This is a genomic window from Aureimonas sp. CAS (genome assembly GCF_059838215.1).
On record NZ_CM187563.1, the window covers coordinates 1,456,225 to 1,511,865 of the forward strand.

The window sequence follows — 55,641 nt, forward strand, 5'->3', positions numbered from 1 at the left end:
GGCGAACGGGCTGCAGGCGCTGGTCGGTCATCGCGTCGCCCACGGCGCATGGGCCGCCGGGCGGCGCGAGGAGGCGATGGCGCTGAAGGTTCTCTTCACGCAGGCCTTCTGCTGCGAAATCCACCCGGCCGTGCGCCTCGGCGTCGGCATCTGGCTCGATCACGGCATCGGCTTCGTCGCCGGCTCGACGGCGGTGATCGAGGACGACGTCTCGATCTGGCATGGCGTGACGCTCGGCAGCAACCTGAAGGACCGGGGCGAGACGCGCCATCCGAGGCTCCGGCGCGGCTGCACGATCTGCGCCGGCGCGCTGCTGATCGGAGACATCGACATCGGGGAGGGTGCCGTCGTCGCGGCGGGCGCGGTCGTGCTGAAGAGCGTGGCCCCCGGCGTCAGCGTCGCGGGTGTGCCCGCGCGCGAGGTGGCGCGGCGCGAGACGTCGTTCAAGGGGTTCGAGGCGGACGCATGAGACATCTCGGCATCGACCATCCGCTGGTCGCCGTGCGCGACATCGAGGCCGCGCGCGGTGCCTACGAGGCGCTGGGTTTCAGGATGACGGCGGTCGGCCGCCACCCCTGGGGCACCAGCACGTCGCTCGCGGTCTTCCAGGACAGTCTGATCGAGCTGATCTCGATCGGAGACGAGACGCTACTCGACACCTACGCGGCCGGCGAGTTCCGCTTCGGCCGCGTGGTCGAGGCTCATCTGAAGGAGCGCGAGGGCATCAGCCTGATCGCGCTCAACAGCCGCGATGCGGAGGCCGACGCCGAGCGCCTGAGAGCTCGGGGCGTGCCCTTCCAGGGCTTCGTCCGCTTCGGCCGCGACGTGACGCTGCCGAACGGGGAGCGCGACCGTACCAGCGCGACGCTCGCGATCTTCGAGAGCCGCGAGCTGCCGCGCCTGTCAGCTTTCGCCTGCCAGCAGCACCGGCGCGACCTTCTTGAGGTGGCGGACTGGATGCGGCATCCGAACGGCTGCACCGGCTATGCCGGCGTCACCATCCTGGCGCAACGTCGGCGCTTCGACGAGGTGCGCGGGCGGCTGGCGGGCCTGTTCGGCGACGACGCGCTCTTCGAGACGCCGGACGGCTTCGGCTGTCACACGGCACGGGGGGACTTCTGGGTAAAGGACCGCGATGGAGCGCAGCGCGACCTCGGGACCCTTCCGGCCGACGTGACGGCGGCGGACGAGCCGGCCTGCGTCGCCCTGCATTTCCACGTGCCGTCGCTCGCGCGCGTCACGCCCTTCCTGAACGCGGCGGGTGTCGATCATCGCCGGAAGGCGGAGGGCATCGTCCTCGCCGAGCCGGAGCGGTTCGGCAACGTCGTCCTCGTCTTCCAGGAGACACAGGGCTGACAGAAGGAACCGGCCCGTTCGGCCGCTTCCCGGGTCCGGAATCGGGCGGGCGCTTGCCCTCGACATCGGGGTGACCGGACGCCACCTCTTGCCCCTGCGGTCGCGCGACGGCCGGGAAAGGCAGGGCCGCTCGTGCAATTCTCCTTCGACAACAGCTATGCCCGGCTCGGCGCGCCGTTCGCTCGGCCGACGAAGCCGACCGCCGTCTCCACACCGCTGCTCCTGAAGCTGAACCGTCCGCTGGCGGACGAGCTCGGTCTGGACGCCGATGCGCTCGCGGGGCCGGACGGCGCGGCGATCCTGTCCGGCAACCGCATCGCGGACGGCTCCGAACCCGTCGCCAGCGCCTATGCCGGGCACCAGTTCGGGCACTTCGTCCCGCAACTGGGGGACGGGCGCGCCATCCTTCTGGGCGAAATCGTCGACCGGAAGGGCCGGCGACGCGACATCCAGCTGAAGGGCGCCGGCCTGACGGAGTTCTCGCGCGGCGGCGACGGCCGGGCCGCCCTTGGCCCCGTGCTTCGGGAATATCTGGTCAGCGAGGCCATGGCGGCTCTCGCAATACCGACGACCCGCGCGCTCGCGGCCGTCTCCACGGGCGAATGGGTCTATCGCGAGACGCCGCTTCGCGGGGCCGTGCTGACGCGCGTCGCCAGCAGCCATATCCGCGTCGGCACCTTCCAGTTCTTCGCCGCGCGCCGCGACGATGCGTCCGTCCGTCGCCTCGCCGACCACGTGATCGAACGGCACTACCCGGAAGCGCGCGCGGCGGCCAACGCCTACCTGGCGCTTCTGGACGGCGTGATCGCGCGTCAGGCCGCTCTCGTCGCCCGCTGGATGCAGGTCGGCTTCGTCCATGGCGTGATGAACACCGACAACATGTCGATCGCGGGCGAGACGATCGACTACGGCCCCTGCGCCTTCCTCGACGTTTTCGACCCCGCCACCGTCTTCTCCTCGATCGACCGGGGCGGGCGCTACGCCTACGCCAACCAGCCGGGCATCGCGCAGTGGAATCTGACGCGGCTGGCCGAATGCCTCCTGCCGCTCCTCGACGCCGAAGAGGGCAAGGCCATCGAGACGGCGCAGACCCGTCTGGCCGGGTTCGCGGGCGACTTCGAGGAAGCCTATCTCGGCGGCTTCCGGGCCAAGCTCGGCCTCTCGACGACGCGGCCGGACGACCGGACGTTGATCGGCGAGCTGCTGGGCCGCATGGCGGCGCAGCGGGCGGACTTTACCCTGACCTTCCGGGGCCTCGGCCGAGCGGCGGACGATCCACGCGCCGATGCCTCCGTGCGGGCGCTCTTCGCGGACCCTTCCGCCTATGACGAATGGGCGCCGCGCTGGCGCGAGCGCCTGTCGGCCGAGCCGATGCCGGACGGTGCGCGCGGTGCGGCGATGGACGCGGTGAACCCTGCGGTCATCCCCCGGAACCATCGCGTGGAGGAGGCGCTGTCCGCCGCCTATGACGGCAACCTCCAGCCCTTCGAGCGGCTGAACGAGGCTCTGGCGCGACCTTTCGAGGACCGCCCGGACTTCGCCGACTATGCCGGCCTGCCGCCGGAGCGCGAGGAGGCCTACCGCACCTTCTGCGGGACCTGACGGGCGGTCCGGCCTCGATCCGCCGGGCGGCATCAGCCGGAGCGGTTTCGCGGGGTCTTCAGGAAGGCGATCCGATATGCGAGGCTCCGCGAGACGGGCGCAGCGGGTCGGCGGCATGGCGATGCTCCTCGCCGATCTGCGCGACGCTTCGACGGCTTTTCCGCCTGCCGGGAAGGGGCCCCGATCTCTCTTCGGGCGGCTCCTTCGCATGTTCGTTCAGACAGGACCTTCCATGGACACCTCGTTCTTCAAGGGCTGCATCCCGGCGCTGATGACGCCCTGCCGGCCGGATCGCACACCGGACTACGATGCGCTGGTCGCCACCGGCCGCTCGCTGATCGAGGCCGGAATGAGCGCCGTCGTCTACTGCGGATCGATGGGCGACTGGCCGCTTCTGACCGACGAGGAGCGCATGGAAGGCGTCGCGCGGCTGACGAAGGCCGGCATCCCGGTGATCGTCGGCACCGGCGCGGTCAACACGCGCTCGGCGGCCGCGCATGCCGCGCATGCGGCGAAAGCCGGCGCGGCGGGTCTGATGGTCATTCCGCGCGTCCTGTCGCGGGGCTCGTCCCCCGCCGCGCAGCGGGCCCATTTCGAGGCGGTCCTCTCGGCCGCGCCGGGCCTGCCCTCGGTCATCTACAACAGCCCGTACTACGGCTTCGCGACCCGGGCGGATCTCTTCTTCGCCTTGCGCGAGCGCCACGCGAACCTCATCGGCTTCAAGGAGTTCGGCGGCTCGTCCGATCTGCGCTACGCCGCGGAGACGATCACGTCGGGCAGCGACGACGTGATGCTGATGGTCGGCGTCGACACCAACGTCTTCCACGGCTTCGTCAATTGCGGCGCGGTGGGTGCGATCACGGGCATCGGCAACGCGCTGCCGAAGGAGGTTCTGCACCTCGTCGACCTGTCGCGAAAGGCCGCCGCGGGCGATGCGGCCGCCCGGCGCAGGGCGCTCGAACTCGACGCGGCGCTCGGGGTCCTGTCCTCCTTCGACGAGGGGCCGGACCTCGTCCTCTATTACAAGCATCTGATGGTTCTGAACGGGGAGGAGGCGTATCGCCTGCACTTCAACGAGACGGACGCGCTCAGCGAGAGCCAGCGTCGCTATGCCGAGACGCAGTATGCGTTGTTCCAGCGCTGGTACGCGGACTGGAACGCCTGACGGCCGCGTCCGTCGCGGGGGCGCCTCTCGCCGGCCGCGATGCGTCCTGGGGGGCGGCGCATGGCACGCGTTCGATGAGGAAAACTCATCGAACCCCTATCGCTTCTCATTTTACCTGGGACCTCATCGGGTCTATCCGATGAGGCTGAGTGATCGAGCGCGGCCCGCAAGGGCCGCCGGACGCTATGCGATGGGAGCCGTGACATGCCACTGAAGCCGAAAGACGCACCCGATCTCGGCCGCTTCGTCTGGGAGGATCCGTTCCGCCTCGACGAACAGCTTTCGGAAGAAGAGCGGATGCTGCGCGACGGCGCGCACGCCTTCGCGCAGGGCTCTCTCCAGCCGCGCGTCGTCGAGGCCTACGCGCAGGAGAAGACCGATCCGGCCATCTTCCGCGAGATGGGCGAGGCCGGCCTTCTCGGCGTCACGATTCCCGAGGAATACGGCGGCCTCGGCGCGTCCTACGTCGCCTATGGCCTCGTCGCGCGCGAGGTGGAGCGGGTCGATTCGGGCTACCGCTCGATGATGAGCGTGCAGTCCTCGCTCGTCATGTATCCGATCTACGCCTACGGCTCGGAGGAGCAGCGCAGGAAGTATCTGCCGAAGCTCGCGAGCGGCGAGTTCATCGGCTGCTTCGGCCTGACCGAGCCCGATGCGGGCTCGGACCCCGCCGGCATGAAGACCGTCGCGAAGAAGACCGCCAACGGCTACGTCCTCAACGGTTCCAAGACCTGGATATCGAACTCGCCGATCGCCGACGTGTTCGTGGTCTGGGCGAAATCCGAGGCCCATGGCGGCAAGATCCGCGGCTTCGTCCTTGAGAAGGGCATGACGGGCCTTTCGGCTCCGAAGATCGACGGCAAGCTGAGCCTTCGTGCCTCCATCACCGGCGAGATCGTGATGGACGGCGTCGAGGTGTCGGAGGAGGCGCTGCTTCCCAATGTTGAGGGGTTGAAGGGGCCTTTCGGCTGCCTCAACCGGGCGCGCTACGGCATCTCCTGGGGCGTGATGGGCTCGGCCGAGTTCTGCTTCCACGCCGCGCGCCAGTATGGGCTCGACCGCCAGCAGTTCGGTCGCCCGCTGGCCCAGACGCAGCTCTTCCAGCTCCGCCTCGCCGACATGATGACCGACATCTCGCTGGGCCTGCAGGCGAGCCTTCGCGTCGGCCGCCTTCTCGACGACGCCAACGCCGCGCCGGAGATGATCTCGATCGTCAAGCGCAACAATTGCGGCAAGGCGCTCGACATCGCCCGTCGCGCCCGCGACATGCACGGCGGCAACGGCATCTCGCAGGAGTATCAGGTCATCCGGCACATGGTGAACCTGGAGACGGTCAACACCTACGAGGGGACGCACGACGTTCACGCGCTGATCCTCGGGCGGGCGATCACGGGCCTGCAGGCCTTCGTCTGAGACCAGCGATGAGCATAGAAGGGCCTGCCGCCGGAGCGCCGCTCGCCGGCCTCAAGGTGGTCGAACTGGCGCGCATCCTCGCAGGCCCCTGGATCGGCCAGACCCTGGCCGATCTCGGCGCGCAGGTGGTGAAGGTCGAGGCGCCGGAGGGCGACGACACGCGCAGCTGGGGCCCACCCTTCGTGGAGCGCGTCCTTGCCGACGGGAGCGTGGATCGGACCGCGGCCTATTTCCACGCCGCCAATCGCGGCAAGCGCTCGGTTACCTGCGACTTCCGCGACGAGGACGATCTCGCCGAGCTCCGGTCGCTCATCGCCGGCGCGGACGTCGTGATCGAGAACTTCAAAGTCGGGGGCCTGAAGAAGTACGGGCTCGATTACGAAAGCGTCTCGGCGGAGAATCCACGCCTCGTCTATGCCTCGATCACCGGCTTCGGCCAGGACGGGCCGATGGCCCATCTGCCGGGATACGACTTCCTGATCCAGGGCCTGTGCGGCATCATGGACCTGACGGGCGAGCCCTCCGGCGAGCCTCAGAAGATCGGCGTCGCCTGGATCGACATTCTGACGGGCCTCTACGGCACCATCGGCATCCAGGCCGCGCTCGCCGAGCGCGAGCGGACGGGGAGGGGGCAGCATGTCGATCTGTCGCTGCTCGATTGCGGCGTCGCGGCGCTCGCCAATCAGGCGATGAACTTCATGTCCTCGGGTGTCGCGCCGAGCCGTCTGGGCAACGCGCATCCCAACATCGTTCCCTATCAGGTCTTCGCCTGCGCCGACGGCCACGTGATCGTCGCCTGCGGCAACGACCGGCAGTTCGCGGCCTTCGCTGATCTGCTCGGCCTCGCCGAACTCGCCTCCGATCTGCGCTACGCCACCAATCCGGCACGGGTGGAGAACCGCGGTGATCTCGTGCCGCGGCTGGCGGCGCGCACGTCGACGCGAACTCGTGAGGATCTCATCGCGGCGATGCAGGCCGGCGGCGTTCCCGGCGGGCCGATCAACACGGTGGCCGACGCCATCCGTCATCCGCAGGTCGAGCATCGGGCGCTGCGGATCGAGCCGGAGGGCGTGCCGGGCCTGCGCACGCCGATCCGCTTCTCGCGCAGTGCGCTCGACCTCGACCGCGCGGCGCCTCCGCTGGCCCGCCGCTGATCGCCTTCGATCGGCTCGTTCACGCTTTCGTGGGCGTTCGTCGAACGCAAGAGGCTTGCAACGTCCATTGCAGCTCACAATGTGAAGCCGACTTTGAGCGCCGTCCGAACCTTGGCGAACGGCGCAACAGACCTCTTCGAAAGCCCCATGATCAGACTGACCTACGCTTCGACGCTTCAGGACTCCGTCGGGTCCGATGATCTGGACGCGATCGTCGCTCACGCTGCGCGGCGCAACGCCGAGGCCGGCATTTCCGGGATCCTCGCGGTCGAGGATCGGCGTGTCTGTCAGGTTCTGGAAGGGGAGGAGAAGGCGGTCGAAACGCTCTATCAGCGGATCCTGGCCGATCCGCGCCACGACGGCGTCGTGGAACTGGCGCGCCACCCGATCGATAGCCGCACCTTCGCGGACTGGAGCATGAGCCGGCGGCCGATGTTCGACGTGGTCATGGCCGCCTTCGCGCAAGGGCGGAAGGCGCATTCGCCCGAAGGGACGGTCGTCGAACTGTCCTGAAAGAGACGGGGCTCCCGTTCCGATTGGAGCGCCGTGCGTGCGATTGGACGCACAAAGGTCGCTCTAACTCTCTGGATTGGCGCATCAGGCTTTCCTAACATCGATTCCGATTTTCGGGCGGATGCCGCAGGCCTCATGCGACGGGATCGACGACGTCCCCGTCCGGAAGGCCCCAAGGCTTCAGCGAGGAGCGGATGGCGTCGGCCAGCCTCTCGAACCGCGCGGCGCGGGGCGAAGCGTTGCGCCAGACCATGGAGATGTCGCGCACCGGAGCGCGTGAGGCGAGCGGCCTTGCCACGACGAGCTTCTCGCGCAGAACGTCCGACCGCACGTAGAGGGCGGGCAAAAGCGTGATGCCCATGCCGGTCGAGACCATCAGGCGCAGCGTATCGAGCGTGGTCCCGGCGTAGTCGCTGGCGTGGTTCGCCCCGACCTCCTGGCAGAGCGTCGCGATCTGGTCGTGCAGGCGGTGTCCGCGCTCCATGGTCAGCACGGTTTCGCCGGCCAGCGACGCCGGGTCGATCGTCTCGCAGGCGGCGAGGCGGTGATCGGCCGGGAGCACGAGATGGAGCGGCTCGCGCATCAGACAGACCGACGTGAAATCGTGCTGCTCCAGCGGCTGCGGCATGAGCAGGACGTCATGCGTTCCGTCCGAGAGCTTGGCCGGCAGATTCTCGATCCGGTCCTCGCGAACGAGAACGCGGAGCCCGGGATAGGAGCGCCGCAGGGTCGGCATCGCCAGCGACAGGACGTACGCCCCGACCGTCTGGACGACGCCCATGCGAAGCGAGCCGTCGAGGGCCGGTCCGTCGCCGCCGCGCGCGATCTCGCGGATGTCCTCGACGCCCGCGAGAATGTCGCGCGCCCGCCGCACCACCTCCGAGCCGACGGGCGTCATGAGAACGCGCGTTCGCGTGCGCTCCACCAGCGTCGCGCCGAGATTGTTCTCCAGCTCCTTCAACTGCATGCTGAGCGTCGGCTGAGTCACCGCGCAAGCCTCGGCCGCCCGACTGAAGCTCAGCGTGTCGGCAATGGCGACGAGATATCGGAGTTGCTGGAGGCGAGGCATCGTGGCCTTCTTATAGAGAATCTCTATCGACTGTCAGGGTCTTTCCGATTTCCCTTGTGCGGCTACCTTTGTTATCCGGCTGTTGAATCCACCCGGCGAGTTGCGTTTGACCCTTTCCCTTCTGGTTTTGACGACCTTTGTGGCGAGCGCCTTGGCTCGCCCTTTTCTCGTTCGCGTGCCCCGCGTGGGGGCCTGGATCGTCGCCGCGATACCGGCGGCGCTCTTCGTCTGCTTTATGCTGCTCGGGTCGGGCGCGCCCGTCGTCGAGACCCTGTCCTGGGTGCCCTCGCTCGGCGTTGAGCTGACCTTCCGTCTGGACGGCTTCTCGCTTCTCTTCTGCCTTCTCATCACCGGCATCGGAACGCTGGTGACGCTCTATGCCGGAGCCTATTTCGCCGAGAAGCCGCCGGAGAAGGGGGCGAGCTTCATCGCCCTGATCCTTCTCTTCATGGGCGCGATGCTCGGCACGGTCCTGTCCGACAATCTCATCGTGCTGTTCGTCTTCTGGGAGCTGACGAGCCTCGTCTCCTTCCTTCTGATCGGCTTCGATTCCCATCAGGTCGCTGCCCGCAAGGCCGCGCTGCAGTCGCTCGTGGTGACGGCCGGCGGCGGCCTCTGCCTCTTCGCGGCCATCCTGCTTCTGGGATCGGCCGTCGGCACGTTCAGCCTGTCGGAGATCGCGACGCGCGGCGACGAACTCGTCTCGTCCCCGCTGGCGCCGGCCATTCTGATTCTCCTGTGTCTCGGCGCCTTCACCAAGTCGGCGCAGGTGCCGTTCCACTTCTGGCTCCCGAACGCGATGCAGGCGCCGACGCCCGCCTCGGCCTATCTGCACTCCGCCACGATGGTGAAGCTCGGCGTCTACATCCTGGCGCGCTTCGACCAGGCCTTCGTCGGCATGCCCGCCTTCGGCACGACGCTGGTCGTCTTCGGCACGGCGACGCTGATCGTCGGCGGCATGCGGGCGATGATGCAGTCCGGCTTCAAGGCGCTGCTGGCCCAGTCGACGGTCGGCTCGCTCGGCCTTCTCGTCCTTCTCATCGGCCTTGGCGGAGAGGTCGCGGCCGTCGCGACCGTCTCCTTCATCCTCGCTCATGCGCTCTACAAGGCCGCGCTCTTCTTCTGCGCGGGTACCGCGATCCACGCGACGGGCACCTCTCAGGTCACCCAGATGCATGGGCTCGCGGGCTCGCTTCCCATGACCGCCGGGGCCGCCGCCCTGGCGGCGATCTCCATGGCCGGTCTGCCGCCCATGGTCGCCTTCATCGCCAAGGAGCTGGTCTTCGAGGCGCAGCTCGCGGACGCCGCCGGCGCCTTCGTCATCGCCCTGACCGTCATCGGAAACGCCGCCTTCGTCACGATCGCGCTCCTGTCGGCGATCGACCCCTTCTGGAAGGGGCGTTCGCAGCCGAGCAAGATCAAGCACCGCGAGACGGCCGGAATGGTGGTCGGCCCGGTCGTTCTGGCGGGTCTCGGCCTTCTGTTCGGCCTCTTCCCCGGTCTGGTCGCCTCCACGCTGATCGAGCCGGCGGCGGGCGCGCTCGTCGGCGCGCCGGTCGAGGCGTCCTTCTACCTCTGGCACGGCTTCACGCCCATGCTGGCGCTGAGCGTCGCCGTCGTCGTCCTCGGCATCGTTCTCTATTTCGTCTGGGCGCGGGTCCATTTCCGTCTCGGGCAGGTGCCGTTCCTCGTCGCGCTTCTGGGAGACCGCGGCTACTACGCCGTCTTCGATGGCATCCTCGGTCTGGCGGAGCGGTCCACGCGCTGGCTGCAGAACGGTGACGGCCGGCACTACGCCGCGCTCGTGCTGGCCGCGACGCTGGCGATCCTGGCGGGAGGGCTGTGGGCCGCGTCTCCGGGCTTCGCCTTCGCCCCCGACGTCTCGGACGTGCGCGTCGCGCCCGCCATCGTTCTCGCCTTCATGGCCGTGGGCGCGGTCGCCGCCGTGCGGTTGCGCTCGCTTCTGGCGGCGCTCGTGGCGGTCGGCATCGTCGGCTTCGGCTCCGCCCTCGTCTTCCTCCTGAACGGCGCGCCCGACCTCGCGCTCACCCAGTTCTCGGTCGAGGTGCTTCTGGTCGTGATCCTGACGGCGCTTCTGCTGCGCCTGCCTCTTCGGCCGGTCGCGACGCGGTCGCGAGGGGAGCTGCGGCTCGACGCCGCTCTGTCGGCCTCCTTCGGCATCATCGTCTTCGTCGCGCTGGCGGCGATGGTCGCCACGCCCTTCGATCCGCGTCTTTCGGAGTTCTTCGCGCGGGCGAGCTACCCGGACGCGTGGGGCCGGAACGTGGTGAACGTCATCCTCGTCGACTTCCGCGCGATCGATACGCTCGGTGAGATCGCCGTCGTCTGTTTCGCCGCGATCGGCGTCTGGAGCCTTCTGCGACGCCAGCCCGCCGGGAGGAGCGCACGATGAACTCGGTCGTCTTCACCGCCTTCTCCAGGCTCTTCTTCGGGCTGATGATCGCGGTCTCGCTCTACATCCTCTATCGCGGCCACAACGAGCCCGGCGGCGGCTTCGTCGGCGGGCTCGTCGCCGCCTCCGGTTTCGCGATCCTCGCGCTCGCCGACGGGGTCGGCGCCGCGCGGCGCGCGCTCCGCGTCCATCCGGTCACGGCCATGGGCGTCGGCCTCGTCCTGGCGCTGATCTCCGGCATTCCGGGGATCTTCACGCACGGCTCCTTCCTGACCCATTGGTGGCTTCACATCGGCAGCTTCCACACCGGCACCGCCCTGATCTTCGACATCGGGGTCTATTTCGTCGTCGTCGGAGGAATTCTCTCCTTGGTCCTTCGCTTCTACGAGGAGGACTGACGCCATGTCCCTCCTCTATGCCGCCGCCATATCGATCATCGCCGCCTGCGGCGTGTTCCTCATCCTGTCCCGGCACGTGGTGCGCATCCTGTTCGGCGTCGCGCTCCTGTCGGCGGCCGTGAACCTCGCGATCCTCTATGCGGGCCGCCTCGTCTCGACGCTTCCTCCGGTCATTCCGGGCGGTGAGACAGCGCTCGCCGTGGAGGCCGCCAATCCCTTGCCCCAGGCCCTCGTCCTGACCGCCATCGTGATCGGTTTCGCGCTCGTCGCCTTCGTCGCCGCGCTCGCGCTGCGCATCCAGCGCTCGTTCGGAACGCTGGACGAACGCGAGCTGAACGCCGCCGAACGCCTCGGCAGTCCCTTCGACAAGGACGGCGCGCGCCCATGATCGAGATGTTCCTTCAGAACGCCGTGCTCTGGCCGGTGGCGGTTCCGCTCGCCACCGCCTCGATCTGCGCCGCCCTGTGGGGCCGCGCCGGCGCGCAGCGCGTGGCCTCGGGAATCGGCACCGTCGCGATCTTCCTGGTGGGCCTCGTCCTGGTGGCCCAGGTCGTCGCCGACGGCACCCAGTCGATCCAGTTCGGCAACTGGGCCGCGCCCTTCGGCATCAGCTTCGTCGCCGACCGGCTGGGCTCGGCCATGGCGGCCATCACCGGCCTGATGGCGCTGGCGACCATGATCTTCGGCATCGCCGACATCCGGCGGCGCGAGGAGCGGGCGGGCTTCCACGTCCTCTTCCACGGCATGCTGGCCGGCGTGAACGGCGCCTTCCTGACCGGCGACGTCTTCAATCTCTATGTCTGGTTCGAGATCATGCTCATCACCGCGATGGGCCTGCTCGGCCTTCGCGGTACGCGCGCGCAGCTCGACGGCGTCCTGAAATACGCCGTGCTGAACCTCTTCTCGACGCTGCTCTTCCTTCTGGCCGTCGCGCTCCTCTACGGCGCCACGGGCACGCTGAACATGGCCGATCTGGCGCGCATCATGCCGACGCTCGAGCCTTCGGCGACGCTCACCGTCTCGGCGCTGCTGTTCCTGGCCGGGTTCGGCATCAAGGCGGGCTACTTCCCGCTCTTCTTCTGGCTGCCGGCCTCCTACCACACGGCCTCGATCACGGTGGCGGCCATCTTCGCGGGCCTCCTGACCAAGGTCGGCGTCTACGCCTGCTTCCGCATCTTCACGCTGGTCTTCGCGGTTCAGGAGAACGGGCTGCAGACGATCCTCGGCATCATCGCCGCGGGCACCATGCTGTTCGGCGTCTTCGGCGCGGCGGTGCAGTGGGACGTGCGGCGAATCCTGGCGTTCCACATCGTCAGCCAGATCGGCTACATGCTCCTCGGCCTCGCACTGGCGACGCCAGCGGCGCTGGCGGGCGGCGTCTTCTACATCGTCCACCACATCGTGGTGAAGGCGAACCTCTTCCTCGTCGCCGGTGCGATCCACCGCGCCTCCGGGACCTACGATCTGCGCCGGTCGGGCGGGCTTTTGAAGCGCACGCCGCTTCTCGCCTTCCTGTTCCTCGTGCCGGCGCTGTCGCTCGGCGGCATCCCGCCCCTGTCGGGCTTCTGGGCGAAGTTCATGGTGATCGACGCGTCGCTGCAGGCGCAGGCCTGGTGGCTGGCGGGCGTGGCGCTCTTCACCGGCGTCTTGACGCTCTATTCGATGACGAAGATCTGGAGCGAGGCCTTCTGGAAGTCGCCGGTGCTTCCGCGCCGCCAGGCGCGCGCCATCCCCGCGCCCATGCTGATCGCCATCGCGCTTCTGTCGGCCATCACGGTCGCGATCGGTCTCTTCGCCGAGCCGCTCGTCCTCTTCGCCAACGAGACGGGCGAGGGGCTCACCGATCCCACCTCCTACATCGAGGCCGTCTTCGGCCCGGCCCCGAGCACGCCGGAGCTGACGCAATGAGCGCATCCATGACCAGCCGCATCGCGGAGAGCGTCGTTCTGGCGGGCGTCTTCATGCGCGAGCTCCTGAAGTCCTCCGTCGCCGTGGCCCGGGCCGCCTTCGCCCGCGAGCCGCGCACGGATTCGGCCATCATCGCCATGCCGATCGAACTGCGGACCGATTTCGGGATCGCCGTCCTCGCCAATCTGATCACGCTGACGCCGGGCACCTGCTCGCTGCACGTCAGCGAGGACAAGCGGACGCTCTACATCCACACGCTCGACACGCAGGACCCCGACGGTATCATCGCCGATATCCGCCGGACGTTCGAAAGCCGCCTGAAGAGGATCGAGGGATGATCGGCACCGTATCGGCTCTTCTCGACTGGACCAGCGCCGCGCTCGTCGCCGTCCTGATGATCCCGCTGGCCATGACCTTCTGGCGCATGCTCCGCGGACCGGGCTATGCGGACCGCTTCATCGCGGTCGACATGCTGACCGGCATCGCGGTCGCGATGGCGGCGCTCACCGCGGGCACCACCGGGCGCCGCGAGTTCCTCGACGTGGCCTTCGGGATCGCGCTCATCGCCTTCGTCGCGACCTGCGCCTTCGCCGCGTTTCTGGAGCGGAAAGGACGCAATCAATGATCGTCTTCGATGTTCTGAGCCTTGTCTCCAAGCTCGTCGGCGTCGTCTTCCTCTTCGCGGCGGCGCTCGGCCTCATCCGCTTCCGCGATCCGTTCCAGCGGATGCACGCCGCGACAAAGGCCGGAACCCTGGGTGCGGGCTTCGTCGTGCTCGGCGCCATCCTGCAGCTGCAGCGGCTCGACGTGACGCTGATGGGCGGCGCGGCGGTCCTCTTTCTTCTCCTGACCATTCCGGTCGCGGGCCATCTTCTCGGCCGCGCCTCCTACATTTCGGGCGCCAATCTGGAAGGGCTGAAGGGCGGCGACGCCCTCGTCGACGTCCTCGACCGCCAGCCGGAATCGCTGGAGGCCCGCTCGGCGCGTCTGGACGGCAGATCGGGAAGATGACCGGACGGGACGCGCGTTCGCGGCCCATCGAGCGAACGAGCGCCTGATGCAGACCACCGCGTCCCGACCATGAGCGCCCTCGAACGGACGGGCCGGTTCGAGAGCCTGAGGCATCGCCTCCGCCATCTCTATCACGGCCGCACCAAGGGTGCCCTGCGCTACCAGCGCGGGGTGCTGATCGTCGATTTCGTCATCATCGCCTTCTTCATCGCGACGCCCGTGCTGCGCGATCAGGCGATCTTCCTGTGGGTCGACTACGCGGTCGCCTTCGTCGTCGCCGCCGAACTGTCCGCGCGCGGGCTCGCTTCGCGCGACCCCGGTCGATGGCTCCGCGAACCGGCGGTGATCGTGGACATGGTGGTCCTCGTCACGCTGCTCTTTCCCTACACCTTCTCCAATTGGGGTTTCCTGCGCATCCTCCGGCTCTGGACGCTCTCGCGCAACGAGGTGTTCTGGCGCGCCTTCGTCGGCGGGTCCCTGCGGCGCTGGGAGGAGACGGTCCGCGCCGCGCTGAACCTCGTGACCTTCCTCTTCGTCTCGACCGGCTTCGTCTACACCTTCTATTTCCGCAACGGGTCGGGGCTGGAGGGCTATGTCGACGCCCTCTACTTCACGGTCGCCACCGTGACGACGACCGGTTTCGGGGACATCACGCTGCCGGGTACGGCGGGCAAGCTGACCTCGATCGTGATGATGATCTGCGGCATCTCCCTGTTCGTTCGCCTCGGCCAGTCGATCTTCCGTCCGGCGCGGGCGACCTATCCGTGCCCGCAGTGCAATCTGCAGAAGCACGACATCGACGCGGTCCATTGCAAGGCGTGCGGCCACCTCCTGAAGATTCCCGATCCGGGCGAGTGAACCTGCGGGAGAAGCGGTCGAAGCAGGTCCGGGCGGGGAAAGACGACGCCGGGAACGCAAAGGGCATGAGAAGGTCATCGCCTTTCCACACGATCCGGGTATGTCTTCTTCCGCGAATGAAGGCCTACAGCATCGGCCCGAAAATCGGGATCGATTTTCGGAAAGCCTGATGCGCAGGTTCAAGGAGATGGAGCGACCTTTGTGCGTCCAATCGGACGCACGGCGCTCTAGGAAAGGACCGGGCGAGTTGGGTCGAGCGAATGGAGTTCCCGTGAAGAAGCGCTGGCCCGCACGGATCGTGGACGCCGTCTGGCCGCGAATGGGCCCGAGGCGCTACGGCCGTTACCTGCTTCGCCGGATCGAGCGGATGGCCGCCGCTCCGCATGCGGTGGCGGCCGGGGTCGCGGCCGGAGCCTCGGTCAGCGTCTTTCCGCTGATCGGTGTGCACTTCATCCTCGGCTTCGTGCTGGCGTTCCTGACGCGCGGGAGCATGGTCGCCGCCGCGATCGGAACCGTGTTCGGCAACCCGCTGACCTTCCCGATCCTGTTTTCCGCCTCCTACCAGATCGGCCGCTGGATCACGCCGGGCAGCGACCGGGCGGCCGAAGCGATCATGCGCGGCAACGAGATCGAGGACCTGATGGGAACGATGGTCTCCGAGGGGATCGGCATGATCTGGCCGGTCTGGAAGACCATGATGGTCGGCGCCATCCCGATCGCGATCGTGACCTACATCGTCATCTACGTCCTGGTTCGCACGCTGCTGAGCCGGTCCCATGCGATCCGCCGCATCCGCCGCCGGCGCATGGCCGGCGAGGAGGGCGCGCGCTGACGGGCGGGGCGCGCGCCGAAGCCCTCCGACGCGACCGGGTTCATCCGTAGAGCCAGCCGGCCATCGCGCTGTAGAGCGGCAACCCCACCACGATGTTGAAGGGGAAGGTGATGGCGAGCGAGCAGGTCAGATAGTAGCCGGGATTGGCTTCGGGCAGCGCCAGGCGCACGGCCGCCGGGGCCGCGATGTAGGACGCGCTGGCCGCCAGCGTGCCGAGGATGATCGCGCCGCCCTGCGAAAGGCCGCTGGCGTGGGCGAGGCCGATGCCGAGCGCGGCGTGCACGACCGGCATGGCGATGGCGAAGAGCCCGAGCTTCATTCCGACCTGGCGGAAGTCCGCGATCCGGCTCGCGGCCAGCCGTCCGAGTTCCAGGAGGAACAGGCAGAGGAGACCCGGAAAGAGATCGACGAACAGCGGCTTCACGCTCGTCATGCCCTGCGGCCCGATCAGGGCGCCGATGGCGAGTCCGCCGCCCAGCAGAAGGACGCTCTTCGACGTGAAGGCGTCCGCGATGACGTTGGACAGGTCGGGTCCCGGCCCGCCGAGGACCACGGCCGCGCCGCTCCGGTTCACCTCGGCTCTCGAGGCGAGCGCCGCGAAGCCCGCCAGCGCGATGGCGACGACGATCGCAGGGATTTCCATGATGGCGAGAAGGGCCGGCGCGTAGCCCTCGAACGGGATCGCGCTCTGGTCCAGCAGCGTTGTCGCCGCCGCGAAGGTGACGGCCGAGACGGAGCCATAATGCGCAGCCATCGCCGCTGCATCGGCGACGCCGAGCCCGGCATAGCGCCGAAGAAGGGCGAAGCACCAAAGGGGGATCGCGCAGCCGAGGAAGAGGGCCGCAGCGATCGGAGCCGCGAGCTCGTCCAGCGACCGCCCGACCAGCTCGACGCCGCCCTTCAGGCCGAGCGCCAGCATCAGGTAGATCGACAGCGCCGCGACGATCGGTTCGGGAAGGCGCAGATCGGATCGCACGAAGACCGCGACGGCCCCGAGCACGAAGCACAGGATGGCGGGAGTGAGCAGGCTGGAGGCGGCGAGTTCGAGCATGGCGGACCCTTTCGATGGCGTCGGGCCTCTTTGCCGATCTCGTGATCCTTTGGAAAATGAATAGTCCTGGCGTTTGTCATTGCGTTCGGCAATGATAGGTCCATGCCTCAGCGTCTTGACCATGCGCTTCTGCGAACCTTCGTTACGGCCGCCGACGCCGGCAGCCTCACCCGCGCGGCCGAACGGCTGCATCTGAGCCAGCCGACGATCAGCCTGCAGCTCAAGCGGCTGGAGGAGTCGCTCGGCTGCCGTCTGATCGAGCGCAGCCCGCGCAGCTTCCATCTGACGGGCGAGGGCGAGACCCTGCTCGGCTACGGGCGCCGGATCCTGGCGCTGGCGGACGAAGCGATCGGCCGTCTGACCGATGCGAGAATGACGGGCCGGGTTCGGCTCGGAACGCCGGAGGATTTCGCCACGACCCATCTGCCGGGCGTTCTGGCGGCTTTCTCGCGGGCTCATCCCGGCGTCGCGCTCGAAGTGACGACCGACCTGACCCTCAATCTGGTCGATCGCTTCCAGGGCGGCGAGTTCGACATCGTTCTCATCAAGCGCGATCCGATCGGCCCGAGCGAGGGCGTGCGCGTCTGGCGCGAACCCTTGGTCTGGACCTGCGCGGCGGGGCAGGGGGCAGGCTTCGAGGACGCCGCGCGCGACCTGCCGCTCGTCGTCTCGCCCCATCCTTGCGTCTATCGAAGGCGCGCCCTGCGCGCGCTCGACGCCGCGGGGCGCCGCTGGCACGTGGTCTACACCTCGACCTCGCTGGCCGGGGCGCAGGCCGCCGTGCGCGCGGGGCTCGGCGTGACGGTCCTTCCCGCCGGCATGGTGCCGCCGGACTTCCGCAAGCTGGACGGCAGGGCAGGCCTGCCGCCGCTGCCGGAGGCGGAGATCGCCTTGATGCTCGCGAGCTCCGTCGATCCGGCGGCCGAGCGTCTGGCGGAGCACGTCGTCAGTTCCCTGGAACAGGCCGTCTGACCCAGCGCGCGGCGAACTGAAACCCCGGCTCCGTCACCTTCGAGCTTCATCAGCGTCCTCGCGTTATCGCGCTTGAATATTAGGGTCGTCTAATTTAGAAAGCGCTACAAAAGAGGGCGCGGCATGGACGGGATGCAGGAATTCGAAGCCAAGGCGAGCGAGGTCGCGACCATTCTCAAGGCGGTCGCCAACGAGAAGCGCCTGATGCTGTTGTGCAAGCTGCTCGACATGGGCGAGGCCAGCGTGGGCACGCTGGCCGACAGCGTGGGGCTCTCGCATTCGGCGCTCTCGCAGCATCTGGCGGTGCTCCGCGAACTTCGGATCGTCGCCTTCCGCCGGGAAAGCCAGACGCTCTGGTACCGCATCTCCGATCCCCGGATCGAGGCGCTGTTCGCCAGCCTGCAGGGTCTGTTCTGCCCGCCTGCCGAGACGGGGGAGGCCCTCCCGTCCGACCATTCCGCGACATCCCGAGGATGACGAGCATGGAGCAGTTCACGCCTCTTTCCGCCCTTTCCGGGGGAATGCTGATCGGCCTTTCGGCCGCGATCCTCGTCCTGGCCAACGGGCGCATCGCCGGGATCAGCGGCATTCTGGGCGGCGCGCTCCGCCCGGCCGGGTCGGACGCCGCGTGGCGCATCGCCTTCCTGGCCGGACTTCTCGCAGCCGCTCCGGCGCTGGCCCTGGCCGGCTATGCGCTGCCGCCGGTCGAGATCGACGCGGCGCTCCCGGTCGTCGTCCTCGCCGGGCTTCTGGTCGGTTTCGGCAGCCGCCTCGGCTCCGGCTGCACCAGCGGGCACGGCGTCTGCGGAATCGCGCGGGGCTCGCGACGCTCCATCGTCGCGACGCTGACCTTCATGGCGAGCGCGGGTGTCACCGTCGCGCTCGTGCGCCACGTGTGGGGAGCCTGAGCGATGGCGCGCCTTCTCCTCGCTCTCCTCTCGGGTCTCCTGTTCGGCGCCGGGCTCGTCGTCTCGCAGATGGTGAACCCCGCCAAGGTTCTCGGCTTCCTCGACCTGCTCGGCGACTGGGACCCGAGCCTCGCCTTCGTGATGCTCGGCGCGATCCTCGTCGCCGCGCCGGCCTTCGCCCTGGCGGGGCGGATGGACCGGCCGCTCGCGGCACCCCGTTTCGAGGTCCCCGTGCGGCGGGACATCGACCGTCCTCTTCTCGTCGGCGCGGTCCTGTTCGGCCTCGGCTGGGGCCTCGTCGGCCTCTGCCCGGGTCCCGCGCTGGCGGCGCTCTCCATCGACCCGGCGGGCGTTCTGGTCTTCGTTGCGGCGATGCTCGCGGGTGTGGTCCTGTTTCCGGCGATATCGGCTCGCAGCGCTCGCACCTCCCCGTCGCCTTCGGAGGCCGAAGCGTGACCCCGGCGCCTTCGGCCCTGATGGCCGCCACCGGATCGGGCAGCCTCGTCGGTCTCGTGCTCGGCCTCTTCGGCGGGGGCGGGTCCATCCTGGCCGTGCCGCTTCTGGTCTATGCGGTCGGCATGTCGTCGCCGCATGTGGCGATCGGCACCGCGGCGGTGGCGGTGGCGGCCAGCGCGCTGGGCAATCTCGTTCCCCATGCGCGCGCGGGAACCGTGAAATGGCGCTGCGCCGCGGTGTTCGCGCTGGCCGGCGTCGCGGGGTCGCTCGCCGGCGCGGCCGCCGCCAAGGTCATGGACGGCGAGCGCCTGCTGGCTCTGTTCGGTCTCGTGATGGTCGGCGTCGGTCTCGCCATGATGCAACGCCGGTCGAACGCGGGCGACCCGAAGGTGCGTCTGACGTGGCGAAGCGCCGCCCGTCTTCTGCCCCTGCTCATCGGTATCGGGCTCGTCGTCGGGCTGTTCTCCGGCTTCTTCGGCATCGGGGGCGGATTCCTGATCGTACCGGGCCTCGTCCTGGCGACGGGCATGCCGCTGGCCTTCGCGATCGGAACCTCGCTGGTCGGCGTGGCGGCCTTCGGCGCGGCCACGGCCGCGAGCTATGCGGCCTCCGGTCTCGTCGACTGGCCGGTGGCCGGCCTCTTCGTCCTCGGCGGCCTTGCGGGCGGGTGGATCGGCGCGCGTCTGAGCCGGCATCTGGCAGGGCGCAAGCAGGCGCTCGGCATCGCCTTCGCCGGGCTCGTCGTGACCGTCGGCCTGTTCATCACCGTCCGGGGACTGCCGGCTCTCCTCGGCTGAGGACCCATCCATTTCCGGGAGACAACAGCATGGCATCGCCCGTTCCTCCGAAGAGCCGCCCGGTGGTGACCGGCTTTTTCGACAAGCGCACCTTCAGCATCCAGTACGTGGTGGCGGACCCGGAGACGCGGGCCTGTGCCATCATCGATCCGGTGCTCGACTTCGATCCCAAGTCCGGCGCGACCGCGACGCGCTCCGCCGACGCGCTTCTCGCGTTCATCGAGCGCGAGGGACTGAGGCTCGAATGGATCCTCGACACTCATCCGCATGCCGACCACTTCTCCGCCGCCGGCTACCTCCACGACCGCACGGGTGTCCCGACCGGCATCGGCGAGAAGGTGCGCGGGGTTCAGGCGCTCTGGAAGGACCTCTACGACCTGCCGGAAGACTTTCCGGTCGACGGTTCGCAATGGAGCCGGCTGTTCGCGGACGGCGAGCGCTTTCGCATCGGCGGTCTGGAGGCGGACGTGATCTTCACGCCGGGGCACACGCTCGCCTCCGTCGCCTACAGGATCGGTGACGCGGTCTTCGTGCACGACACCCTGTTCATGCCGGACGGCGGAACGGCGAGGGCGGATTTTCCCGGTGGCGACGCGGGAGCCTTGTGGGACAGCATCCAGCGCATCCTCGCGCTGCCGGATGGAACGCGCGTCTTCACCGGGCACGACTATCAGCCGGACGGGCGCGAGCCGCGCTGGGAATCGACGGTCGAGGCGCAGCGCCGAGACAACATCCACCTCGTCCGGGCGCCGACGCGCGAGGCCTTCGTCGCCCTGCGCGAGGCGCGCGACCGCGAACTCGCCATGCCGAATCTGATCCTGCACGCCTTGCAGGTGAACATCCGCGGCGGGCGGCTGCCGGAGCTCCAGGGGAACGGCCGCCGCTATCTCAAGATCCCGCTCGACGCACTGGACGTCGAGGCGTGGTGACGGATGGCCGTCTAGGGTGTGTCCCCATAAACAGGAACGAAATGGCGCGAGGTCCGGCGATGAGATGCGAGGAGAAGCGCGACGAGCGGGCCGATGCCCGGTCGAGCGGTTCGACGACGCAGCTCGAAGCCGGGACCGCGTCCCTTCGGGATCGGGCGCTCCGGGGCGGCAACTTCGTCGCGAAAGCTCGAAAATGCCCGCATTTCCTTCGCTCTCGCTCCTCGTATCCGGCCCGGATCGTCCCGACCATTTCCGTCCCTGCTTATGGGGACACACCCTAGACCGCTTCGCGAACGGGCCGGTGGCCGAGACTTTCGGCGAACCGGGCGAGAAGGTCGGGGTCGAACTGGCCGTGCCATCTCGACATGCGATCGAGAGCGAGCGAGGTCGGCCAGGCCTCCTTGTAAGGCCGGATCGAGGTGACGGCGTCGAACACGTCGCAGATCGAGACGAGCCGCAGTTCCAGGCCGATCTCCTCGCCCGAGAGCCCTGCGGGGTAACCCTTGCCGTCCGGCCGCTCGTGGTGGTGAAGGCAGATCCGGCGAACGAGGTCGGGCAGATCCTGCTGCGCGGCGAGGATCTCGATCCCGCGCTCGGGATGGGTGCGCATCAGCGCCATTTCCTCGTCGGTCAGTTTGCCGGGCTTGCCAAGGAGCGCGCGGGGGATCGAAAGCTTGCCGACGTCATGTAGAAGGGCGGCAAGCCCCAGAAGCTGGACGGTTTCGGCGTCGAGCTTCAGATAACGGCCGAAGTGAACGACCAGGGCGCAGACGGCGACGCTATGGCGGTAGCTGTATTCGTCACGACTCTTCAGCCGCGTGATCTTCAGGAGCGCGTCGGGCCGATCCTGCATCCGAGCCTGCACCTCGCGCACCACCGCGCCGGCGAGGTCAAGGTCCAGCCCGGTCCCGGCGTCCGCCTGGGAGAAGAGCCGTTTCAGATCGCTGGTCGTGCGTCGCAGCGTTTCCATCGCGCGGCGAACGTCCGGACTGGGCCGGGCGGTTCGCGGCCCGGTCCGGGCGGGACTCTTCGTTGCCGTGACGGCGACGGGCTTTCCCTTCAGATCGTCGATCCAGAGGTTGCGGATCGCGCTGCGCCGCAGCTTGGCGAGATCGCTCGCACTGGTCAGCCGGAAACGGGTCCGCCAGAACGGATTGTCGAACCAGTCACCCTCGAGTCCGGCCACGTACATTCCGACTTCGAGCTGTTCGGTGCTGATGCGGCGCAACATGCCCCTTCTCCCAATAAACCAGGAGTAGTCGGGTTTCTACTTGGATGATAGGTTATGGCATAAAATCTAACATCAAGTTCCCTTGCGGCATAAGAATGAAGACTCTTCGGCTCAGATCCTGCGAAACAGCGTAAGCACGTTGATCCGGGAGCTGTTGGCGATCTGTAGTGCCTGTTCCGCCAGTTCGCGGCGGGCCAGCAGGGCCGCGTGCCGCGCGGTTTCCTCGGTGATGTTGGCATCCACCAATCGTCCGATGGTCTTGTTGGCGATCGATTGGAGCCCCTCGACGAAGGAGAGCTGGATAGAGATGCGGCGGCTCACCGAGCCGAGATAGGCTTCCGCCCGCAACACGTCGGCGGCGCGCGCGTCGATCCCGCGGATCATCGCGTCGAGAAGGGCATTGCGGTCCGCTTCGGGGCGAGCGCCGATGTCCAGTGCCGCGACGTCCAGCGACGTCACGTTCAGCCGCCCATGCGAGACCTGCGAACCGGCGAGCGAGACTTCGCCGATCGCCAGGCGTCCGTCGCCCGCGGTCCGCGAGGTGAAGCGCAACCGATTGCCCTCGCTCGTCACGTCCACCGAGCCGATGCCCGCAGCGGTAAGCGCCCGGTCGACGACCCGTGCCAGCGCGGTCGCATCGGCGATGATTCCGCTGCCGACGGCATAGCCGGCGGTGCCGCCGAGGGCCGTGTCGACATCGGCCTTCCGGATCTCGATCGCCCGCGGGGGCCCGCCGTCGATCGCGATCTCGAACTTCAGGACGTCGTCCGCCCCGAGCGTCAGGCTGCGGGAGACGTCGGACCCCGTGACGAGGCTGGCCGCCCGCGCAGCCACGGCGTTGGCGGTCGGGGCGGCGATCGTGACGCCGCCCGCACCGGCGGTCCGTTGGACGAGGCTCAGCCGGGCTCCATCCACCTCCACGGCGAGATCGGTGATGCCGTTCTGGGCGAACGCCCGGCGCAGCACGAGCGCCATAGCGGCTGCATCCGCGATCCGCCCGCTTCCGGTCGCATAGGATGCCGATCCCGCCAAGGCGGCTTCCACGGTCGCGAAATCGATCCGGACGCTCCGCTGGTCTCCGTTCACGCTGAAGGGCCAGTCGATGCTGCTGCCGTCATACACCGTGACGGGGCCGCTCACGTTCAGGCTCGCCCGAGCCGCCACCGCCTCGGCCGAGGCGGCGACGCCCGTCAGGTCGATGCTGCCTGCGCCCGCCTGGGACTTCGCTAGGTTCAGCCTCGCTCCCTCGACCGATACCGTGACGCCGCCGACGCCCTGCCGGTCGAGCGCGGCCCTGACGACGAGGGCCAGCGCGCCAATATCGGCGATGGTCCCGCTGCCGGCCGCGTAGCCGCCGTGTCCCGTCAGGGCGGTTTCCACGTCGGCGTTCGTCAGCGTCAGCGCGCGACTGGCGCCATCGATCCGCAACGTGACATCGATCCTCGCATTGGGCGCGATGGTGACGGGACCTGCGAAGTCGGAACCGGTGACGAGCGACGCGGTGCGTTCCTGCCGCGCGGTGCTGGTGACGTTGCGGACGTCGAGCATGTCGCCATCGGCCGCGATGCCGGTCTTTGTGAAGACCAGCCGGTCGTCGGAATCGGCCTGGACTTCGACGTCGGCGATGCCCCTGTCGCTCAGCGCCCGCTGGACCACCCGGGCGAGGTCTCCCGCGTTCTCGATGGTGCCGCTTCCGGCGACATAGCCGCTCTGACCGTTCATGGCCGCATCGACCGTCTCGCGCGTCAGAGTGATCTGCGTCGAGACGTCGTTCACCGCGATGTCGAAGCTGAGCGTCGCTCCGTCGCCGAGCGTGACGGGAGAGGAAAACGGCGAGCCCGTGGTCGCGCTCGCCGAGCGCTCGGAAACGGCCGCAGCGCCCGTTCCCGAACCCGTCGCCAGCCCGACGTTCTGCGCGACGACGCCGTTGCCGTTGACGGCTTCGATGGCGGTGACCTTGATCGCGGTCGCGTCCTGCCCCTTCTCGAAAACGACGTGCCCATCGCTCCAGACGGCCCGAATGGCTCTCGACCAGTTCTGGCCCTGACGATTGTCCGCCGCGATGGCGTTGTTGATCGCCGTCACGAGATTCGCGCCGCTGCTCACACCCGAAAGCGAAACCGTGACGTCGTTCGAGAAGCCGTTACCTTGGGAATCGCGGCCCTGATAGGAAAAGCGGAGACGATCGGTCCGGTCGATGCCGGTCGTGCTGAAGGCGCCGACATTGACCCAATCGTACCAGTTGTTGTTGGTCTGGGGACCCAGGCCGAGCCGTGACGTGGTGACGTCGTCGCCATCGACGACCTGAACGCCGGTCACCTCGACGCTTCCGGCACCCGCGCCTGCCTTGCGAATGGTGATGGCGTTGTTCGATGCCACCTCCGCGAGGAGCGTGTTGGCGCCGAACTCGGCCTCCAGGGCGCGGTTCAGTTCGCTCTGCAGCGTTGCCGCATCGCTGACGGAACGGAGATAGACCCTGACGGTGCGGGCCGTGCCGCCGTCGAGCTTCATCGTGAGTGCGATCGTGTCGCCGGACCGCAGTCCGTTGCTTTCCGGATCGAACGTGCCGACGGCCGCGCGCGCCTGTTGCGCGGCAGCCCCCGCGATGCCGGACACGGTGCTCGCGGTTCCGGAGAGCCCGGCCGTTGCGGTGGCCTGCGCGTCGAGCCCGGTGATGGCGCTGGGCGTCCCGGACAGGCCCGCCGTGGCCGGAGCGTTGGCGTCGCTTCCGTCGGTGCGGGTGACGGGGCCGGAGATCGGCGCGACGGACGGTCGCCGTTCGTCCGTGCCTGGCGTCTGCACTCCCGCGCCGGACAGGCCTTCGACCGTCGTCGTGATGGAAGAGAGCGGCACGTCGAAATCTCGCTGCAGGATGCCGTCGCGTGCCGTGCCGAGTTCGAAGAGCTGCGTGCGGCGCGTGTCGAGTTCCATGCGCGACAGGCTCGTCGAACCGTTGGCGCCGGATGACACGGAGGAGAGGAAGGAGTGGACCGGTGTGTATCCGCTCGCGGAGCGATCCGCCGCCAGAAGGCCGAGAGCGGATCGCGACGCATCCAGCGCCGTGCTGCGCAGGTCCGCTTGCAGGCGGCGAAGCCGCTCGGAAAGATCGGCGGTGGTGTCGCCTCGCCGGGCCTCTTGAAGGGTCGCGCGCATTTCCGAAAGGATCGCCCGCGACGCGGCGAGACCCGCGAGGCCGATTTCGATGGCATTCTGCGTCTCCGTCAGAACGGACTGCACGCCCGTGCGCGCCGCGACCTCGGTGCGAAGTCGTGCGGCCTTTGCCCAGATGGCAGGATCGTCCTTGGCGGAGGCGACCTTGAGACCCGACACCAGACGCGACTGCGTGACGGCGAGGTCCTTGTTGATCGATCGGAGCAGGGAGAGGGTGGAAAGCGACGAATAGGGGATCATGAGATCTGGCCACAGGACGATGAAAGCGAACTCCCGACGTCCCGACGCTATTTAGCCGTCTACAATAAACATTAAGAAGAATTCATATAGTTTTATGAATGAGTAAGAGGGCGTTCACCCGGGTGAACGCAACCTTTCGGACATCGGAATAATTCTCGCGTCCGGCATCGCCATATGGACGGTCGATGGCCCGAGCCCGCTTCCGAAAGGAAGCGATGCTGGCTCGAAAGGTGCGCGCCATCGGAGAACCGGCGTCCGTCGCAGCCCCTCGGCGCCTCCAAATGCACCGTCATGCAAGCTTGCGTTCGCTGGAGCCGTTATGTAATAACATAACAGACGTCGGGGATCGGACCCGGCGCGATCCGCTCGGCCGTCACTCTTCGGGATCATGATGCAGGAATCCGCGATGAACGTCTGCGAAGGTCGATCTCGCCTTGGGGGACCCGGCACGGCGCGCACCGTCCGTCCGCCCTGCATCGACCTCGGCTCGGCCTGCGGGCGAACGACCGCCCGCTGATCTTCGGCGCGGCTTCGACGGCCGGCGGCGTCCGTCCGCGACGGCCCGCGCTTCCCTTCTCACTCTCCTCCATCGCAAGAAGGATCATCTCATGTTGCGAACGCTTGCCTGCTCGACGGGCATCGCACTCGTCCTGTCGGCCAACGCCATGGCGCAGGGCCATGACCACGATCACGACAGCGTCACGCTCTACCGCGTCTTCGTGGGTGATCATGCGGAAGGCCGCGTCACCGCCTTCGATCTGGGCGAACCGGGCAATCGCTGGACGTTCGAGACGACCGGCCAGCCGAAGCTCTACGGCGTCAATGACGGCGCCGCGGTCGTCGCGGTCCAGTCCGACGACGACACGGTGCAGTTCATCGCCAGCGGCGTCTCGCTCCACTCCCATGGAGACCACTCCGACATCTCGATCGCCGATCCGCAAGCGGTGGACGGCGCCCTGACGGGGCCGCGCCCGTTCCACGTCGTGGACCATTCCGGCAAGGTCGCGATCAATTTCGATCGCGGCGGCTATGCCGAGATCGTGGACGCGCACGAGCTGTCTCACGGCGAGATCGAGAGCCGGCGCATCGAGCAGGCGCGGGCCCATCACGGCTTCGTGGCGCCGATCGGCGAGCGCTGGGTGACGAGCGTCGCGTCGGACGCTCCGGTGGAAGGGGACGCGGCCCCCTCGCGCATCGGCCTGCAGGAAATCACTGAAGACGGAGAGCCGGTCGGCGAGGTCGCGACCTGCACCGGCATCCACGGCGAGGCCTTCTCCGGCGCCTTCCTCGCCGCCGGCTGCGAGGAGGGCATCCTGACGGTGACGAACGGGCCGGACGGCATCCGGACCGCCATGCTGGAATACGGGACGGAGCTGCCGGCCGGCCAGAAGACCGGAACGCTGCTCGGCTCGCGGTCCATGCAGGTCTTCCTCGGCAATTACGGCGCGAACGGCATCGTGGTCATCGATCCGGTGGACGAGCCTCATCTGCGCTACGTGGAACTGCCGTTCCGCCGTGTCGATTTCGCGCTCGACCCCGCCAATGCCCGCTTCGGCTACGTGCTGACCGAGGACGGAACGCTCCACAAGCTCGACGTTCTGGATGCGAAGCTGACCGACAGCGCTCGCGTGACCGAGCCCTATTCGATGGACGGACACTGGAGCGAGCCGCGCCCGCGCATCGCGATGGCCGGCGACGAGGTGGTGATGACCGATCCCAATGCGGGTCTCGTGCGGCTCGTCTCGAAGGACACGCTCGAAGAGACGGGGACCGTCGAGGTCGAGGGCATGCCCTACAACGTAGCGGTCGTCGGCGGCAGCGGCGTGGTTCACGAGGGCGACGGCCACGACCATCACGGCCATGATCACGCCGGGCACGCCCACAGCCACGGCGATCCGCAGATCTACGCCGGCTATTTCGAGGACAGCCAGATCGCCGATCGGCCGCTGTCCGACTACGAAGGCGACTGGCAGTCGGTCTATCCCTACCTTCAGGACGGAACGCTCGATCCCGTCTGGGAGCAGAAGGCGGAGACCGGCGACAAGAGCGCCGAGGAATATGCCGAATACTACGAGATCGGCTACCGCACCGATGTCGAGCGCATCACCATCGAGGGCGACATCGTCACCTTCTACCGCGACGGAGAGCCGCTGGAGGGGCGCTACGAGTATGACGGCTACGAGGTGCTGACCTACGCGAAGGGCAATCGCGGCGTCCGCTTCATCTTCCAGAAGGTGGACGGGGACGAGGACGCGCCCCGCTACATCCAGTTCAGCGACCACGGGATCTTCCCGGCCAAGGCCGACCACTACCACCTCTACTGGGGCGACGACCGCGCCGCGCTCCTCGAGGAGGTGACGAACTGGCCGACCTACTACCCGTCCTCGCTGGGCGCCGACGGGATCGTCGCCGAGATGCTCGCCCACTGAAGGCAGGCACCCCCCGACAAGGCGCCCGGCTCCTCCGCCGGGCGTCTCCCGACCTCTTCGACAGATCGGATCAGCCATGACCGCCAGCTTCGAACCCGACAGCCGTCTGCCCGTCACCGTCCTCTCCGGCTTCCTCGGTGCCGGCAAGACGACGCTTCTCAACCACGTCCTGAACAACCGCGAGGGCAAGCGCGTCGCCGTGATCGTCAACGACATGAGCGAGGTGAACATCGACGCCGCGCTCGTGCGCGACGGCGGGGCCGATCTGTCCCGCACCGACGAGCGGCTCGTCGAGATGACCAATGGCTGCATCTGCTGCACGCTTCGCGACGACCTGCTGCAGGAGGTGCGCAAGCTCGCTTTGGAAGACCGCTTCGATCATCTGCTGATCGAATCCACCGGCATATCCGAGCCGCTGCCCGTCGCCGCCACCTTCGAGTTCCGCGACGAGGCGGGGCGGAGCCTGTCCGACGTGGCGCGCCTCGACACGATGGTGACGGTCGTGGACGCCGCCAGCCTCGTGCGCGACTTCGGCTCGCAGGACTTCCTGCGCGACCGGGGCGAGAGCCTGGGCGCGGAGGACGAGCGCACCATCGTCGATCTGCTGGTCGATCAGATCGAGTTCGCCGACGTGATCGTCCTCAACAAGGTCTCGGCGGCCGGGCGGGAGGGCGTGCAGGCCGCCCGCACGATCATCAAGGGGTTGAACCCGGACGCCCGGCTGATCGAGACGGACTTCGCCGGGGTCGCGGCCGACGACATTCTCGGCACGGGCCTGTTCGACTTCGAGAAGGCCCATCAGCATCCGCTCTGGTACAAGGAGCTCTACGGCTTCGCCGACCATGTGCCGGAGACGGAAGAATACGGCATCCGCTCCTTCGTCTACCGCGCGCGCCGGCCCTTCGATCCGGGCAGGCTCCAGGCCTTCATCGACGAGAGCTGGCCGGGCGTCGTGCGCGCCAAGGGCTTCTTCTGGCTGGCGACGCGGCCCAGCTATGTCGGCAGCCTTTCGCAGGCGGGCGCGCTGGTGCGGGTCGAGAAGGCCGGTCTGTGGTGGGCCTCCGTGCCGGAGGTGCGCTGGCCCGACAACGCCGAATGGCGCGCCGCCGTGGCGCCCTACATGGATCCGGTCTGGGGCGACCGTCGCCAGGAGCTGGTCTTCATCGGAACGTCGGCCATGGACGAAGCCGCCCTTCGCGCGCGCCTCGACGCGTGCCTCGTCCCGGACGAACGCTTCGTGCCCGAGCGTTGGGCGGGGCTCGCCGATCCCTTCCCCGAATGGGATCGCCGGGCCGCCTGACCTCCGGCGACCATCGATGCCGGGCCGGGCCCTTAGAGCGCCGTGCGTCCTCTCGGACGCACAAAGGTCGCTCTATCTCTTTGACTCTACGCATCGGGCTTTCCGAAAATCGACGCCGATTTTCGGGCCTATGCTGTAGCCGACGGCATGCGCCGGAAGCCCGGGAGCCGGCAGGCTGCCGTCCCGGCAGGCGACCTCCCCGAAGACGTCTCCGACGCCGATGAGGATGGGGCGGTCGTATCCGATGCGCGCGACGATGGCTTGGAGGTTCGCGAGCGTTCCGGTCTCGCGCGTTTCGTCGGCGCGCGAGAGGTTGGCGGCGACCGCGACGGGCGTCACGGGCGAGGCGCCCTCGGCGATCAGCCGGGCGGCGATGGCGCCGGCCGTGCGCCCGCCCATGTAGAAGATCGTGGTGGCGCGCGGCGCGGCCAGCGCGGTCCAGTCGAGGTCTTCAGGCAGGATGCCTTTTCGCGAATGGCCGGTGACGAGGCGCAGCGCCTGCGCATGGTCGCGGTGGGTGAGCGAGACGCCGAAGGCGGCGGCCAGCGCCGAGGCCGCCGTGATGCCGGGCACGATCGCGACGGGGATCGAATGGCGGCGCAGTTCGGCCAGCTCCTCGCCGGCCCGCCCGAACACGGCGACGTCGCCCGACTTCAGCCGCACCACGTGCTTGCCCGCCTTGGCGAGCCGCACCATCGTGGCGTTGATGTCCTCCTGGCGGCAGCTTTCCCGCCCGCCGCGCTTGCCGACCAGCATGCGCTTGGCCTCACGGCGGGCGAGCTCCAGGATCTCGTCGGAGACGAGATCGTCGAAGAGGATGACGTCGGCCGATTGCAGCGCGCGCACCGCCTTCAGCGTCAGGAGCTCGGCCTCGCCGGGGCCGGCGCCGACGAGCGTGACGCGCCCGCCCGAGGCGGCGGGCGTCGCGGCGTCCGTCTCGACCTGCGCCAGAAGGGCGTTCGCCTTGGCCCGCTCGGGATGGCGGTCGGTGAGGGCGAGGTCGGAGAAGCGCTCCCAGAAGGCGCGGCGTGCGGGGCCGGGGGCGAGGCGCTCGATCGCCTGCGCGCGCACCGAGGCGGCAAGGCCGGCCCAATCCTTCAGGGCGGGCGGCAGCAGGGTCTCGATGCGCCGGCGCACGGCCTGGCCGAGAATGGGGGCGGCGCCGTCGGTGGCGATGCCGACGACGAGCGGCGAGCGGTTGACGATCGTGCCGAACCGGAAGGCGCAGAAGGCGGGCTTGTCGATGACGTTGTGGGGCACGCCCGCGGCGCGCGCGGCGCAGGCGAAGGCCTGTGCCTCGGCCTCGCTCCCGCAGTCCGCCACCGCGACGACCGCGCCCGCGAAGGCGTCGAGGCCCCAGGGCCGGTCGTGATGCGCGAGCGACCCGGTGGTCCGGGGCGCGGCGATCAGCTCGGCCATCTCGCCGCTGAGGTCGCCCGACGGCGCGTAGACCTCGACATGGGCTCCCGCGGCGGCGAGGAGCTCGGCCTTCCAGGCCGCGGCCTCCGACCCGCCGGCCAGAACCGCGCGCTTGCCCGACAGGTCGAAGAAGACGGGAAGCGTCGCCAGATCGGCCACGCGGGGCGTGTGGTCAGCGGGCGTCTCGTGCAAGGACCGCATCGACGATCTCCTTCAGTTCCGAACGGCAGGAGCCGCAGTTGGTCCCGGCCTTCGTTTCCCGCCCGATGGCGGCGACGTCGTGAGCGCCGGCGCGGACCGCGCGCTCGACATCCAGCCGCCCGACCGAGAGGCAGGAGCAGACGAGCGCACCCGCATCCGGCCGGTCGCGCCCGGGCCGGCCGGCGAGGAGGATGGCGCGCCGGGCCGGCTCGATGCGCTCTTCGCGCAGGAGGCCGCAGGCGAAGGCGCGCGAAACGCCGACGGGGGAGGGCGCGATCCACAGCGCGCCTTCGAGCCGCCCCCGCGAAAAGCTCGCGAGCGCATGTGCGCCCGCGCCTCTGTCGGTGCGCGCGATGGTCTCGTCGGTGCCGAAGAGCGCGGCGGCGAGCCGCGCCGAATCGGGCTCGCCGAGCCCGGCCAATTCGACGCGCCAGCCGCCTTCGGTGCGGGCCAGAGCCGAATAGTCCGCCAGCGCCGGATCGGGTCGCCGTCGCGTCACCGCGAAGCCGTGCCACCGGGCGGGATAGCGGCGAAGCCGAGCCGGCGTCGATTTCAAGGCCGGCTGGCCCGAGTGAGGGTCCCGCACGCCTTGTGCTATGGACCCGATGCGCCCGGCCGGCGCGAACTCGGCCGTCCAGTGCATGGGCGCGAAGAGGCGACCGGGCGCCTGCCGCTCCGTGATCAAGGCGCGCAGGACCGCCGAGCCGTGATCGGTCTCGACGCGCACGAGGTCGGCCGCGCGGATGCCGAGCCGCTCGGCGTCGCCGGGCGCGATCTCGCAGAAGGGCTCGGCCATGTGCGCCGACAGGCGGGCGGAACGGCCGCTGCGCGTCATCGTGTGCCAGTGATCGCGCACGCGGCCGGTGTTGAGGACGAAGGGCGCCGAGACGGGCGCCGGCGCCGCCACCGCGATCATCCGCGCTCGACCGTCCGGCGTGAAGAAGCCGCCCTCGGCGAAGAACCGTCCCCCTTGCGTGCCGCGATCGGGCACCGGCCAGCGGACGGGCTCCAGCGTCTCGTACTCGTCCGGCGCCAGCCCGGTCAGTCCGGAGAGATCGAAGTCGCGCGTCCCATCGTTCTCGAAGGCGGAGAGCGCGGAATGTTCGGCGAAGATGTCCGCCGGCCCGTGGTACGCGAAGGCGTCTCCATGTCCGAGCCGGCGCGCGACTTCGCACAGCGCCCACCAGTCGGGCCGCGCTTCGCCGGGCACGCCGAGGAAAGCGCGCTGGCGCGAGATGCGGCGCTCGGAATTGGTGACCGTGCCGCTCTTCTCGCCCCAGCCGAGCGCCGGCAGGAGGACATCGGCAAAGCTGGCCGTGTCGCTCTCCACGATGTCGGACACGACGAGGAAAGGGCAGGCCGTCAGCGCGGCGCGCACGCGGGACGCTTCCGGCATCGAGACGGCAGGGTTGGTGCCGATGATCCAGAGCGCCTTGATCCGCCCCTCCGCGACGGCGTCGAAGAGCTCGACGGCCTTCAGGCCGGGGCGCGCCGGAAGGCGGTCGCTCCCCCAGAAACGGGACACGATCTCCCGATGCGCCGGGTTCCCAAGCTCCATATGGGCGGCGAGCATGTTCGACAGGCCGCCCACCTCCCGCCCGCCCATCGCGTTCGGCTGGCCCGTCACCGAGAACGGTCCCATTCCCGGCCGCCCGATCCGGCCGGTCGCCAGATGGCAGTTGACGATCGCGTTCACCTTGTCGGTGCCGGAGGCGGACTGGTTCACGCCCTGGCTGTAGACCGTGACGACCTTCTCTGTGCGGGCGAAGAGGTCGAGGAAGGCGGAAAGCTCGTCCGATGAGAGGCCGGTGGCCTCCGGGTCCGTGCGCCGCGCTTCCGTCAGCGCCTCGTCGAGGCCGCGAACATGCCGTGCCAGGTAGGATTCGTCGATCGCCCCGCAATCGGCGAGACGGGCGAGGAGGAGGTTGAAGAGCGCGACGTCGCCGTCCGGCGCGATGTTCAGATGGAGGTCCGCCGCCGCGCTGGTCGCGGTGCGGCGCGGGTCGATCGTGACGATCCGCATCTGCGGCCGCGCCGCTTTCGCCGCCGCGATCCGCTGGAAGAGCACCGGGTGGCACCAGGCGAGATTGGAGCCGACGAGGACGATCAGGTCCGCCTCCTCCAGATCCTCGTAGGTGCCCGGCACCGTGTCGGAGCCGAAGGCGCGTTTGTGGCCCGCGACCGAGGAGGCCATGCAGAGCCGGGAGTTCGTGTCGATGTTGGCCGAGCCGATGAAGCCCTTCATCAGCTTGTTGGCGACGTAATAGTCTTCCGTCAGCATCTGGCCCGACCCGTAGATCGCGACGCTGTCCGGCCCGTGCTCCGCGATGGCGGCCGCGAAGGTCTCGGCCACGAGGTCCAGCGCCTCGTCCCAGCCGGCCGGCCATCGGCCGATGCGTGGGTGAAGGAGGCGCCCCTCCAGCCCGAGCGTCTCGCCCAGCGCCGAGCCCTTGGAGCACAGCCGCCCGAAATTGGCCGGATGCGCCGGATCGCCCGCGATCCCGACCGAGCCGCCGGGTCGCGGCGTCGCGATCACCCCACAGCCGACGCCGCAATAGGGGCAGGTGGTGCGGGTCCGCGCCGGGTCGATGACGCCGTCCATGGCCTACTCGGCGGCTTCGACGAGGGTCGAAAGGTCGAGCGAGAGTTCGATCGTCTGCTCCTCGGCGTTGAGGCGCAGCCGGAAGGTGCGGACGCGCCCCTCGTCCGGCCCCTGCATCTCGCCGGAGGAAAGATCGATCACCGCATTGTGGAGCGGGCAGGTGACCGCGCGTCCGTGGACGATGCCCTGAGCGAGCGGTCCGCCTTTGTGGGGGCAGCGGTCCTCGATGGCGAAGACCTCGTCCTCGGCCGTGCGGAAGATGGCGATGCGCCCGAGCGGCGAGGCGACGCAGCGCGCGCCGCGCCGGGGGATGTCGGTGAGCTTCCCGATCGCGACCCAGTTCATTCCGCGGCCTCCCGGAAATCGATCTCGGCCATCGGCCGGAACTCGTGCGCGGCGACGCCCCTGGACGCGCGCTCGGCCCAGGGGTCGACCTGCGCGAAGCGCTGCGAGTGGACGAAGCGGTCGAAGAGCGCGCGGCGCTTCTCGCCGTCCTCGACGACGGTCGCCCGGATCGGCTCCATGCCGAGCCGCTTCAGCCATTTGTACATGCGCTCGAGATAATGGCCGGTCTCGCGGTAGAACTGCGTCAGCGCGACGATAACCTCGAGGGCCTCGTCCTCCGTCTCGACGTGGCACAGGACCTCCGTGCCCTTGATGTCGAGGCCCGCCGCGCCCGCGAAATGGAGGTCGTAGCCCGAATCCACGCAGATCACGCCGACATCCTTGCAGGTCGCCTCGGCGCAGTTCCGCGGGCAGCCGGAGACGGCCATCTTGACCTTGGCCGGGGTCCAGGAACCCCACATGAACTTCTCGATGCGGATGCCGAGGCCCGTCGAATCCTGCGTGCCGAAGCGGCACCAGTCGGTGCCGACGCAGGTCTTCACCGTGCGAAGGCCCTTGGCGTAGGCCGCACCCGACACCATGCCGGCGGCGTTGAGGTCCGCCCAGACCGCCGGCAGGTCCTCCTTCCTCACGCCCAGCATGTCGATGCGCTGTCCGCCGGTGCATTTGACGGCCGGAATCCGGAACTTGTCCACGACGTCGGCGATGGCGCGCAGCTCCTGCGAACTCGTCATGCCGCCCCACATGCGTGGGACCACCGAATAGGTGCCGTCCTTCTGGATGTTGGCGTGGACGCGCTCGTTGATGAAGCGGCTCTGCTTGTCGTCGGTGTACTCGCCCGGCCAGTCGGCGAGGAGATAGTAGTTCAGCGCCGGGCGGCATTTCGCGCAGCCGCAGGAGGTCTTCCATTCGAGCTCCTGCATCACGGCCGGAATGCTCTTCAGCTCCTTCGCCCTGATGAGGCGGCGCACGTCGCCGTGGCCGAGATCGGTGCAGCCGCACATCGGCTTCACCGCGTTCGGGTTGAACGCGTCCCCAAGGGTCAGCGCCATCAACTGCTCGACGAGTCCGGTGCAGGTGCCGCAGGAGGCCGAGGCCTTGGTGTGAGCCCGGACCTCGTCGAGGCTCGTCAGGCCCTTGGCCGTAATCGCGCCGGTGATCCTGCCCTTGCAGACGCCGTTGCAGCCGCAGATCTCCGCATCATCCGGCAAGGCTGCAACGGCCGCCATAGGGTCCAGGGGGGCGCCCCCCTGGAAGGACTGGCCGAAGATCAGGGTGTCGCGCATCTCGGCGATGTCGATGCCCTTCTTCATCAGGTCGGAGAACCAGCTGCCATCGGCGGTCTCGCCGTAGAGGACGGCGCCGAGGAGCCTGCCGTCCTTGACGACGAGCCGCTTGTAGATGCCGGCCGAGGCATCGCGCAGGACGATCTCCTCGCGGTCCGGCGCGTCGGCGAAGTCCCCGACCGAGTAGAGGTCGATGCCGGTGACCTTGAGCTTCGTCGGCGTGTCGGAATGGGCGAAGCCCGCTTCTCGGATGCCGCTCAGCGTGCGGGCCGCGATCTCCGCCATGCGGTAGAGCGGCGCGACGAGCCCGTAGACATGGCCGCCGACTTCGGCGCATTCGCCGAGCGAGAGGATGTCGGGATCGGAGGTGACCATGTGCTCGTCCACATGGATGCCGCGTCCGCAGGCGAGCCCGGCTTCTTTGGCGAGAGCGGTGGAGGGGCGGATGCCGACGGCCATGACGACGAGGGTCGCGGGAATGACGCGGCCGTCCTTCAGCTTCACGCCCTCGACCTTGCCCTCTCCGAGGATCGCCTCCGTGTCGGCCTTGGTGATCACCTCGATGCCGCGCGCCTCCAGCGCGCGCTGGAGCATGAAGCCGGCGGCGGGATCGAGCTGGCGCTCCATCAGCGTCGGCATCAGGTGAAGGACGGTGACCTCCAGCCCCTGGGCCCTCAGGCCCGCGGCCGCCTCCAGCCCGAGCAGGCCGCCGCCGATGATGACGGCCTTGGCCTTCGACTGGGCGGCGAGCATCATTGCGTCCACGTCGTCGAGATCGCGATAGGCGAGGACGCCCGGCAGGTCGTGACCGGGCACGGGCGGAATGAAGGGCGTCGAGCCCGTCGCGATGACGAGCTTGTCGTAGGGCGCGGTCACGCCGTGATCGGAGGTCACGGTCCTGGCCTGCCGGTCGATCGAGACCACGCGATGGCCCTTGTAGAGGGTCACGCCGTTGCGGACGTACCAGCCGTCGCCGTGGATGACGATGTCCTCGAAGCTCTTCTCGCCCGACAGGACGGGGGAGAGCATGATGCGGTCGTAGTTCACCCGGGGCTCGGCGTTGAAGATCGTCACCTCGTAGAGGCCGGGGGAGGTCTCGAAGAGGTGCTCCAGCATGCGGCCCGGCGCCATGCCGTTGCCGACGATCACGAGTTTCTGCTTCTGGGCTTCGGTCATCGGAGGGATCCTTCGGGCGCGGAGAGGGGCGCCATTCCTCTCCCCATCGGGGAGAGGGTGGATGCGAGCAGGAGCGGGCAGACCGGTGAGGGCGGTGCCTAGGCCGCTTCCACGAAGCGGTTGCGCTCGTAGAGGAAGCGCAGCACCTCCGCGCGGCAGCGCGTGTAGACCGGGTCCGACACGAGTTCGAGCCGGCGGCGCGGCCGGGCGAGCGGCACGTCGAGGATCTCCCCGATGCGCGCCGACGGACCGTTGGTCAGCATCACGATGCGGTCGGACAGAAGCACCGCCTCGTCCACGTCGTGGGTGATCATCATCACCGTCGTGCCCAGCTCGGCCTGGATCTGCATCACCTGATCCTGCAGATGGGCGCGCGTCAGGGCGTCGAGCGCGCCGAAGGGCTCGTCGAGGAGCAGGATCTTCGGCTCCATGGCGAGCGCGCGGGCGATGCCGACGCGCTGCTTCATGCCGCCCGAAATCTCGGACGGGCGCTTGTCCCTGGCGTGGCCCATATGGACCAGTTCCAGGTTCTTCATGGTCCATTCGCGCCGTTCGGCAGCGCTCTTCCGGCCGGCGAACACCTTGTCGACCGCCAGGGCGACGTTCTCGTAGACGGTCAGCCAGGGCAGCAGCGAATGGTTCTGGAAGACCACGCCACGGTCCGGCCCCGGCTCGTTGACCTCCTTGTTCTCCAGGAGAACCGCGCCCAGCGTCGCCTGGGTCAGGCCGGCGACGATGTTGAGAAGCGTGGACTTTCCGCAGCCCGAATGGCCGATGATCGAGACGTATTCGCCCTTGGCGACGGTCAGGTCGATGTCCTTCAGGACCTCGGTGGTGGCGTGGCCCCGCGTGAAGCTCTTGGCGACGCCTTCGATGGACAGGAACGGTTTGGTGCTCATGGGTCGCGTCTCCTTCAGGCGGCCGAGGTGCCGCGGGTGACGAAGCGGGCGATCAGCGCCACGATGCGGTCGAGGGCGAAGCCGACGAGGCCGACATAGACGAGCGCCAGGATGATGTCGGAGATCAGGGACGAGTTCCACGCATCCCAGATGAAGAAGCCGATGCCGACGCCGCCGATCAGCATCTCGGCCGCCACGATCGCCAGCCAGGACAGGCCGACGCCGATGCGAAGACCGGTGAAGATGTAGGGCGCGGCCGCCGGCACCATGATCTTGGTGAAGAACTCGATGGGCGAGAGCCGCAGCACGCGCGCCACGTTCCGGTAGTCCTCCGGAATGTTGCGGATGCCCACCGCCGTGTTGATGATGATCGGCCACACGGCGGTGATGAAGATGACGAAGATCGCCGCCGGGTGACCGCTCTGGAAGGCGGCGAGCGCGAGCGGCAGCCAAGCGAGGGGCGGCACGGTCCGCAGCACCTGGAAGATCGGGTCGAGGCCGCGCATGGCGAGCGTCGACTGGCCGACGAGGACGCCCAGCGAGATTCCGACGACGACGGCGATGGCGTAGCCCATGGCGACGCGCTGAAGGCTCGCCCAGAGCTGCCATCCGAGCCCGACGTCGTTGCCCGTGTTGACGTAGAAGGGCGAGACGATCAGGTCCCACGTGTCGGAGACGACGACCGAGGGCGGCGGCAGCGCCGCACCCTGTCCGGCGAGGAGTTCCCAGGCGCCGAGCAGGATTGCGAGGGTGACGACCGGCGGCAGAAGGCTTTCCGCCACGGCCTTCGCCCGGCCCGCCATGCGCTGGCGGGGCGAGGGGCCGCTGCGGGGCAGCGGGACGATCTTGGCCGGTGCCGGCGTCGCGTTCGGCGTGACCGCCGAAGGCGGCGCGGCGACCGTCACGAGCTTGGCTGCGCTTTTCGCCATGGGCTCTCTCCTTGCTGGGCCGACGTGGATCAGGCGATCGCCTTGATGGCGAGGGCGTCGAGATATCCGTCCGGGTTCTGCGGATCGAAGGTGACGCCGTCGAAGAAGGTCTCGACGCCGCGCGACGTGCCTTCGGGAATGTCCGCCGCATCGACGCCGAGGTCTGCCGCCGCCTCGCGCCAGATGTCCTCGCGGTTCACCGCCTCCACGAGAGCCGCGCCGTCGGTGTCGGCGGGCAGGAAGCCCCAGCGCCTGTCCTCGGTGACGAACCAGAGGTCGTGGCTCTTGAAGGGGTAGGAGGCGTGATCCCGCCAGAACTTCATGAGGTGCGGAGAGTCCTCGACCACCGGGCGTCCGTTGCCGTAGTCGTATTCGCCGCGCAAACGATCGACGATGTCGCCCTCGCGCACGTTCAGGTAGGCGCGGGCCGAGATGATGGAGGCAAGCTCCTCCTTGTTCTCGGCCGCGTCGCACCATTGCGCGGCCTGCATCACCGCCATGGTCAGGGCCTTGGCGGCGTTCGGGTTCTGGTCCACCCAGTCCGCGCGCATGCCGAGCGCCTTTTCCGGATGACGGTTCCACAGTTCGCCGGTCGTCAGCGCCGTGTAGCCGATGCCCTCGCCGACCATCTGCTCGTGCCAGGGCTCGCCGACGCAGAACGCATCCATGGAGCCGACCCGCAGATTGGCCACCATCTGGGCCGGCGGCACGGTGATGACCTGGACGTCGGTGTTCGGATCGATCCCGCCGGCGGCGAGCCAGTACCGCATCCAGAGATCGTGCGTGCCGCCGGGGAAGGTGACCGCGACGGTCGGCTGGGCGCCGGCCGCGCGCCGGGCTTCGAAGGCGGCTTTGAGCGGAGACGAATCCAGGCCGATGTCGAGATCGGTGTAGGTGTTCGCCATGGAGATGCCCTGCGCGTCGAGATTCAGGCGCGCCAGGATGCTCATGGGCAGGGGCGTGCCTTGCGTGATCGCGCCGCTCTGCATGAGATAGGGCATGGGCGTCAGGATATGGGCGCCGTCGATGCCCGCGCCCGCCGAGCCGAGGACGAGGTTGTCGCGCGTCGTGCCCCACGAGGACTGTTTGGCAAGCGTCACGCCCGTCATGCCGTGTTCGGCGAAGAAGCCTTTTTCCTGCGCCACGATCAGCGGCGCGGCGTCGGTGAGGGCGATGAAGCCGAGCGTGGCGTTCGGCGTCTCCGGCCCGGCTCCTTGCGCGAAGGCGCCGCCGGGAAAGCTCGCGCCGATCGCCGAGAAGAGCGCCGCCGTGCCGGCGCTGGCCGCGCTCGACTGGAGAAAGCGCCGACGGTTCATCAGAAGGGGCGGCTTGCCAACGCTCATCGTCAAATTCTCCACGGCATGGAAGGGGCGTTCGCGCGGCGCAGGAGCGCTCCGCACGGGGCAAAGAAAAACGCCGCGAAACCAGCCGTCGGCATGAGCATCCTCATGCATCGTCGAAAGGTTTGGCGACGTCGTTGTCGGTCGAAAGGGGGCGCTTGGTCTTCGCCCCGGTGCCGATCGTCGTTGATCGGAACGCTTCTAGGTAACCACGGGATTCGCGGTTCGGAAAGTCCAAAGAAGCGGCAGGCGGACCCCGCCCGTGCTCCGGTTAAATAGGCGAAAGAGCTTTCCGAACAGCCGCTTGTGGAGCTGCCTTCGTTCTATGCTGCGTTGCACGAGGTGATCATATTCAGGGCACCGAGGCTGGGTGCCGCAAATTCAGTCTTCGAATCCGCCGACGCCTTTCCAGCTGCTGGCCGGAATGTCGAAGCCGGCGAGATAGCCGGCAATGTCCCCGGCGTCGAAGGTCCGGCCGTCGAGCAGGGGTCCCTGGGTCCGCGCGGGAGCTACGGACGGGGCGCCGGTGGCCTCGTCGAAGATTTCGGGTCGGAAGGCCTTTGATGCGGCCTCGATCGCCTCCGGCGACAGTTCCGCTTGGCCCCAGCGGACCATCTGGCTGAAGGTCCAGAGCGCCTGCGAGGGATCGGGCCGGTTCGCCCCGTCGCGGTGGAAGACGAGATAGTCCGGCAAGGTCCGTGCGCGCTCGCCCGGCCCGACGTTGAGGCGACCCTCGAGCAGTTCGAGGATCGTATCCGCGCGCGTGTCGAGGTAACGCGGGTCGGCGACGATCGCCGCCAGATCCGAGCGGTTGGCGGGATCGTCGCACCAGCGCGCCGCCCTCTCGCAGGCGCGGATCAGCGCGCCGAGCGTCTCCCTGTTCGCCTCCGCCCAATCCGGCCGCACGCCCAGCACCTTTTCCGGCGCCAGGGGCCAGATGTCCGCCTTGACGGCGACGATGCGGCCCGCGCCCGCGCGAACCGCCTCCACGTTCCACGGCGCGTTGACGCAGAATCCGTCGATGGCGCCGGCGCGCAGGGCGTCCGCGGTCATCGGGGGCGGCACGACCGTCATGCGCACGTCGCGGTCTGGATCGACGCCGCCGCAGGCCAGCCAGAAGCGGAACTCGTAATTGTGCGAGGAGAAGGGGTAGACGACGCCGAAGACGAGCGGCGGCAGTCCTGCCGCGCGCCGCGCGCGCACGACCTCGGCCAATCGCCGCGCGGAGCGCAACGCTTCGACCGACCCGTCCTCCGGCAAGGCGATTTCGTCGATCGCGTCGGCGAGGGCGGAGGAGAGCGTGATGGCGTTGCCACCCCGCCCGAGCGCCATGGGCGCCACGATCGGGAAGGGGTTCGTTCCGATGCCGACCTGCGCGGCCACCGCCATCGCGCCGAGAAGGTGGGCGGCGTCGGACTGCCGGAAGGCGAGCCGGTCGCGAATGTTCGACCAGGAGACTTCCCGCCGAAGGTCGAGCGTGAGACCTTCGTCGCGCGCGAACCCCATCTCCTGCGCCGCGAACAGGATCGCGGCATCGACCAGCGGGATGAAGCCCATCCGCACGGTTCGGGTCTCGCCTCGGAGGAGGGCGGGGCGGGTCGGACCCGGCGCGGACAGGGTCATTGCTCGTCTCCCAGAAGCTGGACCGCGGTGACGATCGATCGAGCGACATCGACGAGTTTGCGCTTCTCGTCCATGGCGCCGCGCCGCAGGAGCGCGTAGGCCTCGTCCTCGGCCAGCCCCCGGCGCTTCATTAGAATGCCCTTCGCCTTCTCGATGATTTTGCGATCCGCGAGCTCGGTCCGGGCGTCCTCCAACTCGCGCTCCAGGCGTGAATAGGCGTTGAAGCGTGCGATCGCCATGTCGAGGATCGACTTGACGCGCTCCTTCTTCAACCCGTCCACCACATAGGCCGAGACGCCCGCGTCGATCGCCGCCTCGATGGAGGCCGCGTCCGAGCGGTCGACGAACATGGCGATCGGCCGCCGCACGGAGCGCGACACGGCGAAGAACTCCTCGAGCCGGTCGCGGTTCGGATTCTCGAAGTCCACCACGATCACGTCCGGGGCCAAAGCTTCGATGACGCGCACCAGTCCGTTCGTGTCGTTGACCACGTGAACGCGCCGGTGGCCTGCGTCGCGCAGGCCCGCTTCGATGATCGCGCCGCGCGCCAGCGTTTCGTCGATCACGAGGATGGTCAGGTCGTCTGGCTGAACGCTTTCCATCGCAACCCCGCCACGCTGGGTTCCGGGATAGGATTGGACCGAAAAGCCGTCAACTCGGTCGATGCCCGCGACATGGGCATCGCGCCGGAAGTTCTGCTTCTTGCTTGGGCGGCGCCGGCGTCAGACGGTCCGTTCAGGCGGATCGGGACGTCAGCCAGCGGAGCGACGTCGCCAGTCGCTGCGCGCCTTCCGTCCGAAACCATAGGCCATGCGCGAAGATCACCCGCTCCGGTTCGAGGGCAACGAGACGGTCGGCCGCCGCCCGCGAAGCGCCGCCCTTCGCCTTGACGATGGCGCGCAGATAGATCGGGGCCCGGCCGTCCGGCGAAGTGATGCCGGCCGCGCGGGCCAGGGGTCGGAACCACAGCGGCAGCTTGCGCGGTTCGAGGTTCTGGACGAGGTCGGTCAGGATCAGGGTCGAGCTGGGCTTGTGGAAGAAGGCGACCTCGCAGAAGCCGCCGGCGCCTTCCACGGCGATCATTTCGATCTCGTCGCCGAAAGCGGGCGTGCCGAGCGGGTCCAGTTCCGCGTCGATCCGCAGGCTCGAACGACGGACCTGCGCGCGATCGGCCAGTCCCGGCGCCGCCCAGAGCCTGGCCTCCGGCTCATGGGCCTGCCACCTCGCAAGGAAGGTCCAGTGCGCGATGTTGGGAGCGACGAGATGGCGGATCGGGCCCAACTCGCGCAGGGCATCGCGGAGCTTTGCATCGAAGCGCGTCGGGGAATGGAGGAGGAGGCCGCCGTCCGACAGCCGCAGAACCGTCATGCGGACGGGCAGGGGGATGCCCATGGCATTCATCGGCCCGCTGTCGACGATCCAGACATAGGGGGCGACGGGCTTGGGAACGTCGAGGGGATCGTAGGTCGTCCGGGCGGAAGACATCGGCGCTCCATTCACGGTCGAACTCGATAGGTTCTGACGCGGACGCGATCCGAAGACGCGCCCGCCGAAAGGCTTCCGGGAGACGCCGGGACGGCGCCTTCCCGGAAGCAGGGCATGGAGATCGTCAGAGGTTGCGCTCGATGGCGCCCTCGACGCGGCCGAGAAGCCCCTCGGCGCCCGATTTGGAGCTTTGGGCGCTCTGCGCGCCGCCGTCGGGTCGGGCCGGCGCCAGCGATGGCTTGCCGCCCATCGGCTTCGACACCTGCGAGGTGAACCGGCTCTTGCCGTCCATCGAAGGTCCGTCGCTCCAACGGCCCTCGGGGATGGTGCCGTCCACCATGTGCCCGAGATAGCTGTAGGAGAACTCCTGCGCCTCCTGCTCCTGCGGGAAGCTGTTCGGGATCGGCAGGTTGACCTCCGCTCCGCCCATGTCCTCGATCGCCGCGAGCCACTGCTGCTGGTGCATCGTGTCGCGCGCGATGAGGAAGGACAGCATCTCCCGCATGCCCGGATCGTTCGTCATGTTGTAGAGCCGCACCGCCAGCGCCCGTCCCGTGCTCTCGGCCGTGACGTTGGCGTACATGTCGGCCGCGATGTTGCCGGAGGCGTAGACGTGGCTTGTGTCGAAGGGCACGCCGTTGGCGTCCGCCGGCAGGGCGGCGAGCCCGGTGGACAGGACGTGGCGCATGTCCATGCCGTTCAGGACCGATCCGCCGGCGGCGTCGGCCGAGACGTCCTCCTGGATGGAGAGCGGCGCGCCCTCCAGATTGAGGGCGACGGCCGTCGCCAGCATCTCGATGTGGCCGAGCTCCTCGGTCGCGGTGTTCAGGAGCATGTCGCGGTACTTGGCCGGGCCGCGGGCCCCGAAGGCCTGGAACATGTATTGCAGGCAGACGCGGATCTCGCCCTCCACGCCGCCGATCGCCTGCTGGAGCGCCTTGGCGAAGAGAGGGTCCGGCCGCTCGACGCGAACCGGGAACTGGAGCTTTCCATCGGTGTAGAACATCGGTTCGCTTTCCTTCAGGCCGCTTCGGCGCGTTCGTAAACCAGTCCGTCCGCGATCTCGGTCAAAAGAGCGTCGGTCTTCTTCTCCTCCTCGAGCGTCTGCTCGAGCAGTTGCGCGGCCTCCTCGTAGCCGAGCTTGCGGGCCCAGGTGCGCAGCAGGCCGTAGCGGGCGATCTCGTAGTGCTCGATCGCCTGCGCGCAGCCGATCAGAACCTGATCGGCGGCGTCCGTGCCCTCGAAGTCTTCGAGGTCTTCCTCCATCTCGGCGGAGAGGCCCTGCATGGCCTCGCAGGTCTTGCCGCGCGCGGACTTGCCGATGATCTCGAAGACGCGGGTCAGACGCTCGACCTGCTCCTGGCTTTCCTCGGCATGGGTCTCGAAGGCCTGGCGGAGCTCCTCGGCGTCCGCCGCCTTCGCGGACTTCTTCAGGGCCTGTACCGACTTCTTCTCGGCGTAGAACACGTCGCGCAGGGTTTCGTAGAAGGCATCTTCCAGAGTCTTGCTCTTGGCCATATCGCGTTCCTCGAATGGACATCTCTCGGTGCGCACCGCTCTCGGCGGCGGCACAGGCGAACAAGGCCCGCTTCGTCCGGAACGTTTCCGATCGGGTCGCCGGAAGATTTTTCGCAGCTAACCGATGTTCGAAGAACACCCGTCAGCGCAGGGGTCTTCGCGGGCTGCGCGAGGTGGCCGGGAATGGCAGCCGGCAAAGGAACGCTACAGCATCGGGTCGAAATCGGAATCGATTTCAAAAAGCCTGATGCGAGGCTTCAAAGAGGGGGAGCGACCATTGAGCGTCCGTTCGGGTGCACCCCGAGACCGGCTTCGCTCGGATGGCCGGTCCGTATGCCCGTCGAATATGGGCGTTCAATAGCGCCTCGGAGACGCGGCTCGGCCGCTTCGAACCGGACGCGTGGGGGCGAGGCGCGTCCGGTCGCGGGCCGGCGAGGGGCGGACAGCCGCTCCCCGCCGAGCTTGAGTCAGAGAAGCCCGATCGCCCAGGCGAAGGCGAGGAGCAGGAGCGAGATCGTCCACATGAAGACGAGCGAGTAGCGGATGTGTCGGCCCATATCGAGGCCCGCCAGACCGAGCGCCAGCCAGAGGGCGGGCGAGAACGGGCTGATGAAGGTGCCGACGATGTTGCCGATCACCAGCGCGTAGACCGCCGACTCCGGAGATACGCCGTACTCGGCGACGACCTGCAGCACCACGGGCAGCAGCCCGAAATAATAGGCGTCCGTGTTCAGGACCAGCTCCATCGGCAGACCGAGGATGCCGAGCACGATGTGCAGCGAGGGGATGAGCCCCTGCGGCAGGACGTTCACGAGATCGCCCGCGATCGCCGACAGCATCCCCGACCCTTCCAGGACGCCGAGGAAGGAGCCTGCCGCCAGGATGATGGCACCCATGGTCAGCGCGCTGCCCGCATGCGCGCTGATGCGCTGCATCTGCGCGTCGACGCCGGGGTAGTTGATCATCAGCGCGACGGACAGGCCGATCATGAAGATGTAGGCGGCCGGCAGGATGCCCGAGACCAGCGCGACGATGACGACCGCGAAGAGCGCGGCGTTGACCCACATCAGGCGCGGCCGCAGCAGCTCCTGCTCGGCCTTGCCCGGCGTGTCGTCGAGCGCCAGCACGCTGTCCGGTTCCGCGGCCGCGTTGGTGCCGGCCGCGATCCTGCGCTGCTCGCGCAGGCCGAGACCCGCCGCCCCGATGACGAGGAGGACGATGCCGACCGCCTGGACGACCAGGAGCGGTCGCCAGAGTTCGGTGACGTCGATGCCGGTGACGGCCGCCGCGCGCCCGAGGGGACCCGCCCAGGGCATCATGTTCGCGATGCCCGCACCGGTCGCGAGAAGAAGGAGCATCAGATACGGGTTCATCCCGAGCCGCTTGTAGAGCGGAAGAAGGGCGGGGACGGTCAGAAGGAACGTCGTCGCGCCTGCGCCGTCGAGATGGGCCAGCGAGCCGGCGATCGCGGTTCCCACCGCCACGGCCACCACGTTGCCGCGCGTCAGCCGGACGAGCCCTCCGATGATGGGCCGGAACAGTCCCGCATCCTGAAGCACGCCGAAGAAGGTGATCGCGAAGACGAACATGACCGCGACGGAGATGACGCGGCGGATGCCGTCGTTGAAGAAGACCGTGATCTCGTCGGGCGAGAACCCCGCGACGAGGGCACCGACGGCCGGCACGAGGACCAGTGCGACGATCGGCGAGACGACCCGCGCGATGAGAAGCGCCACCACGCCGAAGATGATGGCGAGACCGAAAAACGTCATCGGCTGCTGTGCTCCGAGCTCTTTTCGGCCGAGCCCTACATGACTCGCTGCCGGGCCGGTAGCCATTTCGGGCCCGGCGCGGGGCCTTGCGGCCGGTCTCGCATGCTGCGTTCGCGAATTCCGACGGCGGTGCCCATTGCCGCTGCCGGGCGCGGAGCAAGATTGTCAGCCAAGCAGACGGATGGGATTCCTGACATGAGCAAGATCGTCGTCATCACGGGCGCGGGCGCCGGAGTCGGGCGGGCAACGGCGGACGAGTTCGCTCGCGCCGGTTACGACGTCGCCCTCCTGTCGCGCGATCCCGAACGGCTGGAACGGGCGGAGGCCTATGCCAGGGCACAGGGCGTTCGCGCGTTGGCGATCCCGACGGACGTCGCGGATGCGGGCGCCGTGGAAGCGGCGGCCGAGCGCACCGAGCGCGAACTCGGACCCATCGACATATGGGTCAACGTCGCCATGGCGACGGTCTTCTCGCCCGTTTCGGCCTTGACGCCGGAAGAAGTCGAGCGCGGAACCAGGGTCACCTATCTCGGGCAGGTCCATGGGATGATGTCGGCGCTCAAGCGCATGCGCACGCGCGACCGCGGCGTCATCGTGAACGTCGGCTCGGCCCTGGCCTATCGCTCCGTTCCGCTCCAGTCGGTCTATTGCGGCGCGAAGGCCGCCATCCGCGGGTTCACGGATTCGCTGCGCTCGGAGATCATCCACGACAGGCTGAACGTGCGACTGACCATGGTGGACCTGCCGGCGGTCAACACGCCGCAGTTCGACTGGGCGCTGAACAAGATGGGGCGACGGGCGCAGCCCGTGCCGCCGATCTACGAGCCCGAAGTTCCGGCGCGCGCCATCCGATTCGCGGCCGAACACGACCGGCGGAACGTGTGGGTCGGCTATCCCACGGTTCAGTCGATCCTGGCCAACCGCATCGCGCCCGGCCTTCTGGACCGCTATCTCGCCAGAGCCGGCTATTCCGGCCAGCTCACGGACGAGCCGAAACAAGGTGAGGCGCCCGGCAACCTGTTCGAGCCGGTCAGGGGCGATTACGCCGCCCACGGGCGCTTCGATTCGCGGTCGAGCCGCCGCAGCGTCCAGATGTTCACCGAGCGCCACCGCACGGCCTTCTGGGGTCTGGCCGCCGTGCTCGCCGTTCTCGGCCTGCACGGCCTGGCCCGACGCGTCGGCAAATGACGGATGGCTCCTCTTGACCGGTCGACCGTGAAAGCGTCGTGATGGCGGCGGCGAAGCCATCGCCATGTTCGTTCGGGGGCGGGTCGATCAGAAGGGGCGGAACCAGGATGCCGAGCTTGGGACGCGGGGCGAGAAGCCCCGCTCTGCGTTTCTGCGCCGCCGTCACGGCCCTTGCGCCGCTCGCCCTTCTCGCCGGCTGCGGATCGGGCACGAGCTTCCTCGATCCGCACGGACCCGTCGCGGCCACCCAGCGCGACCTCTTCTTCCAGGTCACGGCCTGGATGATGGTGGTGGTGATTCCCGCCGTGGTCCTCGTGCCGCTCGTCGCGTGGCGCTATCGGCGCCGCGCGACCCGATCGACCTACGCGCCGGACTGGCAGTTCTCCTGGCCACTCGAGATCGTCATCTGGGTCGTTCCGGTCATCCTCGTCTGCATTCTGGCGATGCTGATCGCCGGAAAGGCGCGCTCGCTCGACCCTTACGCCCCGATCGTGTCCGACCAGCCTCCGCTCGAGGTCGAGGTCATCGGCCTCGATTACAAATGGCTGTTCGTCTACCCGGAGGAGAACGTCGCGAGCATCGGCGTCCTCGCGCTTCCCGTGGACCGGCCGGTGCGCTTCCGGCTGACGAGCGACACGGTGATGCAGTCCTTCATGATCCCCTCTTTGGGGAGCCAGATTTACGCCATGGCGGGGATGGTGACCGAGCTCAATCTCCTGGCGGATCGCCCCGCCGTGCTCATGGGGCAGAACACGCAGTTCAACGGGTTCGGCTTCCAGGCGCAGAAGTTCCAGGCTCTCGCCATGCCGCCCGAAAGTTTCGCCGGCTGGATCGCCGACGCCAGGGCAGGCGACCGGCCGCTCGACGAGGCGGCCTACGGCGTCGTGTCGCAGACCGGCACGCTCGCGGATCTGCGCTCGCGCTACACCTTCGATCCGGCCCGGGGGCTGATCTTCTCCAGCGTGCAGCCGGACCTCTTCTCCAGCGTCGTCGCGCGATACCGCCCCGACGCCGCACACCGGCACACGAGCGACGAGACACCGGCCCACACGAACGGGGAGCACGCCCATGCCGACCATTGAGGGATGGTGGCCGCTCCTCTTCGGCCGTCTGTCCTACGACGCGCTGCCCTTCTACAGCGGCATCGCCACGGCCGCGGCCTCGCTCGTCGTAATCGGCGCGCTCACCGTGGTCGTCCTCCTGACCTGGCTCGGGCGCTGGGGCTGGCTCTGGCGGGAGTGGCTCACCAGCCTCGACCACAAGAAGATCGGGATCATGTACGTGATCCTGTCGATGATCATGCTGTCGCGCGGGCTCATCGAGGGCTCGATGATGCGCGCGCAGCAGGCGATCGCCTTCGACAATCCCGGCTATTTGCCGCCGGAGCATTTCGCCCAGCTCTTCTCCACTCACGGCTCGATCATGATCTTCTTCATGGCGATGCCGTTCCTCACGGGAATCATCAACTTCGTCCTGCCGCTCCAGCTCGGTGCGCGCGACGTGTCCTTCCCGCTCCTGAACTCCATCTCGCTGTGGCTGACGGCGGGAGGGGCCGGCCTGATGATGGTGTCGCTCGTCATCGGCAAGTTCTCGACCGGCGGATGGTCGGGCTATCCGCCCTATACGGACGCGACCTTCAATCCGGGGGTCGGGCCGGACTACTGGATTTTCGCGATCACGCTCGGCTCCATCGCCTCCACCATGACCGGCATCAACGTGGCGGTGACGATCTACAAGAAGCGCTGCGGCGGAATGAATCCGTTCCGCATGCCGCTCTTCTGCTGGACGGCGCTCTGCACCTCGATCCTGATGATCTTCGCCATGCCGCCGCTGACGGTGGCCACCGGGCTTCTCGCGCTCGACCGCTACATGGACATGCACTTCTTCACCAATGACGGTGGAGGCAACATGATGAACTTCGCCAACCTCTTCTGGCTGTTCGGCCACCCGGAGGTCTACATCCTCATCCTTCCGGCCTTCGGCGTCTATTCGCAGGTCATCTCGAACTTCTCGTCCAAGGTCCTGTACGGCTACGATTCCCTCATCGTCGCCACCATGTGCATCGCCGTGCTCTCCTTCACGGTCTGGGTGCACCACTTCTTCACCATGGGGCAGAGCGCCGACCTCAACGCCATCTTCGGGATCGCGACGATGACGATCGGCATCCCGACGGGTGTGAAGATCTTCGACTGGATCCTCACCATGTTCCGAGGGCGCGTGCGCTTCGCCGTGCCGATGCTCTACTCGCTCGCCTTCATGGTGCTGTTCGTTCTGGGCGGGCTGACGGGCATCCTCCTCGCCAATCCGGCGATCGACTTCCAGGTGCACAACACCGTCTTCCTCGTCGCCCACTTCCACAACATGCTGATCCCGGGCCTGCTCTACGCGATGCTCGCGGCCTACACCTACTGGTTCCCGAAGGCGTTCGGCTTCCGGCTCGACGAGTGGTGGGGGCGCGTCTCCTTCGGCTGCTGGGTGACGGGGTTCTGCCTCGCCTTCCTGCCGCTCTATCCGCTCGGCCTCATGGGCATGCCGCGCCGCACGCAGGAGTTCTTCGATCCGGACTATCTGCCGTTCACGATCGTGGCCTCCGTCGGGGCATTGTTCCTCCTCGCCGCGCTCGCGAGCCTCGTCGTGCAGCTCGTCGTCTCGATCCGCCGCCGCGCCTCGCTGGCGGTGCCGGCCGGCGATCCCTGGAACGGGCGGACGCTGGAGTGGGGCATCCCCTGTCCGGCGCCGGAGTACAATTTCGCGGTCCTGCCGCTCGTCTCCAGCCGGGACGCCTTTCACGCCGCCAAGCTCGACGGCACGGCCTATCCCGCCCGCCGCTTCTATTCCGACATCGTCGTGCCCCGGAACTCGGCGACGGGCATCGTCTTCGGCCTGTCCCTGGCCGCCTGCGCCTTCGGGCTCGTCTGGTGGATCTGGTGGCTGGCCGCGCTCGGCTGCGTCGTGGCGTTCGGCGCGATCGTCGCGCGTTCCTTCGTCCTCGACACGCTGCGCGTCATTCCGGCCGAAGAGGTGCGGCGGCAGGACGAGGCCTGGCTCGCCGCGGTCCGGCGGCTTCCCAGGGTCTCGCGCGACGACGAGGCGACGAGCCGCAATCTGGGTCTGGCGGAGCCGGCGGGCGTATGAGCGATCTCGGTCTCCATCGCCATCCGGGCCTCAATCTCGGGCGGACGGACCCCGAAGCGCACCGGGACGCCGAGGAGGCCGTCTTCGGCTTCTGGGTCTTCCTGATGAGCGATCTCGTCCTGTTCGCTCTGCTCTTCGCCGTCTACGTCACCATGATCGGCGCGACCGACGGGGGACCGGGACCGAGGGACGTGTTCGATCTCGCCAGCGCGGCGATGCAGACCGGCGTGCTTCTCCTCTCCAGTCTCACCTTCGGCATGGCCTCGCTCGCCATGAAATACGACAAGGCGCCGCGCAAGCTCATCCTATGGCTCGCCGTGACGCTCGCCCTAGGCCTTCTGTTCCTCGGGCTGGAACTGCGTGACTTCGCCACCATGGCGGGCGAGGGCGCCGTGCCCTCCCGCAGCGGATGGCTGTCGGCCTTCTACGCCCTCCTGTCGACGCACGGCCTGCACGTTTTCGCCGGCTGCGTCTGGATCGCGGTGATGCTGGTGCAGATCCGCATCTTCGGGCTGCGCAGCGAGGTCAAGTTGCGGATCCTCCGGCTCGGTCTGTTCTGGCACCTCCTCGACATCGTCTGGATCGGCATCTTCTCGGTCGTCTACCTCGGAGGCCTCGCATGACATCGGGACCGGACGACCATCGCGCCGAGCGGGCGCGCGAGCTGCGCTCCTATCTGGTCGGCTTCGCGGCCGCCGTTCTTCTGACGGCCGTCCCCTTCGCGCTCGTCGCCACGGGCGTGGCGAGCCCGGCGGCGACCGGCTGGACCATCGCGATCGCGGCGCTCGTCCAGGTGGTCGTGCATTTCCGCTTCTTTCTCCACATCGGCCTGCAGCGCTCCACCCGCGACGATCTGCAGCTGATCCTGTTCACCGCGCTCATCATCCTCCTGATGGTGGGGGGCACGATCTGGATCATGGGCAATCTGCACGCCCGCATGATGTGAAGAGCCGCGCCGTCAGCGAAGGAGCTTGTAGCGATGCCCGTCCGGATCGCTCGCGGGGCCATCGAGGGCGGGCGCGTCCCGCAGAACCAGGGCCGTCGCGAGCGTCGATCCCTCCGCGGCCGCCGCATCGACGGCGGCGGGCAGCGCGTAGCACAGGAGTTCCAGATGGGGCGTCGATGCGCCCGTCGGGATCAGCGTCGTGACCTCGACCTCAGCGTCGCCGCCCTCGAATCCGTCGAGCCGCGCCTGCTCCGGCCCCCGGTTCGAATGCCGCTCCGTGACGTCGAATCCGAGGCCGCTCCAGAAGGCGATCGCGCGATCCGTGTCGCGGACGCTGATGGCCGAGTGGTCGATCCCGAGGAAGGTCGATGGACCGCGACGGCGCCAGCGAAGCGGAACGTCGGCCGCCGGGAACTGCAGAAGCTCCAGCGGATGGCCGTCGGGATCGCGGAACTTGAAGGCGGTCGCCCCGCCGGAGGAGGCCGGAAGACGTTCGGGTCCGTTTCGCGAGATGGGGCTCCAGCCGGTCACGGAGGCCAGACGCTCCATCGCGGCGCCCATGTCGGAAACGACGATGGCGCAATGCTGGAAGGCGGTCGCGTTCGAGGGCGCGGCCGGTCCTGCGGCCGTGCTCGAGCGGCGGAGCGTGAGCCGTTGCTCGCCGAGCATCAAATCCTCCGGCCCGCCGCCTTGGGTGCAGCCGAAGGCCTCGCGGTAGAAGCGCGCCGCGGCGAGCGGGTCCGGCGAAAGGAGTTCGATCGACGCGATCCGCGTGCCGCTCATGGCCAGCGCGCTCCGCGCCGATCGAGATAGACCGCATAGAGCGTGTGGCTGGCCCCGATGAACAGGCGGTTGAGATGGGGCGAGCCACCGAAACAGAGATTGGACACGGCGGCGGGCAGGCGGATGCGGCCGAGGAGTTCGCCTTCGGGCGACAGGCAGTGAACCCCGTCCCCCGCGCTCGACCAGACATTGCCGTCCTCGTCGATCGCCATCCCGTCCGTGTAGCCGGGGGAGACCTTCGCGAAGTCGCGCATGCGCTCCAGGGAGCGGCCATCGGAAGCGAGGTCGAAGACGCGAAGGATCTGCGCCGGGTCCGGTCGCGTCTGGTCGCCGGTCTCGGCCACGTAGAGCCGGCTTTCGTCGGGCGAGAAGGCGAGGCCGTTCGGCCCGTCGAAGGCGTCCGACACCAGATCGAGCGTCCCGTCCGGGTCCAGGCGATAGACGCCGGGCGCGAGTTCGGACGTCTGCCGCGTGCCTTCGTAGTCGTTCGAGATGCCGTAGACGGGGTCGGTGAACCAGACCGAGCCGTCGCTCTTCACCACGACGTCGTTGGGCGAGTTCAGCCGTCGGCCGGCATGATGGCTGGCGAGGGTCGTGACGCGACCGTCGTGCTCGATGCGGCAGAGCGCCCGCTCGCGGTTCGAGCAGAAGACCACGCGCCCCTCCCGGTCGCGCGCCTGGCCGTTCGCCTGACCGGAGGGGAAACGCCAGACCGACAGACCGGCGGCCTCGCTCCAGGCGAGGGTCCGGTCGCGCGGGATGTCCTGGAACAGAAGCACGTTCCAGTCACCCATCCAGACGAGGCCTTCGAGCCAGCGGAAGCCCTCCGCCAGCTTCTCCACCGGCGCGTTGCCGAGGACGTAGCGCTCGAAACGCGGATCGACGGTCTCGAATCCGATGTCGCTCATCGCCGAGGCCTCAGGAGAAGCGGCAGGGGGGCGTCGTCTCCCGCCGGGCGTCGAACTGCACCACCATGAGCACCGCCGGCTCGTCGCCGACGGTTCCCGACAGATGGCCCTTGCGCCCGTCGCGCTCCGACGTGCCCTGGTCCTCGCCGAAGGAGATTTCGCCCGGCCCCATCTCGACGCGCGTCCCGTCCATGGACTCCACGAACCAGCGGCCGGAGAGGGGGATGATCCACTGCGGCGCCGGGTTCTCGTGCCAGGCGCCTTCCCAGCCGACGGGCTGCACCGTCACCATCACGCTCATGCCGTCATGGTGCTTGGTGCCCTGCCATTGCGGGGCGGCCGGCGGCTGCATGCTCTTCAGCTCGAACTCGGTCATGACGCAGCGGACCTGCCGGCTGATGCCGTTCTCGTCCGTGTAGAGATGCCAGTAGGGAACCGTCGGCTTCGTCTCGGTCATGGTCTGGATTCCGTCGAATAGGGGTTCGTGGACGAGAACGGGTCGGCGAAGAAGCCGGACACGTCCTCGGCCTGCGTCCCGAAGGTGATGAGGAGAAACCCGCCGGCGACCGCGAAGTTCTTCAGAAAGTCCCACATCGTCTCGCGCCCTTGCGAAGGGCCGAGAAGGCGGAAGTCCGGCGCACGCCAGAACCGCTTGAAGAGAAGCGCCGTGACCGCGCAGTAGCCGGCGAGGACGAAGGCCGCGAAGCGGTCGGCGATGCCGGTGAGGACGCCGAGCGACATGACGATCTCGACCGCCAGACCGATGAGGATCAGCCCCTTGGCGAGCGTCCGGTTGCTCGTGGCCTCACCGGCCTGCTCCGTCGCCGCCTGGAAGTTCAGCATTTTGTCGAGCGCGCTGAAGGGCAGGAACAGGAGGACCAGGGACAGCCGGACCAGGAAGGTGACGAGGAGTTCGAAGGTCATTGCGCGTCCGTTCGTTGAGCGCTTGCCGGTCGGGCCGACGGGCAGAGCCCTCGGTGAAACTTCGCACGGCCATTCGTCCGCGACAAATGGCGGAACCATTCTTTAAGTGGGGCGTTCACGAGGGTTCCCGATCGTCATGCCGCCAACCGCGACATTGCCGGGGGTCGCAGAGCAGTACAGTCGAGCGGATTGGCCGTGCACTTGCGATGCGTGTATGAAGTGGCCCGATTTGGCGTAACGCTCGCCCTTACATGTACTTCTACGTGTAAGACAAAGATGAAATTGGGTCATTTTTTTGATATATATTAATTAGTTTAGCTCAAGATGGCGCATCTTACTATTGAACCTCCGGAAGGAAGGATCGTGCGGATGCTCGCCAATCTCAAGATTTCAACCAAGATCATCGCCATCGTCGTGTTCGTCAGCGCGATCGGGGCTTCGCTCGCCGGATACGGCGCCTACCGGATGCACATGCTGGAGGTCGGATACGGCGAACTCGTCGAAGTTCGCGACCCGGCCGTGGTCGATATCGCGCGCGCCGGCCGAAACGTCGTCGTGGTCGCCTACGAAACCTACAAGGCGGCTTACAGCGTCGTTCCCGCCAATCGCACGGCGGCCGCCGCCGAGCGGATCGAATCCCTCGACGCGACTCGGGTGCTGATCGACCGTGTCAGGGCCGCCTTCCCGGAGATCGTCGAGGATTTCGAGCATCTCGAACAACATCTGGAGGGAATCGAACGATTGAGCGGGGCCATCGTCGAACTCGGTCTGCAGGGCAACGACGAACAGGCTCGCCAGATCATTCCTCAGCTCGAGCAGGAGGAAGAGGAGTTCACCGAGCAGTACCGCATCCTGCGCGACGCGATGCTGGCGGATGTCGCCGCGCGAGCGGAAGAGATGCGGTCCGAAGTGGATCGGGCCCAGCTCATGATGGGTCTGGGTGCGTTGCTCGGGCTGGTCTTCGGCATCCTGGGCGCGGTTCTCGTGGCTTCGAAGGGCATTTCCGGTCCGCTCGCTCGCCTGAACCATCGCATGAAGGAGATGGCTGCGGGCAATCTGGACGGGGAGGTGGAAGGTCTCGGTCGCGGAGACGAGGTCGGCAGCATGGCGTCGGCGGTGCAGGTCTTCCGGGACGCCGGGCTGGAAAGCCGTCGCCTGGAGGCCGAGGCAACGGCCCTGCGAGCGGAACAGAACGCCGATCGCGAGCGCAAGGCCGCGGCGGACCGGCAGACGCAGGCCGAGCTTCAGGAGTTCGTGGACTCGATCGAGGGGGGCTTCGCGCGCCTGTCGCAGGGCGACATGACGGTGCGCATCGGGCGCGCGGTGGCGGCGCAGTACGAGCCGATCCGGGGCCAGTTCAACGACACGGTCGAGAAGCTGGAATCGACGCTGGGCTCGGTGGTGACCTCGATCGGCTCGATCCGCACGGGCCTGGGCGAGATCAACGTGGCCTCCAACGATCTGGCGCAGCGCACCGAGCAGCAGGCGGCGAGCCTTGAGGAGACGGTGGCGGCGCTGGCGGAGGTGACGCGGGCGGTGAACGAGACGGCGCAGGATGCGGGCCGGGCGCAGGAATCGGCCGAGAGCGCCAACCGCAACGCGGCCAAGGGCGGCGAGATCGTCGGCAAGGCGGTGGAGGCGATGCGGGGCATCGAGCAGTCGTCGGAGAAGATCGGCAAGATCATCGGGGTGATCGACGAGATCGCCTTCCAGACGAACCTTCTCGCGCTGAACGCGGGCGTGGAGGCGGCGCGCGCGGGCGAGGCGGGCCGGGGCTTCGCGGTGGTGGCGCAGGAGGTGCGGGGTCTGGCGCAGCGCTCGGCGGAGGCGGCCAAGGAGATCAAGGACCTGATCTCGACCTCCAGCGAGCAGGTGGAGGCGGGTGTCGAGCTGGTCTCGGCCTCGGGCCGCTCGCTCGACCAGATCATCACCGAGGTCGGCGACATGAGCCGGACGGTGGCGGAGATCGCGCGCCGGGCGAGAGAG

The 55,641-nt window shown here is 68.3% G+C and carries 51 protein-coding genes (2 of these 51 cut by a window edge); 30 read left to right on the plus strand and 21 right to left on the minus strand.

Annotated features, from left to right (window positions below; all coding sequences use genetic code 11):
- From AC6R2M_RS07135 to AC6R2M_RS07165, 7 genes are all read left to right on the plus strand, one after another.
- A protein-coding gene (locus tag AC6R2M_RS07135) for an LbetaH domain-containing protein (RefSeq protein ID WP_500486870.1) crosses the window boundary here: on the plus strand, positions 1-469 show its 3' portion. Its footprint begins 278 nt before the window's first position; only the last 469 of its 747 coding nucleotides appear in the window; the start codon falls outside the window, past its left edge; it ends in the stop codon at positions 467-469.
- Positions 466-1,356: a VOC family protein gene (locus AC6R2M_RS07140; protein ID WP_500486872.1), complete on the plus strand. Its 891-nt coding sequence runs from the start codon at positions 466-468 to the stop codon at positions 1,354-1,356. The genes AC6R2M_RS07135 and AC6R2M_RS07140 overlap by 4 nt, the downstream gene beginning before the upstream one ends.
- 132 nt (positions 1,357-1,488) lie before the next feature.
- Positions 1,489-2,958, plus strand: coding sequence for a protein adenylyltransferase SelO (locus AC6R2M_RS07145; RefSeq protein WP_500486874.1), 1,470 nt, complete (start codon positions 1,489-1,491; stop codon positions 2,956-2,958).
- 232 nt (positions 2,959-3,190) lie between these two features.
- Positions 3,191-4,123, plus strand: coding sequence for a dihydrodipicolinate synthase family protein (locus tag AC6R2M_RS07150; RefSeq protein WP_500486876.1), 933 nt, complete (start codon positions 3,191-3,193; stop codon positions 4,121-4,123).
- 204 nt (positions 4,124-4,327) lie between these two features.
- Complete coding sequence (locus tag AC6R2M_RS07155; RefSeq protein ID WP_500486878.1) at positions 4,328-5,536, plus strand: acyl-CoA dehydrogenase; 1,209 nt, start codon at positions 4,328-4,330, stop codon at positions 5,534-5,536.
- Between the two features lie 8 nt (positions 5,537-5,544).
- A complete protein-coding gene (locus tag AC6R2M_RS07160; protein WP_500486880.1) occupies positions 5,545-6,690 on the plus strand; it encodes a CaiB/BaiF CoA transferase family protein in 1,146 nt (381 codons plus the stop codon).
- Between the two features lie 147 nt (positions 6,691-6,837).
- Positions 6,838-7,203, plus strand: coding sequence for a BLUF domain-containing protein (locus AC6R2M_RS07165; protein ID WP_500486882.1), 366 nt, complete (start codon positions 6,838-6,840; stop codon positions 7,201-7,203).
- Between the two features lie 133 nt (positions 7,204-7,336).
- Here AC6R2M_RS07165 and AC6R2M_RS07170 read toward each other — a convergent pair whose 3' ends face one another.
- Positions 7,337-8,272 (minus strand): LysR substrate-binding domain-containing protein, encoded by a 936-nt coding sequence (locus tag AC6R2M_RS07170; protein WP_500486884.1) that lies wholly within the window; start codon positions 8,270-8,272, stop codon positions 7,337-7,339.
- Between the two features lie 151 nt (positions 8,273-8,423).
- On the opposite strand from AC6R2M_RS07170, the gene mbhE reads away from it, so the two are divergent.
- The 9 genes from mbhE to AC6R2M_RS07215 all read left to right on the plus strand — a co-directional run bounded on the left by mbhE (position 8,424) and on the right by AC6R2M_RS07215 (position 15,692).
- Positions 8,424-10,685 carry a hydrogen gas-evolving membrane-bound hydrogenase subunit E gene (mbhE, locus tag AC6R2M_RS07175; protein WP_500486886.1) on the plus strand — a complete coding sequence of 754 codons (2,262 nt, stop codon included), beginning with the start codon at positions 8,424-8,426 and terminating at the stop codon, positions 10,683-10,685.
- Positions 10,682-11,083: an MnhB domain-containing protein gene (locus AC6R2M_RS07180; protein ID WP_500486888.1), complete on the plus strand. Its 402-nt coding sequence runs from the start codon at positions 10,682-10,684 to the stop codon at positions 11,081-11,083. The genes mbhE and AC6R2M_RS07180 overlap by 4 nt, the downstream gene beginning before the upstream one ends.
- 4 nt (positions 11,084-11,087) lie before the next feature.
- The gene (locus tag AC6R2M_RS07185; RefSeq protein WP_500486890.1) at positions 11,088-11,471 is read left to right on the plus strand and encodes an NADH-quinone oxidoreductase subunit K; all 384 of its coding nucleotides are present in this window, start codon (positions 11,088-11,090) and stop codon (positions 11,469-11,471) included.
- Entirely contained in the window at positions 11,468-12,991 is a 1,524-nt protein-coding gene (locus tag AC6R2M_RS07190) for a proton-conducting transporter transmembrane domain-containing protein (RefSeq protein WP_500486892.1), read from the plus strand. The genes AC6R2M_RS07185 and AC6R2M_RS07190 overlap by 4 nt, the downstream gene beginning before the upstream one ends.
- Positions 12,992-12,999: 8 nt before the next feature.
- Positions 13,000-13,329, plus strand: a complete 330-nt coding sequence (locus AC6R2M_RS07195; RefSeq protein WP_500486894.1) for a Na+/H+ antiporter subunit E — start codon at positions 13,000-13,002, stop codon at positions 13,327-13,329.
- Positions 13,326-13,616, plus strand: coding sequence for an MrpF/PhaF family protein (locus tag AC6R2M_RS07200; protein WP_500486896.1), 291 nt, complete (start codon positions 13,326-13,328; stop codon positions 13,614-13,616). Before AC6R2M_RS07195 ends, AC6R2M_RS07200 begins: the two co-directional genes overlap by 4 nt.
- Complete coding sequence (mnhG, locus tag AC6R2M_RS07205; protein ID WP_500486898.1) at positions 13,613-14,002, plus strand: monovalent cation/H(+) antiporter subunit G; 390 nt, start codon at positions 13,613-13,615, stop codon at positions 14,000-14,002. The genes AC6R2M_RS07200 and mnhG overlap by 4 nt, the downstream gene beginning before the upstream one ends.
- Before the next feature lie 69 nt (positions 14,003-14,071).
- Complete coding sequence (locus tag AC6R2M_RS07210) at positions 14,072-14,860, plus strand: potassium channel family protein (protein WP_500486900.1); 789 nt, start codon at positions 14,072-14,074, stop codon at positions 14,858-14,860.
- Positions 14,861-15,131: 271 nt separating this feature from the next.
- Positions 15,132-15,692, plus strand: a complete 561-nt coding sequence (locus tag AC6R2M_RS07215; protein WP_500486902.1) for a DUF2062 domain-containing protein — start codon at positions 15,132-15,134, stop codon at positions 15,690-15,692.
- A gap of 40 nt (positions 15,693-15,732) precedes the next feature.
- Here the strand turns inward: AC6R2M_RS07215 and AC6R2M_RS07220 are convergent, their stop codons facing one another.
- A complete protein-coding gene (locus tag AC6R2M_RS07220) occupies positions 15,733-16,743 on the minus strand; it encodes a sodium-dependent bicarbonate transport family permease (RefSeq protein ID WP_500486904.1) in 1,011 nt (336 codons plus the stop codon).
- A gap of 102 nt (positions 16,744-16,845) precedes the next feature.
- Here AC6R2M_RS07220 and AC6R2M_RS07225 point away from each other — a divergent pair, with 102 nt between their 5' ends.
- The 6 genes from AC6R2M_RS07225 to AC6R2M_RS07250 all read left to right on the plus strand — a co-directional run bounded on the left by AC6R2M_RS07225 (position 16,846) and on the right by AC6R2M_RS07250 (position 20,805).
- Entirely contained in the window at positions 16,846-17,715 is an 870-nt protein-coding gene (locus AC6R2M_RS07225) for a LysR substrate-binding domain-containing protein (protein WP_500486906.1), read from the plus strand.
- Positions 17,716-17,838: 123 nt separating this feature from the next.
- The gene (locus tag AC6R2M_RS07230) at positions 17,839-18,192 is read left to right on the plus strand and encodes an ArsR/SmtB family transcription factor (RefSeq protein ID WP_500486908.1); all 354 of its coding nucleotides are present in this window, start codon (positions 17,839-17,841) and stop codon (positions 18,190-18,192) included.
- 5 nt (positions 18,193-18,197) lie between these two features.
- On the plus strand, positions 18,198-18,623 hold the full coding sequence (locus AC6R2M_RS07235) for a YeeE/YedE family protein (protein WP_500486910.1): 426 nt from the start codon (positions 18,198-18,200) through the stop codon (positions 18,621-18,623).
- Positions 18,624-18,626: 3 nt separating this feature from the next.
- The gene (locus AC6R2M_RS07240; RefSeq protein WP_500486912.1) at positions 18,627-19,079 is read left to right on the plus strand and encodes a DUF6691 family protein; all 453 of its coding nucleotides are present in this window, start codon (positions 18,627-18,629) and stop codon (positions 19,077-19,079) included.
- Positions 19,076-19,876: a sulfite exporter TauE/SafE family protein gene (locus AC6R2M_RS07245; protein WP_500486914.1), complete on the plus strand. Its 801-nt coding sequence runs from the start codon at positions 19,076-19,078 to the stop codon at positions 19,874-19,876. The genes AC6R2M_RS07240 and AC6R2M_RS07245 overlap by 4 nt, the downstream gene beginning before the upstream one ends.
- 29 nt (positions 19,877-19,905) lie before the next feature.
- Positions 19,906-20,805: an MBL fold metallo-hydrolase gene (locus tag AC6R2M_RS07250; RefSeq protein ID WP_500486916.1), complete on the plus strand. Its 900-nt coding sequence runs from the start codon at positions 19,906-19,908 to the stop codon at positions 20,803-20,805.
- A gap of 277 nt (positions 20,806-21,082) precedes the next feature.
- Here AC6R2M_RS07250 and AC6R2M_RS07255 read toward each other — a convergent pair whose 3' ends face one another.
- Together AC6R2M_RS07255 and AC6R2M_RS07260 are read right to left on the minus strand one after the other, a co-directional pair.
- Positions 21,083-22,036: an HD-GYP domain-containing protein gene (locus AC6R2M_RS07255; protein WP_500486918.1), complete on the minus strand. Its 954-nt coding sequence runs from the start codon at positions 22,034-22,036 to the stop codon at positions 21,083-21,085.
- A gap of 111 nt (positions 22,037-22,147) precedes the next feature.
- Positions 22,148-25,447 (minus strand): flagellin N-terminal helical domain-containing protein, encoded by a 3,300-nt coding sequence (locus AC6R2M_RS07260; protein WP_500486919.1) that lies wholly within the window; start codon positions 25,445-25,447, stop codon positions 22,148-22,150.
- Between the two features lie 1,787 nt (positions 25,448-27,234).
- On the opposite strand from AC6R2M_RS07260, the gene AC6R2M_RS07265 reads away from it, so the two are divergent.
- Together AC6R2M_RS07265 and zigA are read left to right on the plus strand one after the other, a co-directional pair.
- The gene (locus AC6R2M_RS07265) at positions 27,235-27,876 is read left to right on the plus strand and encodes a ZinT family metal-binding protein (RefSeq protein WP_500487522.1); all 642 of its coding nucleotides are present in this window, start codon (positions 27,235-27,237) and stop codon (positions 27,874-27,876) included.
- Positions 27,877-27,952: 76 nt separating this feature from the next.
- Positions 27,953-29,176, plus strand: a complete 1,224-nt coding sequence (gene zigA / locus AC6R2M_RS07270; RefSeq protein ID WP_500486921.1) for a zinc metallochaperone GTPase ZigA — start codon at positions 27,953-27,955, stop codon at positions 29,174-29,176.
- Positions 29,177-29,248: 72 nt separating this feature from the next.
- Here the strand turns inward: zigA and cysG are convergent, their stop codons facing one another.
- From cysG to AC6R2M_RS07335, 13 genes are all read right to left on the minus strand, one after another.
- Positions 29,249-30,796 (minus strand): siroheme synthase CysG, encoded by a 1,548-nt coding sequence (gene cysG, locus AC6R2M_RS07275; RefSeq protein ID WP_500486923.1) that lies wholly within the window; start codon positions 30,794-30,796, stop codon positions 29,249-29,251.
- Entirely contained in the window at positions 30,768-33,398 is a 2,631-nt protein-coding gene (locus AC6R2M_RS07280) for a nitrate reductase (RefSeq protein ID WP_500486925.1), read from the minus strand. The genes cysG and AC6R2M_RS07280 overlap by 29 nt, the downstream gene beginning before the upstream one ends.
- Positions 33,399-33,401: 3 nt before the next feature.
- Positions 33,402-33,743, minus strand: a complete 342-nt coding sequence (gene nirD, locus AC6R2M_RS07285) for a nitrite reductase small subunit NirD (protein WP_500486927.1) — start codon at positions 33,741-33,743, stop codon at positions 33,402-33,404.
- Positions 33,740-36,205, minus strand: a complete 2,466-nt coding sequence (gene nirB / locus AC6R2M_RS07290; RefSeq protein ID WP_500486929.1) for a nitrite reductase large subunit NirB — start codon at positions 36,203-36,205, stop codon at positions 33,740-33,742. Before nirB ends, nirD begins: the two co-directional genes overlap by 4 nt.
- Positions 36,206-36,303: 98 nt before the next feature.
- A complete protein-coding gene (locus AC6R2M_RS07295; protein WP_500486931.1) occupies positions 36,304-37,104 on the minus strand; it encodes an ABC transporter ATP-binding protein in 801 nt (266 codons plus the stop codon).
- A 14-nt stretch (positions 37,105-37,118) separates the two neighbouring features.
- Positions 37,119-38,033, minus strand: a complete 915-nt coding sequence (gene ntrB / locus AC6R2M_RS07300; protein WP_500486933.1) for a nitrate ABC transporter permease — start codon at positions 38,031-38,033, stop codon at positions 37,119-37,121.
- A 29-nt stretch (positions 38,034-38,062) separates the two neighbouring features.
- Positions 38,063-39,349 (minus strand): CmpA/NrtA family ABC transporter substrate-binding protein, encoded by a 1,287-nt coding sequence (locus AC6R2M_RS07305; protein ID WP_500487524.1) that lies wholly within the window; start codon positions 39,347-39,349, stop codon positions 38,063-38,065.
- A gap of 405 nt (positions 39,350-39,754) precedes the next feature.
- On the minus strand, positions 39,755-40,996 hold the full coding sequence (locus AC6R2M_RS07310) for a CmpA/NrtA family ABC transporter substrate-binding protein (RefSeq protein WP_500486935.1): 1,242 nt from the start codon (positions 40,994-40,996) through the stop codon (positions 39,755-39,757).
- Complete coding sequence (locus tag AC6R2M_RS07315) at positions 40,993-41,598, minus strand: ANTAR domain-containing response regulator (protein WP_500486937.1); 606 nt, start codon at positions 41,596-41,598, stop codon at positions 40,993-40,995. Before AC6R2M_RS07315 ends, AC6R2M_RS07310 begins: the two co-directional genes overlap by 4 nt.
- Positions 41,599-41,731: 133 nt before the next feature.
- Positions 41,732-42,481, minus strand: coding sequence for a DUF4336 domain-containing protein (locus tag AC6R2M_RS07320; RefSeq protein WP_500486939.1), 750 nt, complete (start codon positions 42,479-42,481; stop codon positions 41,732-41,734).
- A 124-nt stretch (positions 42,482-42,605) separates the two neighbouring features.
- Positions 42,606-43,487 (minus strand): manganese catalase family protein, encoded by an 882-nt coding sequence (locus tag AC6R2M_RS07325; protein ID WP_500486941.1) that lies wholly within the window; start codon positions 43,485-43,487, stop codon positions 42,606-42,608.
- 14 nt (positions 43,488-43,501) lie between these two features.
- Positions 43,502-43,999 (minus strand): YciE/YciF ferroxidase family protein, encoded by a 498-nt coding sequence (locus tag AC6R2M_RS07330; RefSeq protein WP_500486943.1) that lies wholly within the window; start codon positions 43,997-43,999, stop codon positions 43,502-43,504.
- A gap of 467 nt (positions 44,000-44,466) precedes the next feature.
- Positions 44,467-45,771, minus strand: coding sequence for a CitMHS family transporter (locus tag AC6R2M_RS07335; protein ID WP_500486945.1), 1,305 nt, complete (start codon positions 45,769-45,771; stop codon positions 44,467-44,469).
- A gap of 195 nt (positions 45,772-45,966) precedes the next feature.
- Here AC6R2M_RS07335 and AC6R2M_RS07340 point away from each other — a divergent pair, with 195 nt between their 5' ends.
- The 5 genes from AC6R2M_RS07340 to cyoD all read left to right on the plus strand — a co-directional run bounded on the left by AC6R2M_RS07340 (position 45,967) and on the right by cyoD (position 51,040).
- Positions 45,967-46,959 carry an SDR family oxidoreductase gene (locus tag AC6R2M_RS07340; RefSeq protein ID WP_500486947.1) on the plus strand — a complete coding sequence of 331 codons (993 nt, stop codon included), beginning with the start codon at positions 45,967-45,969 and terminating at the stop codon, positions 46,957-46,959.
- Between the two features lie 107 nt (positions 46,960-47,066).
- Entirely contained in the window at positions 47,067-48,041 is a 975-nt protein-coding gene (locus AC6R2M_RS07345) for a cytochrome ubiquinol oxidase subunit II family protein (RefSeq protein ID WP_500486949.1), read from the plus strand.
- Positions 48,028-50,094, plus strand: coding sequence for a cbb3-type cytochrome c oxidase subunit I (locus tag AC6R2M_RS07350; RefSeq protein ID WP_500486951.1), 2,067 nt, complete (start codon positions 48,028-48,030; stop codon positions 50,092-50,094). Before AC6R2M_RS07345 ends, AC6R2M_RS07350 begins: the two co-directional genes overlap by 14 nt.
- Positions 50,091-50,717 carry a cytochrome c oxidase subunit 3 gene (locus AC6R2M_RS07355; RefSeq protein WP_500486953.1) on the plus strand — a complete coding sequence of 209 codons (627 nt, stop codon included), beginning with the start codon at positions 50,091-50,093 and terminating at the stop codon, positions 50,715-50,717. Before AC6R2M_RS07350 ends, AC6R2M_RS07355 begins: the two co-directional genes overlap by 4 nt.
- Positions 50,714-51,040 (plus strand): cytochrome o ubiquinol oxidase subunit IV, encoded by a 327-nt coding sequence (gene cyoD, locus AC6R2M_RS07360; protein ID WP_500486955.1) that lies wholly within the window; start codon positions 50,714-50,716, stop codon positions 51,038-51,040. The genes AC6R2M_RS07355 and cyoD overlap by 4 nt, the downstream gene beginning before the upstream one ends.
- Positions 51,041-51,052: 12 nt before the next feature.
- Here the strand turns inward: cyoD and AC6R2M_RS07365 are convergent, their stop codons facing one another.
- From AC6R2M_RS07365 to AC6R2M_RS07380, 4 genes are read right to left on the minus strand one after another with little or no spacing between them, the layout of a single operon-like run.
- Positions 51,053-51,823 carry a VOC family protein gene (locus AC6R2M_RS07365; protein ID WP_500486957.1) on the minus strand — a complete coding sequence of 257 codons (771 nt, stop codon included), beginning with the start codon at positions 51,821-51,823 and terminating at the stop codon, positions 51,053-51,055.
- A complete protein-coding gene (locus tag AC6R2M_RS07370; RefSeq protein WP_500486959.1) occupies positions 51,820-52,731 on the minus strand; it encodes an SMP-30/gluconolactonase/LRE family protein in 912 nt (303 codons plus the stop codon). Before AC6R2M_RS07370 ends, AC6R2M_RS07365 begins: the two co-directional genes overlap by 4 nt.
- A gap of 10 nt (positions 52,732-52,741) precedes the next feature.
- Positions 52,742-53,188 carry a cupin domain-containing protein gene (locus tag AC6R2M_RS07375; protein WP_500486961.1) on the minus strand — a complete coding sequence of 149 codons (447 nt, stop codon included), beginning with the start codon at positions 53,186-53,188 and terminating at the stop codon, positions 52,742-52,744.
- Positions 53,185-53,655 carry a DoxX family protein gene (locus AC6R2M_RS07380; protein WP_500486963.1) on the minus strand — a complete coding sequence of 157 codons (471 nt, stop codon included), beginning with the start codon at positions 53,653-53,655 and terminating at the stop codon, positions 53,185-53,187. Before AC6R2M_RS07380 ends, AC6R2M_RS07375 begins: the two co-directional genes overlap by 4 nt.
- 369 nt (positions 53,656-54,024) lie before the next feature.
- Between AC6R2M_RS07380 and AC6R2M_RS07385 the strand changes: the two genes are divergently transcribed.
- Positions 54,025-55,641, plus strand: the 5' portion of a protein-coding gene (locus AC6R2M_RS07385; protein ID WP_500486965.1) for a methyl-accepting chemotaxis protein. The gene runs 306 nt beyond the window's last position; the window shows 1,617 of its 1,923 coding nt (coding positions 1-1,617); the start codon lies at positions 54,025-54,027; its stop codon lies off the right edge, out of view.

Excerpts from the sequence above, each read along its gene's own strand:
- AC6R2M_RS07225 (WP_500486906.1), top strand. The coding sequence starts at position 16,846 with ATGCCTCAGCGTCTTGACCATGCGCTTCTGCGAACCTTCGTTACGGCC.
- AC6R2M_RS07345 (WP_500486949.1), top strand. The coding sequence starts at position 47,067 with ATGCCGAGCTTGGGACGCGGGGCGAGAAGCCCCGCTCTGCGTTTCTGC.
- AC6R2M_RS07230 (WP_500486908.1), top strand. The coding sequence starts at position 17,839 with ATGGACGGGATGCAGGAATTCGAAGCCAAGGCGAGCGAGGTCGCGACC.
- ntrB (WP_500486933.1), bottom strand. The coding sequence starts at position 38,033 with ATGGCGAAAAGCGCAGCCAAGCTCGTGACGGTCGCCGCGCCGCCTTCG.
- AC6R2M_RS07190 (WP_500486892.1), top strand. The coding sequence starts at position 11,468 with ATGATCGAGATGTTCCTTCAGAACGCCGTGCTCTGGCCGGTGGCGGTT.
- AC6R2M_RS07150 (WP_500486876.1), top strand. The coding sequence starts at position 3,191 with ATGGACACCTCGTTCTTCAAGGGCTGCATCCCGGCGCTGATGACGCCC.
- AC6R2M_RS07325 (WP_500486941.1), bottom strand. The coding sequence starts at position 43,487 with ATGTTCTACACCGATGGAAAGCTCCAGTTCCCGGTTCGCGTCGAGCGG.
- AC6R2M_RS07370 (WP_500486959.1), bottom strand. The coding sequence starts at position 52,731 with ATGAGCGACATCGGATTCGAGACCGTCGATCCGCGTTTCGAGCGCTAC.
- AC6R2M_RS07240 (WP_500486912.1), top strand. The coding sequence starts at position 18,627 with ATGGCGCGCCTTCTCCTCGCTCTCCTCTCGGGTCTCCTGTTCGGCGCC.
- nirD (WP_500486927.1), bottom strand. The coding sequence starts at position 33,743 with ATGAACTGGGTCGCGATCGGGAAGCTCACCGACATCCCCCGGCGCGGC.
- AC6R2M_RS07235 (WP_500486910.1), top strand. The coding sequence starts at position 18,198 with ATGGAGCAGTTCACGCCTCTTTCCGCCCTTTCCGGGGGAATGCTGATC.
- AC6R2M_RS07140 (WP_500486872.1), top strand. The coding sequence starts at position 466 with ATGAGACATCTCGGCATCGACCATCCGCTGGTCGCCGTGCGCGACATC.
- AC6R2M_RS07330 (WP_500486943.1), bottom strand. The coding sequence starts at position 43,999 with ATGGCCAAGAGCAAGACTCTGGAAGATGCCTTCTACGAAACCCTGCGC.
- AC6R2M_RS07315 (WP_500486937.1), bottom strand. The coding sequence starts at position 41,598 with ATGGAAAGCGTTCAGCCAGACGACCTGACCATCCTCGTGATCGACGAA.
- AC6R2M_RS07250 (WP_500486916.1), top strand. The coding sequence starts at position 19,906 with ATGGCATCGCCCGTTCCTCCGAAGAGCCGCCCGGTGGTGACCGGCTTT.
- mnhG (WP_500486898.1), top strand. The coding sequence starts at position 13,613 with ATGATCGTCTTCGATGTTCTGAGCCTTGTCTCCAAGCTCGTCGGCGTC.
- AC6R2M_RS07375 (WP_500486961.1), bottom strand. The coding sequence starts at position 53,188 with ATGACCGAGACGAAGCCGACGGTTCCCTACTGGCATCTCTACACGGAC.
- zigA (WP_500486921.1), top strand. The coding sequence starts at position 27,953 with ATGACCGCCAGCTTCGAACCCGACAGCCGTCTGCCCGTCACCGTCCTC.
- AC6R2M_RS07295 (WP_500486931.1), bottom strand. The coding sequence starts at position 37,104 with ATGAGCACCAAACCGTTCCTGTCCATCGAAGGCGTCGCCAAGAGCTTC.
- AC6R2M_RS07335 (WP_500486945.1), bottom strand. The coding sequence starts at position 45,771 with ATGACGTTTTTCGGTCTCGCCATCATCTTCGGCGTGGTGGCGCTTCTC.
- AC6R2M_RS07260 (WP_500486919.1), bottom strand. The coding sequence starts at position 25,447 with ATGATCCCCTATTCGTCGCTTTCCACCCTCTCCCTGCTCCGATCGATC.
- cysG (WP_500486923.1), bottom strand. The coding sequence starts at position 30,796 with ATGCGGTCCTTGCACGAGACGCCCGCTGACCACACGCCCCGCGTGGCC.
- AC6R2M_RS07265 (WP_500487522.1), top strand. The coding sequence starts at position 27,235 with ATGCCCTACAACGTAGCGGTCGTCGGCGGCAGCGGCGTGGTTCACGAG.
- AC6R2M_RS07210 (WP_500486900.1), top strand. The coding sequence starts at position 14,072 with ATGAGCGCCCTCGAACGGACGGGCCGGTTCGAGAGCCTGAGGCATCGC.
- AC6R2M_RS07220 (WP_500486904.1), bottom strand. The coding sequence starts at position 16,743 with ATGCTCGAACTCGCCGCCTCCAGCCTGCTCACTCCCGCCATCCTGTGC.
- AC6R2M_RS07185 (WP_500486890.1), top strand. The coding sequence starts at position 11,088 with ATGTCCCTCCTCTATGCCGCCGCCATATCGATCATCGCCGCCTGCGGC.
- AC6R2M_RS07365 (WP_500486957.1), bottom strand. The coding sequence starts at position 51,823 with ATGAGCGGCACGCGGATCGCGTCGATCGAACTCCTTTCGCCGGACCCG.
- AC6R2M_RS07380 (WP_500486963.1), bottom strand. The coding sequence starts at position 53,655 with ATGACCTTCGAACTCCTCGTCACCTTCCTGGTCCGGCTGTCCCTGGTC.
- AC6R2M_RS07170 (WP_500486884.1), bottom strand. The coding sequence starts at position 8,272 with ATGCCTCGCCTCCAGCAACTCCGATATCTCGTCGCCATTGCCGACACG.
- AC6R2M_RS07160 (WP_500486880.1), top strand. The coding sequence starts at position 5,545 with ATGAGCATAGAAGGGCCTGCCGCCGGAGCGCCGCTCGCCGGCCTCAAG.
- AC6R2M_RS07340 (WP_500486947.1), top strand. The coding sequence starts at position 45,967 with ATGAGCAAGATCGTCGTCATCACGGGCGCGGGCGCCGGAGTCGGGCGG.
- AC6R2M_RS07255 (WP_500486918.1), bottom strand. The coding sequence starts at position 22,036 with ATGTTGCGCCGCATCAGCACCGAACAGCTCGAAGTCGGAATGTACGTG.
- AC6R2M_RS07200 (WP_500486896.1), top strand. The coding sequence starts at position 13,326 with ATGATCGGCACCGTATCGGCTCTTCTCGACTGGACCAGCGCCGCGCTC.
- cyoD (WP_500486955.1), top strand. The coding sequence starts at position 50,714 with ATGACATCGGGACCGGACGACCATCGCGCCGAGCGGGCGCGCGAGCTG.
- AC6R2M_RS07350 (WP_500486951.1), top strand. The coding sequence starts at position 48,028 with ATGCCGACCATTGAGGGATGGTGGCCGCTCCTCTTCGGCCGTCTGTCC.
- AC6R2M_RS07280 (WP_500486925.1), bottom strand. The coding sequence starts at position 33,398 with ATGGACGGCGTCATCGACCCGGCGCGGACCCGCACCACCTGCCCCTAT.
- AC6R2M_RS07320 (WP_500486939.1), bottom strand. The coding sequence starts at position 42,481 with ATGTCTTCCGCCCGGACGACCTACGATCCCCTCGACGTTCCCAAGCCC.
- AC6R2M_RS07310 (WP_500486935.1), bottom strand. The coding sequence starts at position 40,996 with ATGACCCTGTCCGCGCCGGGTCCGACCCGCCCCGCCCTCCTCCGAGGC.
- nirB (WP_500486929.1), bottom strand. The coding sequence starts at position 36,205 with ATGACCGAAGCCCAGAAGCAGAAACTCGTGATCGTCGGCAACGGCATG.
- AC6R2M_RS07180 (WP_500486888.1), top strand. The coding sequence starts at position 10,682 with ATGAACTCGGTCGTCTTCACCGCCTTCTCCAGGCTCTTCTTCGGGCTG.
- AC6R2M_RS07195 (WP_500486894.1), top strand. The coding sequence starts at position 13,000 with ATGACCAGCCGCATCGCGGAGAGCGTCGTTCTGGCGGGCGTCTTCATG.
- AC6R2M_RS07305 (WP_500487524.1), bottom strand. The coding sequence starts at position 39,349 with ATGAACCGTCGGCGCTTTCTCCAGTCGAGCGCGGCCAGCGCCGGCACG.
- AC6R2M_RS07155 (WP_500486878.1), top strand. The coding sequence starts at position 4,328 with ATGCCACTGAAGCCGAAAGACGCACCCGATCTCGGCCGCTTCGTCTGG.
- AC6R2M_RS07165 (WP_500486882.1), top strand. The coding sequence starts at position 6,838 with ATGATCAGACTGACCTACGCTTCGACGCTTCAGGACTCCGTCGGGTCC.
- AC6R2M_RS07355 (WP_500486953.1), top strand. The coding sequence starts at position 50,091 with ATGAGCGATCTCGGTCTCCATCGCCATCCGGGCCTCAATCTCGGGCGG.